Origin of the sequence: Pseudomonas sp. FeN3W (assembly GCA_030263805.2) — a bacterium.
GTDB lineage: Bacteria > Pseudomonadota > Gammaproteobacteria > Pseudomonadales > Pseudomonadaceae > Stutzerimonas > Stutzerimonas stutzeri_G.
Genome location: CP136010.1, coordinates 115,344 through 173,014, shown reverse-complemented (window position 1 = coordinate 173,014; position 57,671 = coordinate 115,344). Strand labels below are relative to the sequence as shown.

At 60.6% G+C, this 57,671-nt stretch carries 47 protein-coding genes, 2 tRNA genes and 3 rRNA genes (1 of these 52 only partly in view); 28 read left to right on the top strand and 24 right to left on the bottom strand.

Translation table 11 applies throughout. The annotated features are described in order from the left end of the window. Positions 1-496 carry the 5' portion of a transporter substrate-binding domain-containing protein gene (locus tag P5704_000780; protein WOF81140.1) on the bottom strand. 419 nt of this gene lie to the left of the window's left edge, so the window shows 496 of its 915 coding nt (coding positions 1-496); the start codon lies at positions 494-496; the stop codon falls past the left edge of the window. Beyond that, a complete protein-coding gene (gene pedF, locus P5704_000775) occupies positions 496-933 on the bottom strand; it encodes a cytochrome c-550 PedF (GenBank protein ID WOF79073.1) in 438 nt (145 codons plus the stop codon). Before pedF ends, P5704_000780 begins: the two co-directional genes overlap by 1 nt. Positions 934-1,242: 309 nt before the next feature. On the opposite strand from pedF, the gene exaA reads away from it, so the two are divergent. From exaA to P5704_000755, 4 genes are all read left to right on the top strand, one after another. Continuing rightward, the gene (gene exaA / locus P5704_000770) at positions 1,243-3,114 is read left to right on the top strand and encodes a quinoprotein ethanol dehydrogenase (GenBank protein WOF79072.1); all 1,872 of its coding nucleotides are present in this window, start codon (positions 1,243-1,245) and stop codon (positions 3,112-3,114) included. A 166-nt stretch (positions 3,115-3,280) separates the two neighbouring features. After that, positions 3,281-3,934, top strand: coding sequence for a pentapeptide repeat-containing protein (locus tag P5704_000765; protein WOF79071.1), 654 nt, complete (start codon positions 3,281-3,283; stop codon positions 3,932-3,934). A 125-nt stretch (positions 3,935-4,059) separates the two neighbouring features. Continuing rightward, complete coding sequence (locus P5704_000760) at positions 4,060-5,376, top strand: PAS domain-containing methyl-accepting chemotaxis protein (protein ID WOF79070.1); 1,317 nt, start codon at positions 4,060-4,062, stop codon at positions 5,374-5,376. A 108-nt stretch (positions 5,377-5,484) separates the two neighbouring features. After that, the gene (locus P5704_000755; protein ID WOF79069.1) at positions 5,485-6,120 is read left to right on the top strand and encodes a 3'-5' exonuclease domain-containing protein 2; all 636 of its coding nucleotides are present in this window, start codon (positions 5,485-5,487) and stop codon (positions 6,118-6,120) included. Positions 6,121-6,142: 22 nt separating this feature from the next. On the opposite strand, the gene P5704_000750 is transcribed toward P5704_000755, so the two are convergent. The 5 genes from P5704_000750 to P5704_000730 all read right to left on the bottom strand — a co-directional run bounded on the left by P5704_000750 (position 6,143) and on the right by P5704_000730 (position 12,609). Next, positions 6,143-7,306 (bottom strand): MFS transporter, encoded by a 1,164-nt coding sequence (locus P5704_000750; GenBank protein WOF79068.1) that lies wholly within the window; start codon positions 7,304-7,306, stop codon positions 6,143-6,145. A gap of 234 nt (positions 7,307-7,540) precedes the next feature. Continuing rightward, positions 7,541-9,841 (bottom strand): TonB-dependent receptor, encoded by a 2,301-nt coding sequence (locus tag P5704_000745; protein ID WOF79067.1) that lies wholly within the window; start codon positions 9,839-9,841, stop codon positions 7,541-7,543. 367 nt (positions 9,842-10,208) lie between these two features. After that, positions 10,209-10,868: a response regulator transcription factor gene (locus P5704_000740; GenBank protein WOF79066.1), complete on the bottom strand. Its 660-nt coding sequence runs from the start codon at positions 10,866-10,868 to the stop codon at positions 10,209-10,211. Next, positions 10,865-12,130: a HAMP domain-containing sensor histidine kinase gene (locus P5704_000735; GenBank protein WOF79065.1), complete on the bottom strand. Its 1,266-nt coding sequence runs from the start codon at positions 12,128-12,130 to the stop codon at positions 10,865-10,867. Before P5704_000735 ends, P5704_000740 begins: the two co-directional genes overlap by 4 nt. Before the next feature lie 41 nt (positions 12,131-12,171). After that, positions 12,172-12,609 carry a copper-binding protein gene (locus tag P5704_000730; GenBank protein WOF79064.1) on the bottom strand — a complete coding sequence of 146 codons (438 nt, stop codon included), beginning with the start codon at positions 12,607-12,609 and terminating at the stop codon, positions 12,172-12,174. A 155-nt stretch (positions 12,610-12,764) separates the two neighbouring features. Between P5704_000730 and P5704_000725 the strand changes: the two genes are divergently transcribed. From P5704_000725 to P5704_000695, 7 genes are all read left to right on the top strand, one after another. Continuing rightward, entirely contained in the window at positions 12,765-13,952 is a 1,188-nt protein-coding gene (locus P5704_000725; GenBank protein ID WOF79063.1) for an ABC transporter substrate-binding protein, read from the top strand. After that, positions 13,949-14,437, top strand: a complete 489-nt coding sequence (locus P5704_000720) for an SEL1-like repeat protein (protein WOF79062.1) — start codon at positions 13,949-13,951, stop codon at positions 14,435-14,437. Before P5704_000725 ends, P5704_000720 begins: the two co-directional genes overlap by 4 nt. Before the next feature lie 18 nt (positions 14,438-14,455). Further along, entirely contained in the window at positions 14,456-15,427 is a 972-nt protein-coding gene (locus tag P5704_000715; GenBank protein ID WOF79061.1) for a YVTN family beta-propeller repeat protein, read from the top strand. Next, positions 15,424-16,293, top strand: a complete 870-nt coding sequence (locus P5704_000710) for an ABC transporter ATP-binding protein (protein ID WOF79060.1) — start codon at positions 15,424-15,426, stop codon at positions 16,291-16,293. Before P5704_000715 ends, P5704_000710 begins: the two co-directional genes overlap by 4 nt. After that, a complete protein-coding gene (locus tag P5704_000705) occupies positions 16,290-17,081 on the top strand; it encodes an ABC transporter permease (GenBank protein WOF79059.1) in 792 nt (263 codons plus the stop codon). The genes P5704_000710 and P5704_000705 overlap by 4 nt, the downstream gene beginning before the upstream one ends. 103 nt (positions 17,082-17,184) lie before the next feature. Then, on the top strand, positions 17,185-17,748 hold the full coding sequence (locus P5704_000700) for a PQQ-dependent catabolism-associated CXXCW motif protein (GenBank protein WOF79058.1): 564 nt from the start codon (positions 17,185-17,187) through the stop codon (positions 17,746-17,748). Between the two features lie 46 nt (positions 17,749-17,794). Further along, entirely contained in the window at positions 17,795-18,460 is a 666-nt protein-coding gene (locus P5704_000695) for a response regulator transcription factor (protein WOF79057.1), read from the top strand. Between the two features lie 27 nt (positions 18,461-18,487). On the opposite strand, the gene cysG is transcribed toward P5704_000695, so the two are convergent. The 6 genes from cysG to ftsK form a co-directional block, all read right to left on the bottom strand. Next, entirely contained in the window at positions 18,488-19,882 is a 1,395-nt protein-coding gene (cysG, locus tag P5704_000690; GenBank protein WOF79056.1) for a siroheme synthase CysG, read from the bottom strand. A 120-nt stretch (positions 19,883-20,002) separates the two neighbouring features. Continuing rightward, positions 20,003-21,283 carry a serine--tRNA ligase gene (gene serS / locus P5704_000685; protein ID WOF79055.1) on the bottom strand — a complete coding sequence of 427 codons (1,281 nt, stop codon included), beginning with the start codon at positions 21,281-21,283 and terminating at the stop codon, positions 20,003-20,005. 72 nt (positions 21,284-21,355) lie between these two features. Continuing rightward, positions 21,356-21,730 carry a fluoride efflux transporter CrcB gene (gene crcB, locus P5704_000680; protein WOF79054.1) on the bottom strand — a complete coding sequence of 125 codons (375 nt, stop codon included), beginning with the start codon at positions 21,728-21,730 and terminating at the stop codon, positions 21,356-21,358. Next, positions 21,727-23,052, bottom strand: a complete 1,326-nt coding sequence (locus P5704_000675; GenBank protein ID WOF79053.1) for a replication-associated recombination protein A — start codon at positions 23,050-23,052, stop codon at positions 21,727-21,729. The genes crcB and P5704_000675 overlap by 4 nt, the downstream gene beginning before the upstream one ends. Positions 23,053-23,124: 72 nt before the next feature. After that, complete coding sequence (lolA, locus tag P5704_000670; protein WOF79052.1) at positions 23,125-23,751, bottom strand: outer membrane lipoprotein chaperone LolA; 627 nt, start codon at positions 23,749-23,751, stop codon at positions 23,125-23,127. A 17-nt stretch (positions 23,752-23,768) separates the two neighbouring features. Further along, positions 23,769-26,222, bottom strand: coding sequence for a DNA translocase FtsK (gene ftsK, locus P5704_000665; GenBank protein WOF81139.1), 2,454 nt, complete (start codon positions 26,220-26,222; stop codon positions 23,769-23,771). Positions 26,223-26,383: 161 nt separating this feature from the next. On the opposite strand from ftsK, the gene trxB reads away from it, so the two are divergent. The 4 genes from trxB (at position 26,384) to infA (ending at position 29,142) form a co-directional block, all read left to right on the top strand. Further along, positions 26,384-27,331 (top strand): thioredoxin-disulfide reductase, encoded by a 948-nt coding sequence (gene trxB / locus P5704_000660; protein ID WOF79051.1) that lies wholly within the window; start codon positions 26,384-26,386, stop codon positions 27,329-27,331. 51 nt (positions 27,332-27,382) lie between these two features. Continuing rightward, a complete protein-coding gene (aat, locus tag P5704_000655) occupies positions 27,383-28,063 on the top strand; it encodes a leucyl/phenylalanyl-tRNA--protein transferase (GenBank protein WOF79050.1) in 681 nt (226 codons plus the stop codon). Positions 28,064-28,115: 52 nt separating this feature from the next. Further along, on the top strand, positions 28,116-28,823 hold the full coding sequence (locus P5704_000650) for an arginyltransferase (GenBank protein ID WOF79049.1): 708 nt from the start codon (positions 28,116-28,118) through the stop codon (positions 28,821-28,823). Between the two features lie 100 nt (positions 28,824-28,923). After that, on the top strand, positions 28,924-29,142 hold the full coding sequence (infA, locus tag P5704_000645; GenBank protein WOF79048.1) for a translation initiation factor IF-1: 219 nt from the start codon (positions 28,924-28,926) through the stop codon (positions 29,140-29,142). Between the two features lie 135 nt (positions 29,143-29,277). On the opposite strand, the gene clpA is transcribed toward infA, so the two are convergent. Beyond that, positions 29,278-31,548 (bottom strand): ATP-dependent Clp protease ATP-binding subunit ClpA, encoded by a 2,271-nt coding sequence (gene clpA / locus P5704_000640; protein WOF79047.1) that lies wholly within the window; start codon positions 31,546-31,548, stop codon positions 29,278-29,280. Positions 31,549-31,577: 29 nt separating this feature from the next. Beyond that, positions 31,578-31,940 carry an ATP-dependent Clp protease adapter ClpS gene (gene clpS, locus P5704_000635; GenBank protein WOF81138.1) on the bottom strand — a complete coding sequence of 121 codons (363 nt, stop codon included), beginning with the start codon at positions 31,938-31,940 and terminating at the stop codon, positions 31,578-31,580. Positions 31,941-32,158: 218 nt separating this feature from the next. Here clpS and cspD point away from each other — a divergent pair, with 218 nt between their 5' ends. Then, complete coding sequence (gene cspD, locus P5704_000630) at positions 32,159-32,422, top strand: cold shock domain-containing protein CspD (GenBank protein ID WOF79046.1); 264 nt, start codon at positions 32,159-32,161, stop codon at positions 32,420-32,422. A gap of 61 nt (positions 32,423-32,483) precedes the next feature. Here the strand turns inward: cspD and icd are convergent, their stop codons facing one another. Then, positions 32,484-33,740, bottom strand: a complete 1,257-nt coding sequence (icd, locus tag P5704_000625; GenBank protein ID WOF79045.1) for an NADP-dependent isocitrate dehydrogenase — start codon at positions 33,738-33,740, stop codon at positions 32,484-32,486. Positions 33,741-34,102: 362 nt separating this feature from the next. Here icd and P5704_000620 point away from each other — a divergent pair, with 362 nt between their 5' ends. From P5704_000620 to P5704_000565, 12 genes are all read left to right on the top strand, one after another. After that, positions 34,103-36,331, top strand: coding sequence for an NADP-dependent isocitrate dehydrogenase (locus tag P5704_000620; protein ID WOF79044.1), 2,229 nt, complete (start codon positions 34,103-34,105; stop codon positions 36,329-36,331). Positions 36,332-36,436: 105 nt separating this feature from the next. Continuing rightward, positions 36,437-36,877: an NUDIX hydrolase gene (locus tag P5704_000615; protein WOF79043.1), complete on the top strand. Its 441-nt coding sequence runs from the start codon at positions 36,437-36,439 to the stop codon at positions 36,875-36,877. Positions 36,878-36,945: 68 nt separating this feature from the next. Next, positions 36,946-38,073: a tRNA 2-thiouridine(34) synthase MnmA gene (gene mnmA / locus P5704_000610; protein ID WOF79042.1), complete on the top strand. Its 1,128-nt coding sequence runs from the start codon at positions 36,946-36,948 to the stop codon at positions 38,071-38,073. Next, complete coding sequence (hflD, locus tag P5704_000605) at positions 38,070-38,708, top strand: high frequency lysogenization protein HflD (GenBank protein ID WOF79041.1); 639 nt, start codon at positions 38,070-38,072, stop codon at positions 38,706-38,708. Before mnmA ends, hflD begins: the two co-directional genes overlap by 4 nt. 87 nt (positions 38,709-38,795) lie before the next feature. Continuing rightward, a complete protein-coding gene (purB, locus tag P5704_000600) occupies positions 38,796-40,166 on the top strand; it encodes an adenylosuccinate lyase (GenBank protein WOF79040.1) in 1,371 nt (456 codons plus the stop codon). Positions 40,167-40,242: 76 nt separating this feature from the next. Further along, positions 40,243-41,409 (top strand): cupin domain-containing protein, encoded by a 1,167-nt coding sequence (locus P5704_000595; protein WOF79039.1) that lies wholly within the window; start codon positions 40,243-40,245, stop codon positions 41,407-41,409. After that, positions 41,402-41,827 (top strand): GNAT family N-acetyltransferase, encoded by a 426-nt coding sequence (locus P5704_000590; protein WOF79038.1) that lies wholly within the window; start codon positions 41,402-41,404, stop codon positions 41,825-41,827. The genes P5704_000595 and P5704_000590 overlap by 8 nt, the downstream gene beginning before the upstream one ends. 6 nt (positions 41,828-41,833) lie before the next feature. Continuing rightward, positions 41,834-42,463 carry a histone acetyltransferase HPA2 gene (locus P5704_000585; GenBank protein WOF79037.1) on the top strand — a complete coding sequence of 210 codons (630 nt, stop codon included), beginning with the start codon at positions 41,834-41,836 and terminating at the stop codon, positions 42,461-42,463. Then, positions 42,460-43,269 (top strand): secretin N-terminal domain-containing protein, encoded by an 810-nt coding sequence (locus P5704_000580; protein ID WOF79036.1) that lies wholly within the window; start codon positions 42,460-42,462, stop codon positions 43,267-43,269. The genes P5704_000585 and P5704_000580 overlap by 4 nt, the downstream gene beginning before the upstream one ends. A gap of 483 nt (positions 43,270-43,752) precedes the next feature. Then, positions 43,753-45,348: an isocitrate lyase gene (locus tag P5704_000575; protein WOF79035.1), complete on the top strand. Its 1,596-nt coding sequence runs from the start codon at positions 43,753-43,755 to the stop codon at positions 45,346-45,348. Between the two features lie 146 nt (positions 45,349-45,494). After that, a complete protein-coding gene (locus tag P5704_000570) occupies positions 45,495-46,820 on the top strand; it encodes an IS4 family transposase (protein ID WOF81137.1) in 1,326 nt (441 codons plus the stop codon). 153 nt (positions 46,821-46,973) lie between these two features. Continuing rightward, entirely contained in the window at positions 46,974-48,968 is a 1,995-nt protein-coding gene (locus tag P5704_000565) for a PhoX family phosphatase (GenBank protein ID WOF79034.1), read from the top strand. Positions 48,969-49,022: 54 nt separating this feature from the next. On the opposite strand, the gene P5704_000560 is transcribed toward P5704_000565, so the two are convergent. The 8 genes from P5704_000560 to P5704_000525 all read right to left on the bottom strand — a co-directional run bounded on the left by P5704_000560 (position 49,023) and on the right by P5704_000525 (position 57,666). Then, complete coding sequence (locus P5704_000560) at positions 49,023-50,072, bottom strand: AI-2E family transporter (protein WOF79033.1); 1,050 nt, start codon at positions 50,070-50,072, stop codon at positions 49,023-49,025. A gap of 122 nt (positions 50,073-50,194) precedes the next feature. Further along, entirely contained in the window at positions 50,195-51,511 is a 1,317-nt protein-coding gene (locus P5704_000555; GenBank protein ID WOF79032.1) for an SLC13 family permease, read from the bottom strand. A gap of 236 nt (positions 51,512-51,747) precedes the next feature. Then, positions 51,748-52,104 (bottom strand): 6-carboxytetrahydropterin synthase QueD, encoded by a 357-nt coding sequence (gene queD / locus P5704_000550; GenBank protein WOF79031.1) that lies wholly within the window; start codon positions 52,102-52,104, stop codon positions 51,748-51,750. A 365-nt stretch (positions 52,105-52,469) separates the two neighbouring features. Then, positions 52,470-52,585 (bottom strand): 5S ribosomal RNA (gene rrf, locus P5704_000545). Positions 52,586-52,719: 134 nt separating this feature from the next. Continuing rightward, positions 52,720-55,604 (bottom strand): 23S ribosomal RNA (locus P5704_000540). A 253-nt stretch (positions 55,605-55,857) separates the two neighbouring features. Continuing rightward, a tRNA-Ala gene (locus P5704_000535) sits at positions 55,858-55,933 on the bottom strand. Between the two features lie 30 nt (positions 55,934-55,963). Further along, positions 55,964-56,040 (bottom strand) — tRNA-Ile (locus P5704_000530). 91 nt (positions 56,041-56,131) lie between these two features. Beyond that, positions 56,132-57,666: ribosomal RNA gene (locus tag P5704_000525) — 16S ribosomal RNA — on the bottom strand. The 16S, 23S and 5S rRNA genes sit together here with 2 tRNA genes alongside, the layout of an rRNA operon. Positions 57,667-57,671: the final 5 nt, after the last annotated feature.

Here is a 57,671-nt window from a genome sequence, read left to right as displayed (position 1 = left end):
GGTATTGAAAGACCGCCACGCTCGGCACCTCGTCGATGCGACGGTCATCATAAGCGGTCTGCCAGCGCTCGCGCTGATAGGGCGCGAACATCACCACCAGCTCGTTGATCACTTCACCCAGCTCGTTGCGCTTGTAGGCGAACTCGCGGTCGTAGGGCACACGCAGCATGACGTCTGCCAGCACGCCGGGCCGCAGGTAGTGCCCTTTCCAGATGAAATTGCGCAAGTCGTCGTCGAGGGTTTCGTCCGGCGTCACCCACAGCACTTCCAGCTTCAGGTCCAGCCCTTCGGCGAGCTTGCGCGCCAACGCCACATCGACCCCGCGCGGCTGGCCATCCTGCTGGTAGCTGTACGGCGGAAAGTTCTCGTACATCGCCACCTTGAGCACACCGGATTCGATGATGTCATCGAAGGCGCGCACCTTGACCACGTCCGCCTGCGCCAGCGCGCAGCACAGTGTCAGCCACAGCGACAGAACCAGCCGGACGGCGTTCATCACTGCTTGGCCGCTTCACTTTCGATATAGGTACGGATCGCCCACAGCGCTTCCTGGCTGAGGGTGTCGGCCATACGCGGCATGTACACGGCACCATCACGGACCGCGCCGTTGATAACGCGCTCCTTGAACCACTCATCACCGTCGTAACTGGCTTCCAGTTCACGCAGGTCGGGGGCGATACCGCCGGAAATGGCTTCCAGACCATGGCAACGCGCGCAGTTCTGGTTGTAGGCGGAAGAACCGATCTCGACCGCCAGGTCGTGGTGCTCGCTTGAACCGCGATAGGGGTTCTCGTCCAGCCATTGCTCACCAAGCTCAGGCAAACCCTTGGTGTTGACCGCCTGAGGCGTCACGTCACCATGCGCCAGAACCAGGCCGGACATACCGAGAACACCCGCTGCCAGCAGTGAGCGCAAAAAGATCTTGTTATTCATGACTACCACCCTCTATTCGAGAACCTGTGCAAGGCAGCCCCATCGGAGCGCATGGTGGTCATGTTGGCCGTGTCAGTGCATCGGCAGAATCCTGCTTTGGATGCCTGCATCTCCTCCCTTGGTACTAGGTTTTACTACCACCTTCGGCACGCCACTGGTAGCAAGGCCAAATCAGCGGGGCTTGGGAAGTATTCCCGGCATTCGCGGGAGCTTTTCCGTGTCGGCACCCGTGGCGCACTCCCAATAATCGAATCGCCAGGCCACCGGCATACGGCGGCCTCGTCCGAATCGACCAAGGGAATCGCAACCATGACAACAAGATCGCACCCCGGCAGCAAACGCCCCCTCGCCATTGCCGTGCAATGCCTGGCGCTGACCGGCAGCCTCGCACTGGCCGCAGCCGCCCAGGCCAAGCCGGTCAGCTGGGAAGACATCGCCAATGATCACCTCTCCACCGAGAACGTCCTGCAATACGGCATGGGCACCAGTGCGCAACGCTGGAGCCCGCTCGCACGGGTCAACGAAGACAACGTATTCAAACTGACCCCGGCCTGGTCGTTTTCTTTCGGGGACGAGAAGCAGCGCGGCCAGGAATCCCAGGCCATCGTTCATGACGGCGTGATCTACGTGACCGGCTCCTATTCGCGCGTCTTCGCCCTCGACGCCAAGACCGGCAAGCGCCTGTGGAGTTACGCCCATCGCCTGCCCGACGACATCCGCCCGTGCTGCGACGTGGTCAACCGCGGTGCCGCCATCTATGGCGACAAGATCTACTTCGGCACCCTCGACGCCCGTGTCGTGGCACTGAACAAGGACACCGGCAAGGTCGTCTGGAACAAGAAGTTCGGCGATCACAGCGCCGGCTACACCATGACCGGCGCACCGACGCTGGTGAAAGACTCCAAGACCGGCAAGGTGCTGCTGGTTCACGGCAGCTCGGGTGACGAATTCGGCATCGTCGGCAAGCTGTTCGCCCGCGACCCGGATACCGGTGAAGAAATCTGGATGCGCCCCTTCGTCGAAGGCCACATGGGCCGTCTCAATGGCAAGGACAGTACCCCCACCGGCGACATCAAGGCGCCGTCCTGGCCGGACGATCCCAACCACCCGACCGGCAAGAAGGAAGCCTGGAGCCAGGGCGGCGGCGCGCCGTGGCAGAGTGCGAGCTTCGACCCGGAAACCAACACCATCATCGTGGGTGCCGGCAACCCCGCCCCGTGGAACGGCTGGGAGCGCACCAGCGATGGCGGCAACCCGAAGGATTACGACAGCCTCTACACCTCCGGGCAGGTCGGCGTCGATCCGAGCACCGGCGAGGTGAAGTGGTTCTACCAGCACACCCCGAACGATGCCTGGGACTTCTCCGGCAACAACGAGCTGGTGCTGTTCGACTACAAGGACAAGAACGGCAAGACCGTCAAGGCCACCGCCCACGCCGACCGCAACGGCTTCTTCTATGTCGTCGACCGCAAGGACGGCAAGCTGCAGAACGCCTTTCCCTTCGTCGATGGCATCACCTGGGCCAGCCACATCGACCTGAAAACCGGCCGACCGGTGGAGAACGAGGGCCAGCGCCCGCCCAAGCCCGAGCCGGGCGAAAAGCACGGCAAGTCGGTCGAAGTCTCCCCACCCTTCCTCGGTGGCAAGAACTGGAACCCCATGGCCTACAGCCAGGACACCGGCCTGTTCTACGTACCGGCCAACCACTGGAAAGAGGACTACTGGACCGAGGAAGTCAGCTACAAGAAGGGTTCGGCCTATCTCGGCCAGGGGTTCCGTATCAAGCGCATGTACGACGATCACGTCGGCATCCTGCGCGCCATGGACCCGACCACAGGCAAGGTGGCCTGGGAACACAAGGAAAAACTGCCATTGTGGGCCGGCGTCCTGGCGACCAAAGGCAACCTGGTCTTCACCGGCACCAGCGACGGCTACTTCAAGGCCTTCAACGCCAAAACCGGCGATGAACTGTGGAAATTCCAGACCGGCAGCGGCGTGATTTCCCCGCCTGTGACCTGGGAACAGGACGGCGAGCAGTACATCGGCGTGACGGTCGGTTACGGCGGCGCCGTGCCGCTGTGGGGCGGCGACATGGCCGTACTGACCAAGCCGGTCGCCCAGGGTGGTTCCTTCTGGGTATTCAAACTGCCGGATTGGGAGAAGAAGACCGCCAAGCGATGAGTCGAGCCGTGCCCGCCAGCGTGCGGGCACGCCTCATGATGTCCTCAAGGTACAGCGGTTCGCGCGGCATGCCTGGCCTAGCCGGCTGCGGGTTGGCGCTCTCGCCGACAGGCCAGAAACGCCGCGCGACTGCTTTCTCTCTTTTACCTGCCCCAGGTGACTTCCCATGAACACCCCTAACCGCTTGCTTCTGCCACTGGTGCTGTTGGCCAGCGCGTCCGCCTTCGCTGCAGATGACGGCCCTCTGACCATCAACGGCTGCCTGCTCCAGCCCGAGAGCCAGTGTGCCAACGCCGACCTGCGCGGCGCCGACCTCAGCAATCAGGATCTGCGCCGCATCAACCTCGCCGGTGCCAACCTCGCCGGTGCCAACCTGCGCCACGCCAACCTCGACCTGGCCAATCTGGAAAAAGCCGACCTCACGGGTGCCACGCTTAACCGCGCCAGCCTGCAACAGGCCAACCTGCGCCTGGCCAATTTCACCAATGCCCGGCTGATCGCCGTTCAGGGCTGGGGCCTGTTCGCCCAGGCCGCCCAGTTCAAGGGCGCCGACCTCACCGGCGCTTACCTCGAGTTCGCTCGCATGAGTGGTGCCAAAATGCACGACAGCACGCTGCACGCCGCCGATCTGGAAATGACCTGGCTGAGCAAGGCCGACCTCTTGGGCGCCGACCTCACCGATGCCAACCTGCAGGAAGCCAAGCTCAACGACGCCAACCTGGGCAACGCCGTGCTGACCGGCGCGCGCCGGCATTACGCGACCTTCCAGGGCACCAACATGGAAGGCTGCAAGGATTGCCCAGTCGATTGGGAGAAATGAAACCGCCGGCGATAGGCCAATTCAATCGCCGGTATTAGAACAAACCATTGGCGGGCGACTAAGGAAAACGCTTCAGGCGCCGATCAAGTGATTGGGCGGTCTTGCCCTTCACTGGATGCCAGCAAATGTTCAACAAGAACTTGAAACGAGAACTAGCTGAGTTGCGCGAAGACGCTGCAATCAACCAGCAAATCAAGAACTCGTTGTACAGGGAGATGATGGTCCTGGAACTGGACCCGCAAGGACGCATTCAGCACGCCAACGAGCTATTTTTAAGCGAAATGGGCTATCGCAGCGACGACCTCATCGGCCGTTCCGTCGACGACTTCTTCAGCCAGCAGTTTCGTACCGAGGCGAACTACGCACGCCTCAAGACCGCCATGCAGCGCGCCGAGCATCTCACCGGCGCCTACCGACTACTGCGGGCCGACGGCAAAGAAGCCTGGCTGCGTTCGATCTGGCAGCCAATCAAGGGCTCGGATGGCACGTTGCACCACTACACCCTGTGTGCCACCAACCTGACCCGAACCATCGAAACCTCGCGCGAACACGAGAGCGTGATCAATGCGCTGCTGCGCTCCACCGCGGTGATCGAGTTCGACCTCAGCGGGCACGTCCTCACAGCCAACCAGCGGTTCCTCGACTGCATGGGCTACCGACTCGAGCAGATCAAGGGCAAGCACCATCGCATGTTCTGTGAGCGTGAGGAAAACGAGTCGCCGGCTTACCGCGAATTCTGGGCTAGCCTCAACCGTGGCGAGTACATCGCCGAACGCTTCAAGCGTATCGATGCCCACGGTCAGATCGTCTGGCTCGAGGCTTCCTACAACCCGGTGCTCAATGCCTACGGCAAGCTGTACAAGGTGATCAAGTTCGCCACCGTCATCACCGACCAGGTGAACCGGGAGATGGCCGTGGCCGACGCCGCAACGATTGCCTACGACACCTCCCAGCACACCGACCTCAGCGCTCAGCGCGGCGCGCAAGTGGTCCAGCAGACGGTCGAGGTGATGCATCGCATCGCCCAGCAGATGCAGGAAGCCTCCGACGGTATCGAGGCGCTGGACAAGCAGTCGCAACTGATCGGGGCGATCCTCAAGACCATCAGCGGTATTGCCGATCAGACCAACCTGCTGGCCCTCAACGCCGCCATCGAAGCCGCACGGGCCGGTGATCAGGGCCGTGGCTTCGCCGTGGTGGCCGACGAGGTTCGCCAGCTGGCAGCCCGTACCAGCAAGGCCGCCGAGGAAATCGTCGGTGTCGTGCAGAAGAATCAGGACCTGGCGCAGACTGCCGTGCACAGCATGTCCGCCAGCCGCGACCAGGCCGAGCAGGGTCTGGAATTCGCCAATCAGGCCGGCGCGGTGATCGTCGAGATCCAGGACGGCGCGCAGCGCGTGGTCAGCGCGGTCGGACAGTTCGCCAGCCAGTTGAAGAATTGATGGCCTGCCTTTGCACTGCAGATGTCAATTGACGAGCGGCCGCACCTCGACCGTGTCGGCACCGCTGCCACAGGCTGACTCGATCATCAGCGTTCGGAGGACGCCAGCTTGTCGCAGAAGCTGATCATTCATATCCGCCAGCAGCCGGACATCGACCGGTTGCCGCGCTTCGACGGACTGGCGCCGACGAGCATCGTCACCCCCTCGAACGCGGACGAGTTTCGTACGGCGGCGGAAGAAATCATGGGTTTTGCCTGCATCGGTTTCGATACCGAATCCAAGCCGACCTTCAAGGTGGGCGAAGTTTCCAGCGGTCCGCACCTGATCCAGTTCGCCACACCGGCAAAGGCCTACCTGTTCAGGATCGGCGTGCCCGGCTGCGTTGAAGCGGCCGGCGCCATCCTGCAAGCGCCCGCACCGGTGAAGATCGGTTTCGGGTTGAAGTCGGACCGTTCCAGGCTGCACGGCAAGCTGGGCATCCGGCCGGCCAGTCTGCTGGATCTGGGCTCGGTGCTTCGCTATCAGGGCAAGAAGGGACAGGTCGGCCTGCGGGGTGCGGTGGCCGCGGTGCTCGACGCCCGGATCGAAAAATCCCGCAGCGTGGCCACTTCGAACTGGGCGAACCCCGTGCTGACCGAGGCACAGCAGGCTTACGCGGCCAACGATGCCTACGCCGCGCTACGCGTGTTTCTCGGCTTGAGCGCAGACCAGCAGGCGATGCTGCTCGCGGCGTTGCCACGCTGAAAGGACTTTTTATCGCCAGCAGTCAGGCCAGCCCATGCGCCCGGCGTTGCAGGAAGGTCAGCGCGGCATAGGCCAACACCCCCAACCCCGCCGACAGCCACAGCGCCCGCGTACCGAAGTCATCGATCAGCAGCGCGAACACCAGCGGCGAAAACGCCTGGGCGAAGCGTGCCGGCACCATCAGCAGACCCTGGCGCAGGCCATAGCCATGGGGGCCGAATATCGCCAGCGGCAAGGTGCCTTTGGCGATGGTCAGAATGCCGTTGCCAGCGCCATGCAGAAGCACGAATGCGGTGGTCGCAGGCGCACCCGCCAGCATCACGCCAACCGCACCGATGGGATGGGCGATGGCGGCGAGGCGCGCCGAGATCAGCGGATGGAAGCGCTGCAGCAGGACGAACTCCAGACAGCGCGCCCCGACCTGCGCCGGCCCGACCAGCGCCGCGATTCCGATGGCCGCTGTCGGCGACAGCCCGGACTCCTGCAACAGACGTGGCAGGTGCGCCGCCATCGCCGTGCTGGTGAACCAGGTGGCAGCGAAGACGAAGGCCAGCAGCGCCATGGTCAATCCTGCACCTGAAGGTCCGTCTGTCTGCGCTTGCTCTGCCGCGGTCGGGGCCGGCTGGACGCCAACCGGAATCAGCAGCCGGTTCAATGGCAGCCCGAGCAGTAGATGCGCTCCGGCCCATGTGAGGCATGTGGCGCGCCAGCCGAACTCGGCATTCAACCAGCCGCTGATCGGCCAGCACACCGTACTGGCGAAGCCGGCAAGCAAGGTGATGCCGGTGATCGCGCCACGCGCGTCGCGGCCGTAGATGCCGGCAAGCGTGGAGAAGGCCGACTCGTAAAGGCCCAGCGCCATGCCGATGCCGATCACCAACCAGCCAGCCCAAAGCATCAGCGACCCGTTGGCCAGACCGAGCATGGCCAGGCCGAGAGCAAAGACGACGCTGGAAAGCGCCAGCACATCGCGCCCGCCGTTATGGTCGATGCGCCTGCCCGACAGCGGCCCGAGGACGGCGGTGACGATCAGTGCCAGGGAGAACGCGGCGAATACATTGCCGGTGGAGATGCCCAGTTCGCTCGCCATCGGCTCGGCGAGAATGGCCGGCAGGTAGTAGGTCGAGCCCCAGGCCAGGGTCTGTGCACTGCCGAGTGCGAGAACGATGCGCAGACGTGACGGCATGCTCAGCGGCGCCCGCCAGCGATATGTTGCGAGACGAGGATGTGATGATAGACGCGGTTCATCCGTACTCCTGTACTGCCGCCAAGCAATCGGCCAAGCTCGCCAGGATACGCAATCGGCGGTGATGATTTCGCGTCACATACCTTGGACCGGAAGCAGACCGAACGCAGCTTGCGGATGCGAGCATGCCGAGCGCAAAGGCCCGGCATGTTCGGTGCTGCTGCGACTGATCGGTTATAGCGCATCCCAGCGATAACGCACGCCCACCCAGCCCGCCCGCGGCGCGCCAGGAGCGATGAACTGCTCGTGACGCCATTCGTCCGGGTCCGATTCGAAGGCGTTGCCGGCGCCAACAAACGGATTCTCGGCCAGCGCACCGCCGGTGGCGTAACGCTTGTCGAAGAGGTTGTCGACCCGACCGAACAGGGTCCAATCACGGGCGAAGCGGTAATCGGCCGTGAGGTTGACTACCGCGTAACCTGGCAGCTTGCCGCTGCCTTCTACCTCGTCGTTGGGCTGATGACGGTTGTTCTCGTTGCCGCGCACGTACTGCGACGAGTACGCCAGGACGCTGGTGCCGACTCGCAGCCGCTCGTTGAGGTTCCAGTTCAGCCCCAGCTTGAGGTTGTGCCTGGGCAGGCCCGGCAAATAGTCGCCGCTGGACACGCGAATCTCGTCGTCCGGGCAGCCGCCCTCGCCTTCGGTGCTGTTGTTCTCGGCCAGGATGCAGGCCGCGGAGCGGAAGGTCGCATGCAGATAGGTGTAGTCCACTCGCCAGTCGAACGCCCCCTGCTCGCCGGCCAGCCCCAGTTCGATGCCCTGGCGGCGGGTGCGACCGAAGTTGGTGAAGTAGCCCATGCTGCCGCCGGTGCCGACAAAGAGCAGATCATCATGGTTCACGCTGCGAAAGGCCCCGAGGTTCCAGCGGGTGCCACCCGCCAGTTCGCCACGCACACCGAGTTCCAGCGTGCGGGTGACCACCTGCTCGAGGAAGGGATCGGCCGCCATGGCATTCGGCAGGCTGCAGGGTTTCGCCGGATCGGCGCAGCCCAGCTCGATTGGCGTCGGCGCGCGGTTGCCCTGGGAGAAGCCGCCGTAGACCGTCACCGCCGGCTGCAGCTGCCAGGCAAAACCCAGCGCGGGATTGAGCTTGCGATAGGTGAAGTCACCATTCAGCGCATCGCCCATGCGATCGGTGTTGACCACGCGGGTGCGGTTGTAGCGTAGCGAGCCGGTCAGCTGCAGCGCGTCGGTCAGCGCCCAGGTATCGGTGGCATAGAGGCTGGAAGTACGGGTGCGTCCCAGCAGACTGTTGGCCTGTTCTTCCTCTTCGCTGGCGGTGATGCCGCGCGCGTCGGTCAGCTCGCCGCCCTGCTCGCTCTGGTGGAGGCTGGCGCGAGTATTGTCGTGGGACAGGCCGAAGGCGAACTGATGCGCACCGACATGCCGCGCCCACTGCAGCGCCAGCCCATAGGCTCGTTGCGTGGTGCGGGTACGGTTCAGCACGCCGCTCTCCGGCCCTTCGCCGATAAAGCCGCCGTCTTCCCACGCCTCGTATTCATCCTCGTACTCATCGTTGCCGTCGCCATTGAGCGTCGCGGTACGTGTGCGGCGCAGATAGACCGTGCCGGACAGCCGATCGTTGTCGTTCAGCCAGTGGCTCGCGGACAAGGCCATCAGGTGGTTGCGGTTCTCGGTCTGGTCGGGATGGGTGAAGATCGCCTCGCGCCGCTGGTCGTACATGCTCTCCGGGATCAGGCCGTTGCCGATCAGGTCGTTGTCGGCGTGTGCCAGCGTCAGGGCCAGATCGGTGGTGTCGGTGGTCCAGGCGAACTTGCCGAACAGCTGGCGGACCTCGGATGGCGAATGGTCACGCCAGCCGTCCTCGTCCATGCCCTCGGCGGCCAAGTACCAGGAGAATTCCTCATGGCTGCCACCCTGTTCAATGGCACCACCCTGGCGTCCGAACGAGCCGCCGTAGAGCTCCGCCGAGCCACCTGGATGGGTATCGCCACGCTTGGTCTGCAGCGCCAGCGCGCCGCCCAGGGTGTTCAGGCCGTACAGCGGGTTCGAGCCCGGCACCAGGGCCATGTTGGCAATGGCGGTGTTCGGGAGAAGGTCCCAGTGCACCACATCGCCGAACGCTTCGTTGACCCGCACGCCGTCGAGAAACACCGAAAGGCCCTGTGGCGTACCGAGCAGCGGCGAGGCGGTGAAGCCACGATAGTTGAGGTCCGCCTGGTACGGATTGCCCTGGATCTCGTTGATGTTGACGCTCGGCAATCCGCGCTGCAGTTTCTCGGCCAGCGACTGGCCGCCGAGCCGCCGCAGGTCCTCGTCATCCAGCGACTGGACGTTGGACGGTACCTGATCCTTCGGCAGCTCGATGCCCGGCAGCGGCGTGGTACCGACCACCTCCTGGCTGCCGAGATCGAGCATCTGCTCGGCATGAACGGACGCCGGCAACAGCGCGGCGATAGCGAGGGACAGCAGCGTACGTCGGGGCATCGCGCTGCAACAGAGCTGATACGGCATGGGTGGTCCTTGTTCTTGTTGGCCAATCGGTCTGGCCAGGCTACCGGCATTCGCGACGCGGCGAGAACCGCGGGCAACCGCATGCTGGCAACCTGCCAGACGCGATTATCGAGAGCCATGCCGCGGTGCCGACAGGGAAGAATTCCCGGCTCTGGCGGGAAAACTTCCCGACTGCATGGAGATTGGTCTTACGACCAGCGCACTAGCTCGGGCCCACGACTTTCGCAAGGCACAAGCGCCCGCCCGCCTTGTACAGACGGGCGGGCGTTGTTCTGGGAATAAATTGAAGAGGTGCTGCGGACTAAGCAGGCAAGCATGCGCCGCATCGCCGCAGGAAGCCAGGAGGATACGAACGGTTAGAGGCCGATCAGGCCTCGCACAGCATGCGGTCACCGACTCGGAGCAAACCCTGGTCGATGGCCAGGTGCACGAGTTCGGCCTGGGAGCTGACCTCCAGCTTGCTTTTCAGCAGGGCCATGTGGTTCGAGACGGTCTTGCTGCTGATGCACAGCCGCTCGGCGATCTCCCGATTGCCGATGCCCCGCGCGAGCATGATGAAGATTTCCATTTCACGCGGCGTCATCTCGGCCAGTCGCCCCTTGATTGGCGACTGCGACGGCCGCTGGCAAGCCAGCTCGGTCGCCAGCGGCTGCTCGATGAAGGTCTGCCCGGCGAGCACCTTGCGCACCGCCTCGACCAGCACGTCCGGCGCGCAGCGCTTGGTCAGATAGCCGGAGGCGCCGGCATCCAGTGCCTGCCGAACCAGCGCCAGCTCGTCGTGCATGCTGAACACCAGCACCGGCAACAACGGGAGCCGCTGACGCAAGCGCCGGCAGGTTTCCAGACCACTGATGCCCGGCAGGCCGAGGTCGAGCACGACCAGGCTGGGAATCGACTCCTGCACCTGTTCCAGCGCCTGCTCCCCGCTGGCGGCTTCACTGACGGTCACTTCCGGAAGCAGTGCCTTGAGCAGGCTCGCATAGCCCTGACGCACTACCGCGTGGTCATCCACCAGCAGAATCTTCATGACGTGGCTCCTTGCAAAGGCAACTTGAGATAGAGCGCCCAACCCTTGCCGGCGCGGTGACGCACACGCAGCCGGGCACCCAGACAGCGCGCGTGCTCGATCATCGAACGCAGGCCGACGCCCGGCCGCTCTGGCGGCAGCCCATGGCCATCGTCCCGTAGCAGCAGGCGCAGCCCGTTGTGATCCCCACACAGATGCAGGCACACATGAGTCGCGCGCGCATGCCGCGCCACGTTGGTCAGCGCCTCCTGCACCATGCGATAGAGATGCACCTTGGCGTCCATCGACAGCACTGGAATCGGTCCGCGCAACCGGATTTCGCACGCGATGCCCTGGGTACTCTGCCACTGCTCGGCGAGTTGGCCGATGGCGTCTTCCAGGCTCAGGTGATCGAGCATCACCGGGTATAGATCACGCACCAGCGTGCGAAAACCATTCTGCAGATCGAGGCTGTGCTGCTCGAGGTGCGCCGCGGTTTCGCGAATGGCGTCGGGTTGTTCGGCCTGGACGCGCAGCAGGCAGGCCCGCGCGCGGATGCCGGCCAGATACTGGCCGAGATCGTCATGCAGCGCCTGCGCCAGCCGGGTGCGCTCACGTTCCTGCAGCGCCAGCAGCGCTTGGGTCAGTTGATCGTTATCGGCTCGCGCCTCTTCGAGTGCAGCGGCCATGTGATTGAAGCGCTCGGCGAGCTTGCGCGACTCGGCGAAGCGATGCGATGGCAGGCGGGTGTCGAGCCGGCCGTCGGCGATGCTTACCAGCGCGCCAAGCAATTCGCTGAGCACTCGCATGCCGGGGCGCACGGCCCAGCGAATCGCCAGCAGGCAGAGCAGCAGCGCCAGGCCGAACAGTACCAGCAGCTGCAGCAACGAGTCCCTGACCTCTTCCACTTCGTCATGCGGATCGACGCTGATCTGCAGCCGCTGGCCGTTGGAAAGCTCAAGGACGCGGGGCGATGACAGTTCGGCAGGGTACAACCAGGCGCCGAGCCAGCCGTCGAACACCGGATCGACACCGGCGGGCACCAATTCATTGGCGTCCAGCCAGCGCACGCGCACGTGGCGCAAACTATCGGTCAGCCCAGGGCGCAGGGAGTCGGGATCACGCTCGGCCATCTCGCCGAGATAGCCGACCACCGCGGCGGCGGCATCGAGCTCACGCTTTACATCGTGGGCGGCCTGGCGCAGCAACACCGCCAGACAGACCATGGCGATCAGCGTGAAGAGCAGCGTGACCAGCAGATTGATTCGCCAGAGTGCGGACATATCGGCAACTCCCAGTGATCAGCGCCGAACGCCAGTTCGCGTCACTTGACCACGAACCGGCCTTCCATGCCCTTGTTCTCTAGCCCCTTGCAGTAGAAGGGATAGCTGCCCGGCTTGACGGGCAGGAAGAAGATTTCCGCCTCGCCGGCATCCTCGAACTCCAGCTCGACCAGCGTGATCGCCTTGATCTCCACGCCACCGGCCTCGACCTTGCGCAAGAAGATCGACTTGGCGAACTCGGGGGCCTGGAATGCGCACTCCTTCTGGCCATCGGAGCTGACCTTGAGCTGATAGGCGACGCCGGTCTCCAGCTGATATTCGTTCTGCGAAACGGCGTAATCGCTCTGCTCGGAACCGAACTTCAAATCCGGCAGGGCCTGCGTACGACGGGTCAGGTCACCGGCGGCGTGGCTGTGATCGAATCCGACCAGGCTGCCAACGAACAGCAGGTTGAGCAGCAGCGCTTTGTAAGTGGGCATGGGCATGGCCTCGTTATTGTTATCGGACGAGGCCATGCTAGGGGTAGGCGCCGCTCGCTTACCTACTACCTTGGTACCGCTCGAGCGGTACTTTCTGCATATTTCCCCGCTGCGCCCCGGTTCCTATGCTGCCTGCAACGTCACAGGAGCCGCCCATGCGCCACGTATTTCGACGAGCCGGTTTGCTGATCGCCCTCACCTGCTGCACCCAATTCGCTGCAGCGGCTGCCAGCCCGGAGCTGGCGATACGCATCGGTTATCTCGGTTATCGCCCAGACACCGGCCCTGTGCTCTCCAACGTCATTCCCGAGCCTGAAGACGCCGGCCTGCGCGGCGCCGAACTGGCGATCACCGACAGCAACAGCACGGGGCGTTTTCTCAAGCACAGCTATGTGCTCGAAGCGGCCACCAGCGAAACGCCGGACGAACTCCTGGAACAGGCCGCCAGGCAGTACGCCGACGGCCTGCGCCTGTTCGTGGTCAACGCTCCGGCTGAATCCCTGCGCCAGCTGTCGGACGCCATGCCGGAGGCGCTGCTGATCAACGCTGGCAGTGCCGACGATGCACTGCGCAGCCAGAATTGCCTGGCGAATGTGCTGCACACCCTGCCCAGCCGCAGCATGCTCGCCGATGCGCTCGGCCAGTTTCTCGCGACACGCCGCTGGAATCGCTGGATGCTGATCGTCGGCCCTACGGCTGAGGATCAGGCCTATGCCGAGGCTCTGCGGCGCGCGGCCAAACGCTTCGGTCACCGCATCGTGGAGGAGAAGCCCTGGAGTTTCGATAACGACCAGCGCCGCAGTGCCCAGGCCGAGATGCCGCTGTTCACCCAGGGCGCCGAATACGACGTGGTGCTGGTGGCCGACGAGCGTGGCGACTTCGGTGAGTACGTGCCGTATCACACCTGGCTGCCGCGCCCGGTGGCCGGCACCCAGGGCCTGATCGCCACCGGCTGGCACAAGACCGTGGAAACCTACGGTGCCGCGCAATTGCAGAAACGCTTCGAGGCGCATGCCAAGCGCTGGATGAACGACCGCGATTTCGCCGCCTGGATGGGCGTACGCAGCCTCGCGGCGGCGGTCACCCGCCTGCGTAGCACGGACGCTGCGGCAATCCGTCAGTTGTCGCTCAGCGGTGAGCTGCCACTGGATGGTTTCAAGGGTCGCAAGCTGAGCTTCCGCCCATGGAATGGCCAGCTGCGCCAGCCGATCCCGCTGGTACACCCGCGCGCACTGGTATCGAACTCGCCGCAGGATGGCTTCCTGCATCCCACCAGCGAACTGGACACCCTCGGCTTCGACGCACCGGAAAGCAGCTGCCGCCTGAACGAGGCACCCTCATGATCCGTCTCGGTGCAGCCGCCCTGCTCGGCCTTGCCACACAGCCCGCCAGCGCCGACGAGCTGGGCTATGAGGCCTATGTCGACAGCCCCAAGCGCATCAAATGTCTCTACGGCTACGTGACGGCGAAGACCGGCAACTTCGATGCCGCCAAGGCGATCTTCGAAGACTGCGTGGCGCGCTGGAGCGACGTCTACTCGATGATCTCGCTGGCGCAAATGTACGAGAGCGGCAGCGGCATGGCGCCGGACCTGCGCAAATCCGCCGAACTGCTGAAGCAAGGCGCGGAGCAACCGGACGATGCCAGCTATGTCAGCCTGGCGCGCTACCACTGGGGCGTCGCCTTGGCCGAAGGTCGTGGCGTCGAAGCCGATCAGGTCGCCGCACGCCACTGGCTGCAGCGCGCAGCCGCCGGCGGCCAGGAAGAAGCCGAAGACTATCTGCGTCAGCTGGACAGCAGCGACGCCACTGCCCCCATCACACAATAACGACAAGAGAGTCCAACCATGCCCAGAACTGCCCTTGCGTCCGCCATCGCCATTGCCCTCAGCCTTGCCGCAGGCTCGGCTGTCGCCGCCACCGCCTACGTCTCCAACGAGAAAGACGACAGCATCAGCGTGATCAACCTGGACACGATGGAAACCGTCGAGACGCTGGAAGTCGGCATGCGCCCGCGCGGCCTCACGCTCTCCCATGACAACAAGCTGCTGTACATCTGCGCCAGCGACTCGGACACCGTGCAGGTGATGGACCTGGCCACGCGGCAGATCATCAAGCAGCTGCCGTCGGGCGCCGATCCCGAGCAGTTCGCCCTGCACCCGAACAACAAGTGGCTGTACATCTCCAATGAAGACGACGCGCTGGTAACCGTGGTTGATGTCGACAAGGAAGAAGTGCTGGCGCAGATCGACGTCGGCGTCGAGCCTGAGGGCATGGGGGTGAGCCCGGACGGCAAGTGGGCGGTCAACACCAGCGAAACCACCAACATGCTGCACTGGATCGATACCAGCACCAACGAACTGGTCGACAACACCCTGGTCGACCAGCGCCCTCGCCACGTGGAGTTCACCAAGGACAGCAAGCTGCTCTGGGCCTCGGCCGAGATCGGCGGCACGGTCAGCGTGGTGGACGTCGATAAGCGCGAGATCCTCAAGACGCTGACCTTCAAGATCAAGGGCGTGCACCCGGACAAGGTCCAGCCGGTGGGCATCAAGCTCACCTCCGACGGCAAGTACGCCTTCGTCGCGCTCGGTCCGGCCAATCACATCGCCGTAGTCGATGCGAAGACCTACGAGGTGCTCGACTACCTGCTGGTGGGTCGCCGCGTCTGGCACATGGCGTTCAATCCTGACGAAAGCCTGCTGCTGACCACCAACGGCGTCAGCGGCGACGTTTCGGTGATCGACGTGGACAAGCTGAAGGTCACCAAGTCGATCAAAGTCGGCCGCTATCCCTGGGGCGTGGTGGTCGCACCATGACTGCGCTGGAGGTCAGCGATGTCGCGTTCGCCTACGGTGAGCGAAGGGCACTGGACGAGGTGAGTTTTACTGCAGCGCAAGGACGTTTCACGGCATTGCTCGGGCCGAACGGAGCGGGAAAGTCGACCCTGATCGCACTGCTGACCCGGCTGTACGACCTGCAGCAGGGGCAGATCCGTATCGCCGGCTTCGATCTGCGCGAAACGCCGCGCAAGGCCCTTGCGCGCCTGGGTGTGGTCTTCCAGCAGAGCACACTGGACCTGGACCTCACGGTCGAACAGAACCTGCGCTACCACGCGGCGCTGCATGGCATGCCACGTGCCGTGGCGAACGAACGCATCGAGCTGGAACTGCAGCGCCAGCAGCTCGGCGAGCGGCGACGCAGCAAGGTGCGCGAACTCAACGGTGGTCACCGTCGCCGAGTGGAAATCGCCCGTGCCCTGTTGCACCGGCCCGAGCTGCTGTTGCTCGATGAGGCCAGCGCCGGCCTCGATCCCGCCAGCCGCCAGGCGCTCAACCAGCATGTCCGCATGCTTTGCCAGGAACAGGGCATGAGCGTGCTGTGGACCACGCATTTGCTCGATGAAGTTCGCGCCGACGACGATCTGCTGGTGCTCAACCGCGGCCGCCTGGTGGCCCAAGGCCGTGCCGCGGACCTGGCGACCGAGGGTGAAGACCTGGCCGCGAGCTTTGCACGACTGACCGGCAACGAGGCCCACGGCGCCGGCAGCAATCTCGGCCACCAGAGTGCCGTGCTGGACAGCACGCCGCGCACCATCGAAACCGTGCACGCGATGTCGGCTTCCAACCCAGAGGCGGCTCACGGCACGCGCGCGCTCCTCGATTCGGAGCGGAAACGCTCATGATCATCTACTGGGAATGCCTGCGCGGTATCGTTCTGCGCGAATGGCTGCGCTTCGTGCAGCAGCGTTCGCGCTTCTTCAGCGCCCTGGTGCGGCCGCTGCTCTGGCTGGTGGTGTTTGCCGCCGGTTTTCGTGCGGCGCTCGGCATCGCCATCATCGAGCCGTACGACACCTACATCACCTACGAGACCTACATCGTGCCGGGGCTGACCTGCATGATCCTGCTGTTCAATGGCATGCAGGGTTCACTGTCGATGGTCTACGACCGCGAGATGGGCAGCATGCGCGTATTGCTGACCAGTCCGCTGCCGCGCAGCTTTCTGCTGGCCAGCAAACTCGTCGCCACGGCGCTGATCTCCTTGCTGCAGGTCTATGCCTTTCTCGCTATCGCCTGGTTCTACGGCGTACAGCCTCCACCACTGGGACTGCTCGTCGCCCTGCCCGCCCTGCTGCTGGTGGCACTACTGCTCAGCGCCCTGGGCCTGCTGCTCTCCAACGGCATTCGGCAGCTGGAAAATTTCGCCGGCGTGATGAATTTCGTCATCTTTCCGATGTTCTTTCTCTCCTCGGCGCTTTACCCGCTGTGGAAGATGCGTGAGGCGAGCGAGTGGCTGTACTGGATCTGCGCCCTCAATCCCTTCACTCACGCGGTGGAGCTGGTCCGTCATGCGCTTTATCTGCGCCTGGCGCCGACCGCACTGATGGTCTGCCTCGGGCTGACCCTGCTGTTCAGCCTTCTGGCGGTGCTCAGCTTCAACCCACAACACGCAGCCTTGCGCCGCTCAGCTTGAGCGATCTACTACTTTGGTACCGGTTTTCCCCTCCATCGTAGGATTTAAAAGACAAGCCCATTGCTCTGTAATCGACCTATCAAAACGCCATGGAATACGGACTATGTTCAGGTCGCTGCTGCCCTTGCTGATCGCCGCGCTGCCTGGTTTCGGCATGTCCGTGACTGCCGTGGCCGAAGAGCAGCTCGCGCTGTTCTCTGCCGAGGGTTACCGCCAGACGCAATACCGCAGCCCGACGCCGGCAACCGCCGAGGGCGCGCAAACGCTGGACACCGCGGCTCTGCAGGCGTTGCTCGCGAAGGAGCCTGACGTGGTGCTGGTGGACGTATATCGCAGCCAGTGGCTGGCTGGTCGCTTCATAGACAGCGAGCCCCACGCCAACCTGCCGGGCAGCATCTGGCTGGCGAACACCGGCGATGGAAATCTGCAACCGCAGTGGGCCAGCTATTTCAGCGATAATCTGGCCCGCGTGAGCGGGGGCGATCAGGAGCGGCCGCTGGTTTTCTACTGCCGCTCGGACTGCTGGCTCGGCTGGAACGCCACCAGGCGCGCACATGGGCTGGGCTACAAACGACTGTACTGGTATCGAGACGGGGTGGATGGCTGGGAACAGGCGGGCCTGCGCTTGCACCCTGCTACGCCGGAGCCCCTGCCTGGCGACGAGTAGTTCACCCCATGCCCCCACCATAATCACAACAAAGAGGTGACCGGCCTTGTACAAGATCCTGATTGCGGACGACCATCCGCTGTTCCGTGAAGCCATCCATAACGTCATTCGCGACGGCTTCCCCGACAGCGAAATTCTCGAAACTGCCGACCTCGACAGCGCCCTTGCCTTGACGCTGGAGCACGACGATCTCGATCTGGTGCTGCTGGACCTGAACATGCCCGGGATGCACGGCCTCAACGGCCTGATCAACCTGCGCAACGAGGCGCCGACGATTCCGGTGGTGATCGTCTCGGCCGAGCAGGACAAGCAGATCGTGCTGCAGGCCATTACCTATGGCGCGGTCGGCTTCATCACCAAATCCTCGCCGCGGGCGCAGATGACCGACGCCATCGAGCAAATCCTCAACGGCAACGTCTACCTGCCTTCGGACATCATCCGCAGCCAGAAGCCGAGCAGCCGCCACTCCCATCACAACGAGCCGTCGATCCCGCCAGAGCTGCTGCAGGCGCTGACGCGCAAGCAACTGCTGGTGCTCGAGCGCATGACCAAGGGTGAGTCGAACAAGCAGATCGCCTACAACCTCGATATCGCCGAGACTACGGTGAAGGCACACGTCTCGGCGATTCTGCGCAAGCTCAACGTGCATAACCGTGTTCAGGCGATTCTCTCTGCCGGGGACATCGATTTCACCGCTTATCTGCGCCGCTGAAACGGCGCAGATAGCCTCGATCTCCCGCTAGGCGCTCGCCTGAGCGCCTTCGAACCAGGCCAGTTTCTCGCGTAGCTGAACCACTTCACCGACGATCAGCAAGGTCGGTGCCTGCACCTGCTCCTGGGCGATACGTTGGGCGAGGGTTTCCAGCGTTCCGGTGAAGACTCGCTGATTGGTGGTGGTACCCTGCTGCACCAGCGCCGCAGGCGTATCCGCCGAACGCCCATGGGCAATCAGTTGCTGGCAGATCACCGGCAAGCCCACCAGGCCCATGTAGAACACCAGCGTCTGCGCTGGCGCGGCAAGTTCCGCCCAGGGCAGATCGCAGCTGCCATCCTTGAGATGCCCGGTGACGAAACGTACCGACTGCGCATGATCGCGATGAGTGAGCGGAATACCGGCATAGGCCGCGCAGCCACTGGCGGCGGTAATGCCCGGCACCACCTGGAACGGCACGCCGTTGGCTGCCAGCTCTTCGATTTCTTCGCCACCCCGGCCGAAAATGAACGGGTCACCGCCCTTGAGCCGCAGCACGCGCTTGCCTTCCTTGGCCAGTGTCACCAGCTGCCGGTTGATCTGCTCCTGCGGCACAGCATGATCCGCACGTTGCTTGCCGACGTAGATGCGATCGGCATCGCGCCGGCACAGGTCGATGATCGCCGGAGCAACCAGACGGTCGTAGAGCACGACATCGGCCTGCTGCATCAGGCGCAGGGCACGGAAAGTCAGCAGGTCGGGATCGCCCGGGCCGGCACCTACCAGATAGACCTCGCCCAGTGTGCGCGGCGCTGCACCGGCAAGCTTCTCCGCCAGCAGGCGCTCGGCCTCGGCGCTGCAACCGGCCAACGCTTGCTCGGCGATCGGTCCCTGAAAGGTTTCCTCCCAGAACACCCGCCGCTGCTGGACATTGGCAAACTTGGCTTTGACCTGAGCGCGGAACTGCTTGGCCAGCCCGGCCAGCTGGCCGTAGGCTGCCGGAATCCAGGTCTCGATACGCGCGCGGATCAACCGCGCCAGCACCGGTGCATCGCCACCACTGGAAACCGCAATCACCAGCGGCGAGCGGTCGACGATAGCCGGGAAGATCACGCTGCACAGCTGCGGTGAGTCGACCACGTTGACCGGCATACCCAACGCATTGGCGTGCTGCGAAACCGCGGCATTCAGCGGCTCGTCATCGGTGGCTGCGATGGCCAGCACACAGCCCTGCAGGTCTTGCGGGTCATAGCCACGATCGAGGCATTCGCCATCGCCCGCCTCTACCAGTTTGGCCAGTTGCGCCTCGATACTCGGCGCCACCACCCGCAGCCGTGCTCCGGCTTCGCTCAGCAGCCGCGCCTTGCGCAGCGCAATCTCACCGCCCCCGACGATTAACACCCTGCGGCCTTGGAGATTGTGGAACAGCGGGAGGTATTCCATGGGCGAATCCTGGAGGGTCGTTGGTGATAAGGGCATCACAGCCATTACGGCCGCGATGCCCCTTGTCGAATATCAAGGATCCGGCCTGATGCCGAACCGCGATGACGCAGCGCCGCAGCCTCAGCCGATGACTTCGATACCACCCATGTATGGTTTCAGCACGTCGGGTACCACAACGCTTCCGTCGGCCTGCTGGTAATTCTCCAGTACGGCGACCAGGGTACGACCGACCGCCAGGCCCGAACCATTGAGGGTGTGCACGAGCTCCGGCTTGCCGGTTTCCGGATTGCGATAACGCGCCTGCATGCGCCGCGCCTGGAAATCACCGCAGTTGGAGCAGGAAGAAATCTCGCGGTACTTGTCCTGACTCGGCACCCAGACTTCCAGGTCATAGGTCTTGGTCGCACCGAAGCCCATATCGCCGGTGCACAGCGATAACACGCGGTAAGGCAGTTCCAGCAGTTGCAACACCTTCTCGGCGTTACCGGTCAACTCTTCCAGCGCCTCGAAGGACCTGGACGGCTCGACGATCTGCACCATCTCGACCTTGTCGAACTGGTGCTGACGGATCATGCCGCGGGTATCGCGCCCGGAGGCGCCGGCCTCGCTGCGGAAACAGGGTGTGTGGGCGACGAACTTCAGCGGCAGCTCTTTGGCATCGAGAATCTCGCCGGCCACGATGTTGGTCAGCGACACCTCGGCGGTCGGGATCAGGTAGAAGTCCGCCTCGCCTTCGCGGCTGATCTTGAACAGATCTTCCTCGAACTTCGGCAGCTGACCGGTTCCCTGCAGCGCCGGGGCCTGTACCAGATACGGCGTGTAGGCCTCTTCGTAGCCATGCTCTCGGGTGTGCAGGTCGATCATGAACTGCGCCAGCGCGCGATGCAGGCGGGCGATCGGACCGCGCATCAGGGCGAAGCGGGCTCCGGACAGCTTGGCCGCGGTTTCGAAGTCCAGCCAGCCATGCTGCTCGCCCAGGGCGACGTGATCCTGAACGGCGAAGTCGAAGGTCTTCGGTGTACCCCAGCGGCGAACCTCTACGTTCTCGTCCTCATCCGCACCGACCGGCACCGACTCGTGCGGCAGGTTGGGAATGCTCAGCATCAGCTGGTCGAGTTCGGTCTGGATGCGGTCCAGCTCCTGCTTGCCGGATTCGAGTTCCGAGCCCATGCGATCCACGTCGGCGAGCAACGGCGCGATGTCCTCACCGCGCTGCTTGGCCTGACCGATGGATTTGGAGCGCGCGTTGCGCTCGGCCTGGAGTTGTTCGGTGCGGGTCTGCACGGTCTTGCGCTGAGCTTCCAGCGCTTCGATGCGCGCCACGTCCAGCTGGTAGCCACGGGTGGCCAGGCGGGCCGCCACGTCCTGTAGCTGAGTGCGTACCAGTTTCGAATCAAGCATGGTGGGTCTCGTCTGTGAAAGCTTGGATGAAGGGCGAAGAGGGAGCGAAGTTTACTGTGAACAGGCGCCGGTTCATAACCTGGCGAGCGCCAGCCCGGCCCAGGCCGCCAACAGGCCACCGAACACGCTGCCGCCGACATAGGCGAAGGCAGTCGCCAGCTGGCCGCTTTCCAGCAGCCGCAGGGCGTCCAGTGAGAAGCTGGAGAAGGTCGTCAGTGCGCCAAGAAAGCCGATGATCAGTGCGCCACGCAGCTCGGGTGAAATGTCCGGCCGGGCGAGAAAGGTGGCATAGAGATAGCCGATCAGCAGACAGCCAAGCAGATTCACGGCCAACGTGGCCAGATAGAAATGCCGCGGCCATTGCGCGCTGACCCAGGTCGCCAGGGCAAAGCGCAACAGGGTCCCGATCACGCCGCCGCAGGCGACGGCGAAAGCCATGCGGATCATTCCTTTCTCCGTTGTATGGGGCTTTCGCGGTCGAGCCGGGCGAGGTGCTCGAGCTTGTCGCGGATCTTGCTTTCCAGGCCGCGTGGAGCCGGATGGTAGTAACGCCGCGGCTCCATGGCTTCGGGGAAATAATCCTCGCCCGCCGCGTAGGCATCCGGTTCGTCGTGGGCGTAGCGATATTCGTTGCCGTAGCCGAGTTCTTTCATCAGCTTGGTCGGTGCGTTACGCAAATGCAGCGGTACTTCCTGCGAACCGTTCTCGGCAGCATCGCGCATGGCCGCCTTGAACGCGGTATAGACGGCGTTGCTCTTCGGCGCGCAGGCGAGATAGACGATCGCCTGCGCCACGGCCAGCTCCCCTTCCGGGCTGCCCAGGCGCTCTTGCACGTCCCAGGCGTTCAGGCATAGCGGCAGCGCGCGGGGGTCGGCATTGCCGATTTCTTCGCTGGCCATGCGCACCACTCGGCGAGCGATGTACAACGGGTCACAGCCGCCATCTAGCATGCGTGCGAACCAGTACAGCGCGGCATCCGGATTCGAGCCACGCACCGATTTGTGCAGCGCCGATATCTGATCGTAGAACGCTTCGCCGCCCTTGTCGAAACGACGGCGACTGTCACCCAGCAGGTCCTGCAGCAGGTCGGTGCTGATGACTCCGCCCTGCTCGGCCAGGTCGGAAGCGTTCTCCAGCAGATTGAGCAGCCGCCGCCCATCGCCATCCGCCGCCGCCAGCAGCATCTGGAAGCTCTCCTCCGGCAGGGTGAGGTTGAGCTCGCCGAGGCCCTTGGGCTCGGTCAGCGCGCGCGCCACCAGCTTGCGCAAGGCCGCTTCGTCGAGGCTTTTCAGCACATAGACGCGGGCACGGGAAAGCAACGCGTTGTTGAGTTCGAAGGAAGGATTTTCGGTGGTGGCGCCGATAAAGATCAGCGTGCCGTCTTCCACATAGGGCAGGAAGGCATCCTGCTGGGACTTGTTGAAGCGGTGCACTTCGTCGACGAACAGGATGGTCCGCCGGCCGTACTGCGCCGCCTGCTGCTTGGCGATCTCCACCGCCTGGCGAATCTCCTTGACCCCGGCGAGCACGGCGGAAACCGTCTCGAAATGGGCATCGGAGACCTTGGCCAAGAGCCGCGCCAGGGTGGTCTTGCCGACCCCGGGCGGCCCCCAGAACACCATGGAGTGCAACGCTCCCTGCTCCAGCGCCTCACGCAACGGCTTGCCACGGGCAAGCAGATGCTCCTGCCCGACGTATTCGTCGAGGCTGGCTGCGCGCAGACGCGCGGCAAGTGGCTGGGCGACGGGTTCGCGGCTGAACAGGTCCATTGCCGGCAGGATTACCTCGATTGCAGGGCCCGCCAGGCAGGCCCGCCGTGAAAAACGGATGCCGAACGCCGATCACTCGGCGATGACGTCGGCACCCTCGGGAATCTCGAAGGTGAACAGGTCGGCCTTGAGCGGCTGATTCATCTTCACCCCCATGAAGAGGATATTGGTGCGCTGACCGACACTGTCGATCAGTTGCATGTCATTGATCACGCCGCCGCGGAAGGACAGCCGCAGGTTGTCGAACAGGGTGTCCTTGGCCTTGGGCTTGAGGGTGAAGTCCACCACGTCTCCCGCCTCCTTGTGCGAGACCTCGAAGTTCTCGCTGATGGTGGAGACGTCGCCGGACAGCAGCAGTGCCGGTGTGTGTGTCAGGCGCTGGTCGAGCTCCTGGATGGTGACCTGCTCGAGATCCGGGTCATACAGCCAGACCTTCTTGCCGTTGGACACCAACAGCTGCTCCATTGGCGCATCGGTGTGCCAGCGGAACTGGCCGGGACGCTTGAGTGCCAGTTCGCCGGAGGTCTCCTGCAGCTGGGTGCCGCTGCCATCGAGCGAGAGCTGCGAGAAGCGGCCGGTCAAGGTTTCGGCCTGGTTGAGCAAGCCCGTCAGACGTTTGGTGGACGCTGCCTGGTCGGCATGTGCCGGTGCCAGAGCGACCATCAGGACAGATGCACACAGCAAACGGATCAATTGCATGTAGCCCTCGAAGCGATTCAATCGCGCATGGGTGGCGGCGCGATGACCTCGCGCGAGCCGTTGGTGTTCATGGATGTCACCACGCCAGCCATTTCCATGGCTTCGATCATTCGCGCGGCGCGGTTATAGCCAATCTTGAGTTTGCGCTGCACGGCGGAAATCGACGCGCGGCGGCTTTCAGTGACGAAACGAACCGCTTCGTCGTACAACGGGTCTTCTTCGCTGCCTTCGCCGCTGCCCTCGCCGCCACTGCCATCGAAGCCGCTGCCGGCTTCCTCCACGCCGGCGAGGATGTCCTCGATGTAGTCGGGAGCGCCGCGGGCCTTCCAGGCTTCGACTACACGATGCACCTCGTCATCGGAGACGAACGCACCGTGCACGCGGATCGGCAGGCCGGTGCCCGGCGGCAGGTAGAGCATGTCGCCATGGCCGAGCAGCTGCTCGGCGCCGCCCTGGTCGAGGATCGTGCGCGAGTCGATCTTGCTCGACACTTGGAAGGCCATGCGGGTCGGAATGTTGGCCTTGATCAGACCGGTGATCACGTCCACCGACGGACGCTGGGTGGCAAGGATCAGATGGATGCCCGCCGCACGTGCCTTCTGCGCGATACGGGCAATCAGTTCTTCGACCTTCTTGCCGACGATCATCATCATGTCGGCGAATTCATCCACCACCACGACAATGGTCGGCAGCGTCTTCAACGGCGGCGGCTGGTCATCCATGTTTTCGCGACGGAACAGCGGATCGGTCAGCGGCGTGCCCGCCTCTTCCGCTTCCTTGACCTTGCGATTGAAGCCGGCCAGGTTGCGCACACCCATGGCCGCCATCAGCTTGTAGCGGCGCTCCATCTCGGCGACGCTCCAACGCAGCGCGTTGGCGGCCTCCTTCATGTCGGTGACCACGGGGCAGAGCAGGTGCGGAATGCCCTCGTAGATCGACAGTTCGAGCATCTTCGGGTCGATCATGATCAGCCGCGCCTCTTCCGGCGTGGACTTGAACAGGATCGACAGGATCATCGCGTTGACCCCCACCGACTTACCAGAGCCGGTGGTACCGGCGACCAGCAGGTGCGGCATCTTCGCCAGGTCGGCGATGACCGGCTTGCCGCCGATATCGTGGCCGAGCGCCAGGGTGACCGGCGACTTGGCGTCGTCATAAGGCGCGGAGGACAGTACCTCGGAGAAACGGACGATCTGCCGGTCCTCATTGGGAATCTCGATACCCACGGTGGTCTTGCCCGGAATGACCTCGACCACGCGCACGCTGACCATGGCCATCGAGCGCGCCAGATCCTTGGCCAGGTTGGAAATGCGGCTGACCTTGACCCCCGCAGCAGGCTGGATCTCGAAACGAGTGATCACCGGGCCGGGGTGCACCGACTCGACCACCACCTCGACGCCGAACTCCTTGAGCTTGATCTCGAGCAATCGCGACATGGCCTCGAGGGATTCCGGCGAATACTGCTTCTGCTGCTTCTCGGCGACGTCGAGGATGGAAATCGGCGGCAGACTGCCTTCGACCGCGGTATCGACGAACAGCGGCGCCTGCTTTTCCTTGAGTACGCGCTTACTCGGCTCCGCCGGTTTCGGCGGTGCGGGCGGCGTGATCACGGGGGCCGGACGCTTCTCGAGCTCGCTCATGTGCTTGGCCAGTGCCTCGTCGCGCTCGATGATGCGCTCTTTGACCTTGGCCTGCTCACGGCGATCACGCACCATCGGTGCGGCCACCTCGCTCACCACATCGTCCGCCTCGCGCAGTTGCGCGACCAGCTGCTTGCGCTCGGCGCGGGCATTCCACCAGCGGCTGAAGAAGCTCTGGATCAACTCCAGCAGGTCGAGCGTGATCTTGCCGGTGATGTCCATCACCTTGAACCAGGACAGATCGGTGAACACCGTCAGACCGAACAGGAAAAACGCCAGCAGCGCGAGAGTGCTGCCCTGTACGTTAAGGGACAGCACGGCCAACTGGCCAAGGCTCTCGCCCAGCGCACCGCCGGCAGATGCGGGCAGGCCAGGAGCAGCCTGGAAATGGATATAGGCCAGCGCGGATCCGGACAGAATCAGGAAAACCAGGCCGATCAGGCGCCAGGAGAACAGCCAGCCGTTCCACACCCAGGGCTGGTGGCGCGCACGGAACACTTGCCAGGCCTTGACGCCAAGCAACAGGGGAAACAAATAGGCGAAGTAGCCCAGCGCCATGAACAGAACATCGGCAAACCAGGCGCCGGCACGGCCGGCAGCGTTGCGGACCTGGTCGACATTGCTGGTGTGGGTCCAGCCAGGATCGCCCGGATCGTAGGTAAGCAGCGCCATCCACAGATAGACGCAGAGCGCACCGAGCGCTATCAACGCGCCTTCCTTGAGGCGATAGTGCAGTTGCTGTCGCCAGACAGTTGTCGGCGCGGTAGATGAGGAATTCTTCAAAACGCTTTCTTTCCTGCGCCTGCGGCGCGATGAACCGTAGTCAGCCAGAACCCCGGCATTGTACGGGTTTGTCGATTCGATGGCATGCGGGTTCCGCGGCGGCTTGGGCTTTTGCCGATGCTTCGGTGTAGCATAAACGCCCGATTTCCCGACGCGGCTCGACTGGAGCACGCTTCTCTATTTGCAACAAAGGCTTATGAGGGCTTTTTATGAGTGAAGTCAAGCATTCGCGTCTGATCATCCTCGGCTCCGGCCCGGCCGGTTATACCGCTGCGGTATACGCTGCCCGCGCCAACCTGAAGCCACTGATGATCACCGGCATCCAGCCTGGCGGTCAGCTGACCACCACCACCGAAGTCGACAACTGGCCCGGCGACGTAGAGGGCCTGACCGGCCCGGACCTGATGGTCCGCATGCAGAAGCACGCCGAGCGCTTCGACACCGAGATCGTCTTCGATCACATCCATACCGCAGAGTTGCAGCAGCGCCCGTTCACCCTGAGCGGCGACAGCGGCGTCTATACCTGCGACGCCCTGATCATCGCCACCGGCGCCTCGGCTCAGTACCTCGGCCTGCCCTCTGAAGAGGCGTTCGCCGGCCGTGGTGTATCGGCCTGCGCCACCTGCGACGGCTTCTTCTACCGCAACCAGGTGGTCGCGGTGATCGGCGGCGGCAACACCGCGGTCGAGGAAGCGCTGTACCTCTCCAACATCGCCAAGGAAGTCCATCTGATTCACCGCCGCGACAAGCTGCGGTCGGAGAAGATTCTGCAGGACAAGATCATGGACAAGGCGACCAACGGCAACATCCGCCTGCACTGGAACCATACTCTCGAGGAAGTACTCGGCGATGCCAGCGGCGTGACCGGTATCCGTTTGAAGAGCACCCTCACCGGCGAAGAAAACAAGCTGGACCTCGCCGGCGTATTCATTGCCATCGGCCACAAGCCGAACACCGACCTGTTCCAAGGCCAGCTGGAAATGAAGGATGGCTACCTGAAGATCAGAGGTGGCGGCGAAGGTGATGCCACCTGCACCAGCATCCCTGGAGTCTTCGCTGCTGGCGATGTAGCTGATCACGTCTATCGCCAGGCGATCACTTCGGCCGGCGCCGGCTGCATGGCCGCTCTGGACGCAGAAAAGTACCTCGACAACTGATCTTGCGGCGGGCCCAGGCCCGCCCTCCCCTACCTGCATTTGCGTGGCGACATGCTGACCTGGCTAAAGCGCGACGACCTTAGTTTTCCTCCTCTCGAAGCGGCTTTGCGAGAGCCCAACGGCCTTCTGGCCGCCGGGGGTGACCTTAGCCATGAACGCCTGCTGGCTGCCTATCGCCATGGCTGCTTTCCCTGGTACCAGGATGGACAGCCGTTGCTGTGGTGGTCTCCCGATCCGCGAACGGTGCTGTTCCCCAACGAACTGCATGTGTCGCGCAGCCTGCGCAAGCGCCTCCGTCAGGGTGACTTCAAGGTGACCTTCGATCAAGCGTTCGCCGAAGTGATCCAGGGCTGTGCCGGGCCTCGTAGCTATGCGGACGGAACCTGGATCACCACACCGATGCAGCAGGCCTATATTCAGCTGCACGAAATGGGCGTCGCGCACTCGGTGGAAGTCTGGCATGGGCAGCATCTCGTCGGAGGACTCTACGGCCTGGCAATCGGTAAGCTATTTTTCGGCGAGTCGATGTTCAGTCGCGCCACCGATGCGTCCAAGGTTGGATTCGTCACCTTGGTGGAGCAGCTGCGTGACTGGGGGTTTGTCCTGATTGACTGCCAGATGCCGACACGTCATCTGGAAAGTTTCGGCGCCCGCAGCATTGCGCGTGAGCAATTCGCCGCCGCGCTTGCCGAACATCTGGATCAGCCCAGCGCAGCTGACTGGCGCGCCTAGTCGGCTGCCACAAGCTGACCTACACTGAGCTCATGATTTCTGAGAGTTGACCATGACTTCACTGGCTCGCCTCAAGTTCTACGCCACCCAGCCCCATGCGTGCAGCTATCTGCCCGATGAACAGGCCACCACACTGTTCCTCGATCCCAGCCAGCCAATGGACGCACAGGTGTACGCGGAACTCTCGGAGATGGGCTTCCGGCGTAGCGGCGATCACCTCTACCGCCCCCACTGCCAGCGCTGCTCGGCCTGCATTCCGGCTCGCATTCCGGCAAGCTCGCCGGATCTCAGCCGGCAGCAGAAACGAATTCTCAAACGCAACGCTGACCTGCAGGTACGTTGCGTTCGGCCGGCGTTCAGCGAAGAACTCTACGCGCTCTATGCGAATTACATCGAAAAGCGCCATGCAGATGGCGACATGTACCCGCCCAGCCGTGAGCAGTTCAATACTTTCCTGGTGCGCGACCTGCCATTTTGCCGTTTCTATGAATTCAGGCTGGATGGACGACTGCTCGCGGTTGCGGTCACCGATGTACTACCCAACGGACTCTCAGCCGTTTACACCTTCTACGATCCAGAAGAAGAACGGCGTAGCCTGGGACGCTACGCGATTCTCTGGCAGATCGGCGAAGCAGCGCGTCTCGGCCTGAAGGCCGTGTACCTCGGTTACTGGATCAAGAACTGCCGGAAGATGAATTACAAGACCGAATATCGCCCCATCGAACTGCTGGTCAACCAGCGCTGGGTAACGCTCAGCTGAAGTCCTTGGCTCATCGACCCATTTCGGGCACAATGCTTGCCGCTTTTGCCCGCGCACGCATGCGCCGGGTCACTCATCTGGACACCGAGGACTTTACTGAATGTCGAAAGAAGACAGCTTCGAAATGGAAGGTACTGTCGTCGACACCCTGCCTAACACCATGTTTCGTGTGGAGTTGGAAAACGGGCACGTCGTTACTGCGCACATCTCCGGAAAGATGCGCAAGAACTACATCCGGATTCTTACCGGTGACAAGGTTCGCGTGGAACTGACCCCCTACGATCTGAGCAAGGGTCGCATCACCTACCGCGCCCGCTAAGCGAGCCGCGAGAAAAATGCCCGGGTTTTACCGGGCTTTTTTGTTGCAGCAGCAAACAACCAGCAATGGCCGCACGCAACGCCGGAACGAAAAACGCCCGGCCGAAGCCGGGCGCTCGATACTACATAGCTCAGGTCAGGCCAGCTCTGCAGTGGTCTCAAATTCGAAGAACGGCTCGCCGCCCCGAATATCGATGTGAACCACACCACCATGCTCGGCCAGCTCACCAAACAGGATCTCTTCGGCCAGCGGCCTCTTGATCTTGTCCTGAATTAGCCGTGCCATCGGCCGCGCACCCATCTGCGCGTCGTAGCCATGCTCAGCCAACCAGCTGCGCGCAGCATCTGACACCTCCAACGTCACATGCTTGTCTTCGAGTTGCGCCTGCAGTTCGATCAAGAACTTGTCGACAATGCTCTTGATGACTTCGTGACTCAGGCGGCCGAACTGGATGATGGTATCCAGACGGTTGCGGAACTCTGGCGTAAAGCTCTTCTTGATGACTTCCATCGCGTCGGATGCATGATCCTGCAAGGTAAAGCCGATAGAAGCCCGCGCCGCGGTTTCCGCGCCAGCATTGGTGGTCATGATGATGATCACGTTGCGGAAGTCGGCCTTGCGACCATTGTTGTCCGTCAGCGTGCCATGGTCCATGACCTGCAGCAGCAGGTTGAAGACCTCGGGGTGCGCCTTCTCGATTTCGTCCAGCAACAGCACACAATGTGGCTGCTTGGTGATCGCCTCAGTCAACAAGCCTCCCTGGTCGAACCCAACATATCCCGGAGGCGCGCCGATCAAACGAGACACGGTGTGGCGCTCCATGTACTCGGACATGTCGAAACGGATCAGCTCGACGCCCAGCGCTCGGGCCAGTTGGCGTGCAGCTTCGGTTTTACCCACACCGGTAGGCCCGGCAAAGAGGAACGATCCGACCGGCTTGTCCGGAGCCTTCAGCCCAGCCCGTGAAAGCTTGATGGCTGTCGCCAGCGAGTCGATCGCATCATCCTGGCCAAACACCGTGAGCTTCAGATCGCGCTCGAGGTTACGCAGCAGCTCCTTGTCCGAGCTGCTGACGTGCTTAGGAGGAATCCGCGCAATCTTCGCCACGATGTCTTCAACCTGTTCGACATCGATGCACTTCACCCGCTGCTCTTCCGGCTGCAGGCGCTGATAGGCGCCCGCCTCATCGATCACGTCAATGGCCTTGTCAGGCATATGCCGATCGTTGATGTAGCGCGAGGCCAATTCTGCTGCGGCACGAAGTGCCTCATCGCTGTATTCGATGTTGTGATGCTGCTCGAAACGTCCCTTCAGGCCGCGCAGAATGCCGATCGTGTCCTCGACCGACGGCTCGGTGACATCGACTTTCTGGAAGCGCCGCGCAAGCGCGCGATCCTTCTCGAAAATCCCACGGAATTCCTGGAAAGTCGTGGAGCCGATGCAGCGGATTTCACCGGAAGAGAGCAAGGGCTTGAGCAGATTGGACGCATCCATTACGCCACCCGAGGCAGCGCCAGCGCCGATGATCGTGTGAATCTCATCGATAAACAGAATGGCGTGCGGCCGCTTGCGCAACTCGCCGAGCAGCGCCTTGAAGCGCTTCTCGAAATCGCCCCGGTACTTCGTGCCCGCCAGCAGCGCGCCCAGATCCAGCGAGTAGACGACGCTATCAGCTAGCAGGTCCGGGACCTGGTTATCCACGATGCGTTTCGCCAGGCCTTCAGCGATAGCTGTCTTACCGACACCTGCCTCACCTACCAAAAGCGGGTTGTTCTTGCGCCGGCGCGCGAGAATCTGCGCGACACGTTCGACTTCATTCTCACGCCCCACCAGCGGATCGATCCGCCCTTGGCGCGCCAACTCATTCAGATTGCTCGCATAAGCATCCAGAGGATTGCCGGACGAACCCGGCTCACTACCGTCCTCGTCCTGCATTTCCGCGTCGTTTTCCGGACTGCCGGCATTACCAGGCACCTTAGAAATACCGTGCGCGATGTAGTTGACGACATCGATACGCGCGACGTTCTGCTGCTTGAGGAGGAATACGGCCTGACTCTCCTGCTCGCTGAAAATCGCGACCAGCACGTTTGCACCGGTCACCTCCCGCTTGCCAGAACTCTGCACGTGGAATACGGCACGCTGCAGAACACGCTGGAAGCCAAGCGTAGGCTGGGTTTCACGCTCTTCATCGTGCTGAGGAATAAGTGGAGTGGTGGAATCAATGAATTCCTGCAGATCGTGGCGTAGCTTGTCCAAGCTGGCACCACAGGCCCGCAGCACGGTCGCTGCAGCTTCATTGTCCAGTAGGGCCAACAGGAGGTGTTCAACCGTCATGAACTCATGACGTTTGGTACGCGCCTCTTTGAAAGCCAGATTCAGAGTGACTTCGAGCTCACGGTTCAACATAGCTTTCACCTCTTCTCCAGCAGTCGGAGTTAACCGTCCTTCTCGATCTCACAGAGCAGCGGGTGCTGGCATTCCCTTGCATATTGATTCACTTGCATCGCTTTGGTTTCGGCTACGTCGCGCGTATAGAGCCCGCAGACGGCCTGCCCCTCGGTATGGACGGCCAGCATGATCTTGGTGGCCTGCTCCCTGCTGTGATTGAAAATGCCTTCCAGCACCTCGACGACAAAATCCATCGGTGTGTAGTCGTCATTGAACATGACAACTTTATACATCGGTGGTGCCTTTAATTCCGGCTTGGCCTCCTGAACAGCGAGACCAGACGCGTCGTCTTCGTCCCGCTGGGGCCGGTCCTGATTGAATGTTAGTCGAATCTGAGCAAATGCATGCATGCGCATAACGGTTCTAAGTCGTGGCGCTGGGGCCAGATAAATATGGACAGCTTCGCAGCCAGCTGACGAGTCGCCTTGACTATCGGCAAAACGGTGATACAAACAGTATGTGCCTACAAGGGCAAACGGGTTGCGCAACATGAGGCCTCGGGCTGCATAAGCGCGGAATGAAATGGATGTTACTCCAGTAATGGACTCCTTTGCAGAGGGATAACAGCATGCTAAGCGGTAAGGTCAAGTGGTTCAACAACGCCAAAGGCTACGGCTTCATCGTAGCAGACGGCGGCGATGAGGACCTGTTCGCCCACTACTCGGCCATCCAGATGGAAGGCTATCGAACTCTGAAAGCTGGGCAAGCGGTCATGTTCAACATCCTGCAGGGTCCGAAAGGCCTTCATGCAACCGACATCAGGCCTCAGCAGGCCGTGTCCGAAGCGACGACCCCTGCCGCTGCCCAAGGCGTCTCGACAGTAGATGCCTGACTTGTCCTGAAACCAAACAAAAAGGCCGATCATCTGATCGGCCTTTTTCATTCCACGCCACTTACATGTGGCTGATCATCGCGTCGCCAAATTGCGAGCAGGACATCAGCTGGGCGCCCTCCATCAGACGCTCGAAGTCGTAGGTGACGGTCTTGGCGGCGATAGCGCTCTCGGTCGACTTGATGATCAGGTCTGCCGCTTCCACCCAACCCATATGGCGCAGCATCATCTCAGCCGAGAGGATCAGCGAACCCGGATTGACCTTGTCCTGACCGGCGTACTTCGGCGCGGTACCGTGCGTAGCTTCGAACATGGCGACGGTGTCGGAAAGGTTTGCCCCCGGGGCAATACCGATACCGCCGACCTCCGCGGCAAGCGCATCGGACAGGTAGTCACCGTTCAGGTTGAGTGTGGCGATGACGTCGTACTCGGCCGGGCGCAACAGGATCTGCTGAAGCATGGCATCGGCGATGGCGTCCTTGACCACGATGTTCTTGCCGGTGTTAGGGTTCTTGAACTGCATCCAAGGGCCGCCATCCAGCAGCTCGGCGCCAAATTCGTCGCGGGCCACTTCGTAGCCCCACTCCTTGAAGGCACCCTCGGTGAACTTCATGATGTTGCCCTTGTGGACAATGGTGACCGAGCTGCGGTCATTGTCGACGGCATACTGCAAAGCCTTGCGAACGAGACGCTTGGTGCCTTCCTGTGACACTGGCTTGACCCCAATACCGCAGTTCTCGGTAAAGCGGATTTTCTTGACACCCATCTCCTCGGTAAGGAACTTGATGACCTTCTCCGCCTCCGGGGAGCCTGCCTTCCACTCGACGCCGGCGTAGATGTCTTCGGAGTTCTCCCGGAAGATCACCATATCGACGTCGCCCGGCTTCTTGACCGGGCTCGGCACACCGGTGAACCAGCGAACCGGACGCTGGCAGACGTAGAGATCAAGCTCCTGGCGCAGCGCAACGTTCAGGGAACGAATGCCCCCGCCAACCGGAGTGGTCAGGGGGCCCTTGATCGACACCACGTAATCGCGAACAGCTTCGAGGGTTTCCTTCGGCAACCAAGTGTCCTGATCGTAGACCTGCGTAGCCTTCTCGCCCGCGTAGATTTCCATCCAGGCAATCTTGCGCTTCCCGCCATAGGCCTTCTGAACGGCAGCATCCACGACCTTGATCATCACCGGGCTGATGTCGACGCCAATGCCGTCCCCTTCGATATAGGGAATGATCGGGTTGTCGGGGACGTTCAGGGTGTTGTCGGCGTTAACGGTAATTTTGTCACCGCTGGATGGCACCTGGATCTTTTGGTATCCCATGCTGGACTCCGTCTTCGTGGTTAGACATCGATCATCTTTGAGGGTAACCCACTCGAATTGCCTGAAACTACATGTTCGTTCGTCGTATGCGCAATGCCGTTCTGCCCGAGGCTGGCTCGATGGTATACTGCCGGGATGACTCACAAGTCATAAGGGGCGAACCTGTCTTGTACAAGGTCTCGCCCCTTGAAACCTCAGAGTCGCTATCGCGGCTCGGCGGTTCAAATGCTCGACACTCTATTGGTGCATCCATCATCACCGCGGCGAATCCCCTTCTGGTTTCACCTAGACGGAGAGCCAGAGCGCCTACCCGGCGCACTCGGGATTCTGTGCTCGCCCTGCAAGAAGAGAGTTATCGCTAAATGTCCACCCCTTCGAAGATCATCTATACCTTCACCGACGAAGCCCCAGCACTGGCTACCTATTCGCTTCTTCCTATTGTAGAAGCCTTCTCCGCCTCCGCTGACATAGCCGTCGAAACACGCGACATCTCTCTTGCAGGGCGCATTCTTGCGAGCTTTGCCGACCAGCTCGACGCCGACAAGAAGGTCGACGACGACCTGGCCAAGCTTGCCGAGCTGACCGTTCAGCCCGACGCCAACATCATCAAGCTGCCCAACATCAGCGCCTCCGTGCCGCAACTCAAGGCCGCCATCGCCGAACTGCAAGCCCTGGGCTACAACATCCCCAACTTCCCGGAAGACCCGCAGACCGACGCGGAGAAGGATGCCCGCGCCCGCTACGGCAAGGTACTCGGCAGCGCCGTGAACCCCGTACTGCGCGAAGGCAACTCCGACCGCCGCGCTCCGGCCGCCGTGAAAGCCTACGCCCGCAAGCACCCACACTCGATGGGCAAGTGGAGCAAGGCTTCGCAGTCCCATGCCGACTACATGCGCGGCGGCGACTTCTTCTCCAGCGAGCAGTCGATCACCATGGAAAAAGCCGGTGACGTGCGCATCGAGTTCGTTGGCAAGGACGGCCAGGTCGAGGTCAAGAAGCAGCTGTCTCTGCAGGAAGGCGAAGTGCTCGACGGCATGTTCATGAGCTGCAACAAGCTGCGCGCCTTCTTCGAAGACACCCTGCAGGACTGCAAGGAAACCGGCGTGATGTGGTCCCTGCACGTCAAGGCCACCATGATGAAGATCTCTCACCCGATCGTCTTTGGTCATGCGGTCAGCGTTTACTACAAGGACGTGTTCGACAAGTACGGCGAGCTGTTCAAGGAACTGGGCGTCAACCCGAACAACGGCATCAGCAGCGTGTACGACAAGATCAAGTCGCTGCCGGTCTCGCAGCAGGAAGAGATCCTGCACGACATCCATGAGGTTTACAGCCACCGCCCTGAAATGGCGATGGTCGACTCGGTCAAGGGCATCACCAACCTGCACATCCCGAGCGACGTCATCGTCGACGCCTCGATGCCGGCGATGATCCGCAACTCCGGTCAGATGTGGGGCAAGGACGGCAAGCAGAAGGACACCAAAGCGGTAATGCCGGAGAGCACCTATGCCCGCATCTACCAGGAAATGATCAACTTCTGCAAAACCAACGGTGCCTTCGACCCGGTCACCATGGGCAGCGTGCCGAACGTCGGCCTGATGGCACAGAAAGCCGAGGAATACGGCTCGCACGACAAGACCTTCGAGATGCAGGCCGACGGCACCATGCGCGTCGTGCTGGCCGATGGCACTGTTCTGATGCAGCACGAAGTCGAGAAGGGCGACATCTGGCGCGCTTGCCAGACCAAGGACGCCCCGATCCGCGACTGGGTCAAGCTGGCCGTGACCCGCGCCCGCCAGTCGAACACTCCGGCGATCTTCTGGCTTGACCCGGAACGCGCTCATGATCGTCAGCTGCAGAACAAGGTCGAAACCTACCTCAAGGAACACGACCTGAGCGGCTTGGACATCCGCATCATGGGCTACAACGAAGCCATCCGTGTCAGCATGGAGCGCATGATTCGTGGCCAGGACACCATTTCGGTGACCGGCAACGTGCTGCGCGACTACCTGACCGATCTGTTCCCAATCATGGAACTGGGCACTTCGGCCAAGATGCTCTCCATCGTTCCGCTGATGGCGGGCGGCGGCATGTACGAGACCGGTGCCGGCGGTTCCGCACCAAAGCACGTGCAGCAGTTGATCGAGGAAAACTACCTGCGCTGGGACTCCCTGGGTGAGTTCCTCGCTCTGGCAGTGTCCTTGGAAGAAACAGGAATCAAGACCGGTAACGTCAAAGCCAAGATTCTCGGCAAGACCCTTGACCAGGCCACCGGCAAACTGTTGGACAACAACAAGTCGCCGGCGCGCAAGGTAGGTCAGATCGACAACCGCGGCAGCCACTTCTACCTGGCGCTGTACTGGGCGCAAGCTCTGGCCGCTCAGGACGAAGACGCCGAACTGAAGGCCCATTTCACCCCGCTGGCCAAGCAACTGACCGAGCAGGAAGCAACCATCGTTGCCGAACTGGCCGAGGTGCAAGGCAAGCCGGTGGATATCGGTGGCTACTACCGCTCCAATCCGGAACTGACCAGCAAGGTGATGCGCCCCAGCGCAACCTTCAACGCAGCCCTGGCCGCGCTGAACGCCTGAGTCAACGCTTGAGCGTTACCACGAACCCCGGCCTGGTGCCGGGGTTCGTGCTTTCTGAACGGAGGTGACTGTTATCATTCCCGTCATTTAAACAAGGCAGCTCTTATGGACTGGCAACCGCATATCACCGTCGCGACCGTTATCGAGGACCAAGGACGCTTTCTATTGGTAGAAGAACTCAAGGCGGGCCGTCTCGTCCTCAATCAGCCTGCCGGGCATCTCGAAGCCAATGAAAATCTGCGCCAGGCGGCAGTACGGGAAACCCTCGAAGAAACCGGCTGGGACGTCGAACTCATTGGCGTCGTGGGAATTTATCTGTACACCGCGCCCAGCAATGGTGTGACCTATCAGCGCGTGTGCTTCGCCGCCATGCCCCTGCAGCATGATCCGCAGCGTCAGCTCGACGAGGGCATTGTCGCCGCTCGGTGGCTGAGCCGCGACGAGCTGGAGGCGCAACCTGAACGCTGGCGCAGCGAACTGGTGCCACGCTGCATCGATGATTATCTGGCCGGGCCGCTGCATTCGCTTGACGTGATTCGCAACTGAACGCGGCTTCGTCATGCCTGCTGCAGCCTGATAGAATCCGCCCCTTTGCAGAGCCTCAGCGTGTTCCTATGTCTGTAACCACCCTCACCGCCCCGGAAAAAACACGTGTCATCGTCGGCATGTCCGGTGGAGTGGACTCTTCCGTTTCCGCCCTCCTGCTGCTCGAGCAGGGTTATCAGGTCGAAGGCCTGTTCATGAAGAACTGGGAAGAGGACGACGGCACGGAATACTGCACCGCCAAGGAAGATCTGGCCGACGCTCAGGCAGTGTGCGATCGGATCGGCATCAAGCTGCATACGGCAAACTTCGCAGCTGAATACTGGGACAACGTCTTCGAGCATTTCCTCGCCGAATACAAGGCGGGGCGCACGCCGAACCCGGACATCCTTTGCAACCGGGAGATCAAGTTCAAGGCCTTTCTCGACTACGCATTGATGCTGGGGGCAGATCTCATCGCGACCGGCCATTACGTGCGCCGGCGCGACGTGGACGATCGCAGCGAGCTGCTCAAAGGGCTGGACCCGAACAAGGACCAGAGCTATTTCCTGCATGCGGTTGGTGGCGAGCAGCTGAGCAAGACGCTGTTTCCTGTCGGCGAGCTGGAAAAGCCCGAAGTGCGGGCGATCGCCGAGAAGTACGGGCTTGCCACGGCGAAGAAAAAGGATTCCACCGGGATCTGCTTCATCGGCGAAAGACGCTTCAGCGACTTTCTCAAGCAATACCTTCCGGCCCAGCCCGGCAATATCGAAACCATCGATGGTGAAGTGATCGGTCGTCATCACGGCTTGATGTATCACACCATCGGTCAACGCCAGGGCCTGGGCATAGGCGGCCTCAAGGATGCTTCCGACGAGCCCTGGTACGTGCTGAGCAAGGACCTGCAGCGCAACGTGCTGGTGGTCGGCCAGGGCAACGATCATCCGTGGCTGTTCTCCCGCGCGCTGCTGGCGTCGGAAATCTACTGGGTGAACCCCGTCGACCTCAACGCACCGCTCAAGCTGACCGCCAAGGTCCGCTATCGCCAGAGCGATCAGGCCTGCACGCTGGAAAAGACGGCAGATGGTTATCGTGCCGTGTTCGAAGCGCCACAACGAGCGGTGACACCGGGCCAGTCGGTCGTGTTCTACGACGGCGAAATCTGCCTGGGCGGCGGTGTGATCGAGCAGGCCGAACCCTGGTTCGAGGGCAGAGCATGAATACGCTCGACGAACAGCTGATCGCACTCGGCGCAGTGTTCGAATCAGCAACGTTGGTGGACCGCATCGCTCGCACCGGCCAGGTTCCGAACGCCTCGCTCGGCTGCATGCTGGGCAGCCTGCTGGCCCGCAATCCGGAAACTACGCTGGAAATCTACGGCGGAGACGACCTCAATCTGCGTGACGGCTATCGCGCGCTCGTAGGCGCCCTGGAGCGCGACAGCAGCGCGCTGCAGCGCGAACCGTTGCGCTACGCACTGGCGATGATCGGTCTGGAGCGCCAGCTGGACAAGCGCGACGACATGCTGCAGGTCATCGGCAGCCGGCTGGATCAAATTCAGCAGCAGGTCGAGCACTTCGGCATCACCCATGAGAATGTCGTGGCCTCGTTCGGCGGGTTGTACCAGGACACCCTGAGCACTTTCCGCCAGCGCATTCAGGTTCAAGGCGACATGCGGCACCTGCAGCAGACGGATAACGCAGCCAAGATTCGCGCCCTGCTGCTCTCCGGAATTCGCTCGGCACGCCTGTGGCGCCAGCTGGGCGGGCACCGTTGGCAAATGATCTTCAGCCGCCGCAAGCTGCTCGATGCGCTCTACCCAAGGCTGCGCTCGACTCAGGGCGAAGACCACTAGCGGCGGCGAATGTACCGGGCCCACTCGGCCCATTCGTGTATAATCTGCGCCCTCTTTTCGTTGCCTGACTGTCCGAGAATGCCCTCTATGCAGCTTTCCTCGCTCACGGCGGTTTCCCCCGTCGATGGCCGCTACGCCGGCAAAACCAGCGCCTTGCGCCCGATCTTCAGCGAATTCGGCCTGATTCGTTGCCGCGTCCAGGTCGAAGTCCGCTGGCTCCAGCGCCTGGCAGCCCACCCAGGCATTCCGGAAGTCGCCCCCTTCTCCGCCGAAGCCAACTCGGTGCTGGATCAGCTGGCCGAGAACTTCCAGCTGGAGCACGCCGAGCGCGTGAAGGAATTCGAGCGCACCACCAACCATGACGTCAAAGCCGTGGAGTACCTGCTCAAGGAGCAGGCCAAGCAGCTGCCGGAATTGGCCAAGGTCAACGAATTCATCCATTTCGCCTGCACCAGCGAGGACATCAACAACCTGTCCCACGCGCTGATGCTGCGTGAAGGCCGCGACAGCGTGCTGCTGCCGCTGATGCGCCAGCTGGCCGAATCGATTCGCGCCCTGGCCGTGCAATTCGCTGACGTACCGATGCTCTCGCGTACGCATGGCCAGCCGGCGTCGCCGACAACGCTCGGCAAGGAGCTGGCGAACGTGGTGTACCGTCTGGAGCGCCAGATCGCCCAGGTCGCCGCCGTTCCGCTGCTGGGCAAGATCAACGGCGCCGTGGGCAACTACAACGCTCACCTGAGCGCCTATCCGGAGATCGACTGGGAAGCCAACGCCCGCGAATTCATCGAAGGCGATCTCGGCCTGGCCTGGAACCCCTACACCACCCAGATCGAGCCGCACGACTACATCGCCGAGCTGTTCGACGCCATCGCGCGCTTCAACACCATCCTGATCGACTTCGACCGCGACGTCTGGGGCTACATCTCCCTCGGCTACTTCAAGCAGAAGACCGTCGCCGGCGAGATCGGCTCCTCGACCATGCCGCACAAGGTCAATCCGATCGACTTCGAGAACTCCGAAGGCAACCTCGGCATCGCCAACGCACTGTTCCAGCACCTAGCCAGCAAGCTGCCGATCTCCCGCTGGCAGCGCGACCTGACCGACTCCACCGTGCTGCGCAACCTTGGCGTCGGCTTTGCCCATAGCGTCATTGCCTACGAAGCGAGCCTCAAGGGTATCGGCAAGCTGGAGCTCAATGTCGCACGCATCGCCGAGGACCTGGACAATTGCTGGGAAGTGCTGGCCGAACCGGTACAGACCGTGATGCGCCGCTACGCGGTGGAAAACGCCTACGAAAAGCTGAAGGACCTGACTCGCGGCAAAGGCATTACCCCCGAAGCCCTGCAGACTTTCATCGACGGTCTGGATATTCCAGACGCAGCGAAGGCAGAACTACGCAAATTGACGCCGGCCAACTACATCGGCAACGCCGTTGCCCAGGCCAAGCGCATCTGAGTGCGCCCATGTATGCACGCCCGGCTGTGCCGGGCGTTTTTATTTTCAGCTCTGTATATAGAGCAAGGTGTTACGCATGACTTCTGATATTCCACTTCAAATCCTGGGCGGTATCAGCGCCCGGGAATTTCTGCGCGACTACTGGCAGAAGAAACCGCTGCTCATTCGCCAGGCCATTCCAGACTTTCAGAGCCCCATCTCGCCGGACGAACTGGCTGGCCTTTCGCTGGAAGAGGAAGTCGAATCCCGCCTGATCATCGAGCACGGCGAAAGCCCTTGGGAGCTACGTCGCGGTCCCTTTGCCGAAGACACCTACCAGCAGCTGCCCGAGCGTGACTGGACCCTGCTGGTCCAGGCTGTCGACCAACTGGTACCGGAAGTCGCCGATCTGATCGAGCACTTCCGCTTCCTCCCCAACTGGCGCATCGACGATGTGATGATCAGCTATGCCGCACCGGGCGGCGGTGTCGGCCCGCATTTCGACAACTACGACGTATTCCTGCTGCAGGCACATGGTCAGCGCCGCTGGCGCATCGGGCAAATGTGCGACAGCGAAAGCCCGATGCTGACCCACGGCGATCTACGCATCCTGGCCCAGTTCGAAGGCACCGATGAATGGGTGCTGGAACCCGGTGACATGCTTTACCTGCCGCCTCGCCTGGCCCACTTCGGCACCGCCGAGGATGCCTGCATGACCTACTCGGTCGGTTTCCGTGCCCCTAGCGCAGCCGAGGTACTGACCCACTTCACCGACTTCCTGGCGCAGTTCCTGCCGGACGAGGATCGCTACAGCGACGCCGATCTGCAACCGAGCGACGATCCTTACCAGATTCAGAGCGACGCACTGGACCGATTGAAAGCGCTGCTTGCCGAGCACATGAGCGACGAGCGCCTGTTGCTCACCTGGTTCGGCCAGTTCATGACCGAGCCCCGCTACCCGGAACGAGTGGAGGGGCCCGAGCTTGACGAGATCGATCTGCGCTCGGCAATCGAAGATGGCGCCCTGCTGGTCCGCAACCCGGCGGCACGCCTGGCCTGGAGCGAAGTTGACATCGGCCTGCTACTGTTCGCCAGTGGCCAGAGCCGGCTACTTCCCTCTAAGCTGCGCGAGCTGTTGAAACTGGTCTGCTCGGCTGACGCATTGCACGCCGATAACATCGGCGAGTGGCTGAGCGACGACGATGGCCGGGGGCTTTTGTGCGAGCTGGTCAAACGAGGAAGTCTGGAGTTTGCTGATGAATAGCGTTCAGGTACGGATCGCCGACTGGCAGCACGACAACGCCGAACTGCGGCGTATTCGGGAAGCCGTGTTCATTGCCGAGCAGGCCGTTCCGCCCGAGCAGGAATGGGATGCCGACGATAACGAAGCCGTGCATTTTCTCGCCCTTGAGGGCGACTACCCGATCGGTACCGCACGCTTGCTGGCCGACGGGCAGATTGGCCGGGTTGCAGTGCTGCGCGACTGGCGCGGCATGAACGTGGGCGATGCCCTGATGCGCGCAGTCCTTGCAGAGGCGGAGCGCCGAGGCCTGACGGAGCAGACGCTGACGGCGCAGGTTCACGCTACCGCCTTCTATGAGCGGCTTGGTTTTGAAGTGGTCAGCGATGAGTTTCTCGAAGCCGGAATCCCCCACGTCGACATGCTCCGCCGGAGCCACTGAGGCCATATGAGCGACAGCGCCCCTGACGAAAGCAGCGATCAGGCCGAACTCCCGGCCATAGACTTTCACTCTCCGGGGCGTTTTGCCGTTCATAACCCCCAAGCGGACCTCCCCGAGCCTCTCGCTTGGCAAGCAGCCGCCTTCGAGCTTGGACAGAACACCGAGCTGCAGCGCTTCAGCGAACCCAACGAGGTTCGCCGGCATGCGTTGGCCATGCTGCAGCAGGCGACTCGCTCTCTGTGCATCTACAGCACGGATCTGGAGCCCTGGCTTTATCACCACAGCAGCGTTCAGCAGGCTTGCACTCGCCTACTGCTGGCCCATCCGCGCAACCGCCTGCGTATCTTGATCAGCGACCCGACACGAGCGATCAAGGAAGGTCACCGTCTTCTGCAGCTTGCTCGGCGATTGACCAGCAATGTACATATCCGCAAGCTGAACCCCGATTATCCCGAACAGAGCGGCGCCTATCTGATCGCCGATGATTGTGGTCTGCTGCAACGCCCCAAGGCGGACCAATACGCCGGCTACGCCCTGTACCACGACCTTGCCCAGGTGCGCGTGCGCCAAGCGGAGTTCGACAAGGCCTGGGAACATGGACTAGCGGATACAAACCTGCGGAGTTTTCTGCTATGAGCCCTCGTATCTTTCTGCTGGCCGTCGCACTCAGCATCTGTCTTCCGTTGCAAGCGGCGACCGAAGTCATCCAGCTCAACAACCGCATGGCCGAAGACGTTATTCCCGTAGCGGAGTCGGTGCTCGGGGGCCAGGGTCGGGTTACAGCCTATGGCAGCCAGCTGATCGTCAACGCACCGGACGCGCTCATCAGCGAGCTGCGGCAGGTCATCGATCAGCTGGACGTCGAGCCCAAGCGCCTGCTTATCAGTGTCGATACCCAGGACTCGGCCAGCAGCTCCGCCGGCGGTTATCAGGTGGACGGCTCGGTACGCTCCGGTGACGTGGAGTTTGAAACCGGACGCGGAGAGATTGGCGGACGTGATCGGGTGCGAATCATCCGCCGCAGCACGAACAGCCGGGATGGCGGCGTTCAGCAGATTCAGGCCAGCGAGGGTTATCCGGCGCTGATTCAGGTCGGTCAGAGTGTGCCGCTGACCACACAAGGCACAGATGGCTACGGCCAGATCTACCAGCAGACGCAATATCGCGACGTTCTCCGCGGCTTCTACGCCACCGCCACAGTGCACGGCGACCGGGTGCAGATCACCATAAGCAGCACCCGAGACCGGCTTGCGCAAGGCCGTAGTGGCGTCGTGGAGGTTCAGAACGCGGATACACGAGTGAGCGGTCGTATCGGTGAGTGGATCACCATCGGCGGTGTCGATGAAAGCGCGAGCTCCGAGCAGCAAGGCACGTTACGTCGCTATTCCACCCAAGGTAGCCAGAACCTGTCCATGCGCCTCAAGGTCGATGTTCTGGACTGAACGTCGGCAGGTCCCTGACATTGATGTCGCGATGTAGTGCCCCAAAAAAAACACTACAAAACGATTGACGATGCAATTTCAGCGGAGCATTATTGCCCCGCTCCCGCTAACCAGGGGCCCTGGCAAGGGTCTCCGGGGCGTGCTCAAGCCAACCAGCCGAGCCGTTCCGTGACTGTACTGCCCACAAGGCGGACTGACGAGGTTGCGACTGGAACGAGTCGTCCTGAGGGACGGGGTAGCGATTGACGCATCAGCCAGTCTGACAGCTTCTCGTTGTTGTAGCGCACACGGCAGCCACGCCGGCTGTGGGCGCAGCAACCGGAACCAGCCCGGCGGTCGTATCCCCCCTTCTCTTGGTTCAATCCTCGTCCCGGTCGATATTTCGACGCTCTGCCGCGTGTTGCCCGCAATGATCAGCGATAGCACGTAGGTTTCGGTGGGAAAAGTCGGTGCTCAACCACACTCATTTTTGAAGGATTGAACATGTCCGCATATCAAGACGACATCAAGGCAGTTGCCGCCCTGAAAGAGCAATACGGCAGCAGCTGGGCCGCCATCAACCCTGAGTCCGTCGCTCGCATGCGCGCCCAGAACCGCTTCAAGACCGGTCTGGAAATCGCTCAGTACACTGCCGACATCATGCGCAAGGACATGGCCGAGTACGACGCCGACTCGTCCGTCTACACGCAGTCCCTCGGTTGCTGGCACGGTTTCATCGGTCAGCAGAAGCTGATCTCGATCAAGAAGCATCTGAAGACCACCAACAAGCGTTACCTCTACCTGTCCGGCTGGATGGTTGCCGCTCTGCGTTCCGAGTTCGGCCCGCTGCCGGACCAGTCCATGCACGAGAAGACTGCCGTCTCCGACCTGATCGAAGAGCTGTACACCTTCCTGCGTCAGGCTGACAGCCGCGAGCTGGACCTGCTGTTCACTGCACTGGACGCCGCTCGTGAAGCTGGCGACAACGCCAAGGCTGCCGAGATCCAGGCGCAGATCGACAACCACGAAACCCACATCGTCCCGATCATCGCCGACATCGACGCTGGCTTCGGTAACCCGGAAGCCACCTACCTGCTGGCCAAACGCATGATCGAAGCCGGTGCCTGCTGCATCCAGATCGAGAACCAGGTTTCCGACGAGAAGCAGTGCGGCCACCAGGACGGTAAAGTGACCGTTCCGCACGCCGACTTCCTCGCCAAGATCGCGGCCGTTCGTTACGCCTTCCTCGAGCTGGGCATCGACAACGGCGTGATCGTTGCGCGTACCGACTCCCTGGGTGCCGGCCTGACCAAGCAGATCGCTGTGACCAAAGAGCCGGGCGACCTGGGCGACCTGTACAACTCCTTCCTGGATTGCGAAGAAATCTCCGAAGCCGAGCTGGGCAATGGCGACGTCGTAATCAAGCGCGAAGGCAAGCTGCTGCGTCCGAAGCGTCTGCCGTCCAACCTGTTCCAGTTCCGCAAGGGCACCGGCGAAGATCGCTGCGTACTGGACTGCATCACTTCGCTGCAGAACGGCGCCGACCTGCTGTGGATCGAAACCGAGAAGCCGCACGTTGGCCAGATCAAGGCCATGGTCGACCGCATCCGCGAAGTCATTCCGAACGCCAAGCTGGTTTACAACAACAGCCCGTCGTTCAACTGGACGCTGAACTTCCGTCAGCAGGTGTTCGACGCTTTCGTTGCCGAAGGCAAGGACGTATCCGCCTACGACCGCGCCAAGCTGATGAGCGTCGAGTACGACGAAACCGAGCTGGCACAGGTTGCAGACGAGAAGATCCGCACCTTCCAGCGCGATGGTTCGGCTCACGCCGGCATCTTCCACCACCTGATCACCCTGCCGACCTATCACACTGCCGCGCTGTCCACCGACAACCTGGCCAAGGGCTACTTCGCCGACCAAGGCATGCTGGCCTACGTGAAGGGCGTTCAGCGTCAGGAACTGCGTCAGGGTATCGCCTGTGTCAAGCACCAGAACATGGCTGGCTCCGACATCGGCGACAACCACAAGGAGTACTTCGCTGGCGAAGCGGCTCTGAAGGCGAGCGGTAAAGACAACACCATGAACCAGTTCCACTAAGAATCGGTTCGCGGCCTTCACCGGCCGCAGGTGTTAACAAAAAGCCTCGGCATCTGCCGTAATGCTGTTCACTTAAGCATTTGAGTCCAAGCCGGGCTTTCCAGAAAATCCGATATCAGTCTCCTGGTATCGGATTTTTTATGCCCATTCAGCAGCAACTGTTCGACCTTAGCGACCTCTTCAACTTCTCCGACCTCAGCACCTTCACTCAGAACATCCCTGTCGAATGGGTTGCCAGTGCGCTCAACCTCTCTGCTCAGGCCACCATAAGACGGCGACGCCTACCGAGTGACCAGGTGCTTTGGTTGGTGCTGGGCATGGCGCTGTTCCGCGATGAGCCCGTACATGAAGTAGCCAGGCGCCTGAATATTTGCGCTCAAGGCCTGGCATCTGATCAATTACTGGCGCGCAGCGGTGTGACTGAAGCGCGTAAAAGGCTGGGTGCCGACCCGGTCGAGTCCTTGTTCCGTCAGACAGGTAAACAATGGGGCTGCGAGCGATACGAAGGCGATGCTTGGCACGGCTTGCAAGTATTCGCAGTAGATGGCGCATTTCTGCGAACCCCTGACTCACCTGAGCTGAGAGAACATTTCGGTTCTGGCAATACGGGCAACGACCGCCAGACGCCTTTCCCAATGCTACGGCTTGTTGCCCTGATGAATGTGCGCTCCCACGTGATCCTCGATGCTCAGCTTAGTCCCTACCGGGACAGCGAAATGCGCCTGGCCGAAACCTTCCTGAGTCAGATCCCGGACAATTCGATCACATTGTTCGACAAGGGCTTCTGGGGTGCTGATCTGCTGTTGGGCGTGGTGGGTGGAGGAAGCAATCGGCACTGGCTGACGCCAGCGCGCAAGGGGCTGGTGATGGAGGAAGTCGAGCGTTATGGCGAACATGATCGCCGTGTTCGGATGAAGGTCTCGCCCCAGGCACGCAAACGTAATCCCGAGCTGCCTACACACTGGGAGGTGCGTGAGGTCAGCTATGAAAGCCGAGGGCGCGTCAGATCGTTGCTCACTTCTCTGCCGGCCAAGGGGTACAGCACAAAAGCTGTCGCCGAGTTGTATCTGGAGCGTTGGGAGATTGAGTTGGGCTTCAGGGACATCAAAAGCTCAATGCAACAAAACGCGGTGACGCTACGGAGCAAGAAGGTCGAGCTGATTTATCAGGAGGTGTGGGGGCTCCTGCTCGCTTATAACATCATCCGTCGGGAGGCCAGCCAAGCCGCAGTCACCTTTGGCCGAACACCATCGGATATACGCTTCAAGCCCGCCTGCCAGTACATTGCGGTGCAACTGATCGTCATGGCAGCGGCCAATCCGGTATCGGCAACAGGTAGAAGGTTGGCTGAGTTAAGAGGAGGTGTCGGGGGGATGTTTCTGGATCACCGTCCAAGGCCAAAAAGGCCAAGGACGGTGAAGATTTCCAAAACCCGATATCCGGTGGATCGTAAGGCTGCCCCGCTTAAGTGAACAGCATTACGGCATCTGCCGAGGCTTTTTTTTTGCGAGCAGACTGCGTAGAAGAGGATGACATTTCGTCGGCACGGCGCCTACCTGTCATTCTGTTGTCGCATATCGAATTTAGCGTCATGGCTCCGACAAAAATCGAAATGGAGCTGCGCCGTGACTACTGAGAACAACGACATTTTGTTTGGCAACGGGGACGAGTTGCCCAGTAACCATTCGACGAATCCGCACATTCAGGATGTGATCTCTGCTGGCCGTCGAAGGGTAGTGGTTGGCGGCGCAGCTCTGGGAGCCATGGCCTTTCTCGGTGCCGCTATTCCTGGACTTGCGCAAGCGGTTGAACCACCCGCGCAAGGGCTCAAGGACCTCCCGTTCCGACGCCGCACTCGCCTGCCGTTCTCTCCAGTAGCGGTAACGCGGGCCGATGCTATCACCGTCCCCGCCGGCTATTCCGCGACCACCTTCATTCCATGGGGCACCCCCATTACCGGCAGCTACCCGACCTGGATGGAAGACGCGAGCAATAGCGCCGAAGACCAGGCTCAACAAGTCGGCATGCATCACGACGGAATGCATTTCTTCCCGATGAATGCAAAACTCGGCGGGCGCCAGAGCGATCACGGCTTGCTGGTTCTGAATCACGAATACATTCAAGCGCCTCTACTCCACCCCAACGGCCCGACGGTGGTCGATGGCAAGCGTGTCGATGTCGACGAGGTCCGCAAGGAAATCAACGCCCACGGCGTTTCGGTAGTAGAGATCCGCCGCGGTCCGCGTGGCGATTGGTCGGTCTTACCGACGGCACGTAACCGCCGCATTACGGGTGCCACGCCGATGCGTATTGAAGGCCCCGCGCGCGGCCATGCGTTGATGCGCACCCGCTACAGCCCGAGCGGTACCTCAACCCGCGGAACGCTTAACAACTGCGCCAACGGGCATACGCCTTGGGGTACCTACCTCACCTGCGAGGAAAACTGGGCAGGTTACTTCGCCACCGGCGACAGCGACCTACCTCGAGAACTTAGCCGCTATGGTGTGCGCGGCAGCGGTCGTTATGGCTGGGAGACAGTTGCCGGAGATGAGTTCGAGCGCTTCAACGCCTCACGCATCGCAACCGATCCACAAGCGGATTATCGTAACGAGCCAAACACCTTTGGCTGGATCGTCGAGATAGATCCGTTCGATCCGAACTCGACGCCAGTCAAGCATACGGCCCTCGGTCGTTTCGCCCACGAGGGCCTGGTGTTCGCCCCGGTAAGGCCAGGCCGGCCCGTTGTCTGTTATTCCGGCGATGATTCGCAGAACGAATATATCTACAAGTACGTCAGCCGCGACCGCTACCGGCCACAGCGAAGCGACGGGCGACTGCTGGACGAAGGGATTCTTTATGTCGCGCGCTTTAACGCTGACGGCAGCGGCGACTGGCTCGCTCTGGACCATGCCGATCCGGCATTCCAGCGTGCCTGCGAGGCCGCCGGCGTTCGATTTGCGGATCAAGGTGAAGTCCTGATCAACACCCGCCTGGCCGCCGACATCGTCGGAGCCACCAAGATGGATCGGCCGGAATGGGGCGCAGTGAACCCGGATAGCGGGGAGGTCTACTTTACCCTCACCAACAACAGTGGACGCCAGGAAGCAGACGCCTCCAATCCGCGTGCACCGAACGCATTTGGTCACATCATTCGCTGGCGTGAAGCGAGCCGCGACTTTGCGGGCACGCGCTTCAACTGGGATATCTATTTGCTGGCCGGGCCACGAGAGAATAGTCGAGGGCCGAAGGGTCGAGCGCTGGATGACAGCAACATCATGGCCAGCCCGGATGGTCTGTGGTTCGACGACGAAGGCCGGCTGTGGATCCAGACCGACATGAGCGGTAGCCAACTGAGCAGCGGGCCATTTGGTAACAATCAGATGTTGGTTTCTGATCCCGGCACCGGTGAGACCAAGCGGTTCCTCGTCGGGCCTCAGGGCGCAGAGGTAACCGGAATCACCGCAACACCGGACTTTCGAACCCTGTTCGTTAACATCCAGCACCCCGGCGAAGACTCGACCGCGACCAACTACACAAGCATCTGGCCGGACGGACCGGGGCGCAGGCCGCGTTCAGCAACAGTCATCATCACGCGGGAAGACGGAAAGCGCCTGATGTGACTGCGGAGGGAGGGGCCAAGCCACAAGGCCTGTCCCCTCTTCCACTAACCATGCTCAAGGCTCATCTGGCGAGGTGAAAAGTCCCCAGGTCGATATGAATAACGCTGCGACCAGCGGGCCGATCACGAAGCCATTCAGCCCGAACAATGCCAGCCCCCCCAGCGTCGAGATAAGCACGACGTAATCCGGCATCTTTGTATCTTTTCCAACCAGGATCGGTCTGAGGATGTTGTCCACCAGGCCGATTACCAGCACACCATAGAGCGTAAGTATCACGCCCTGCCAGATCGCACCGGTCATCAAGAAATAGATGGCTACCGGCGTCCATATCAGGCCCGCCCCGACTGCGGGCAACAATGACAGGAATGCCATCAGCACGCCCCACAGCAGTGCCCCGGAAATTCCGAGCACGGCAAAGATGATTCCGCCGAGCGCTCCTTGGGTAACGGCGACGACAATATTTCCTTTTACCGTCGCGCGTACGACTCGCGTGAACTTGCTGAACAGACGCCGCTTCTGAGCATCGCTGAGCGGAATGGCCTTCCTGATGCGTGCCACCAGGTCGCGCCCGTCGCGAATCAAGAAGAACAGTAGGTACAGCATGACGAAGAAGCTAACCAGGAACTGGAACGTCCCCTGGCCAAAACTGAATGCTTTGGTGGCGAGGAACTGACTCCCCTCCAGCGCTCCAGAGGCCAGCCGCTCGCGCATGGAATCGAGGTCACCAAAACCGAAGCGCTGAAGCTGCAGCTGTATCGATTGAGGCAGTAGCTCGCGGAAATTGGCGACCCAGCTGCCGATGTCCAGCTCACCACTTTCGATCTGCTTGTAGAGGGTCGCCCCTTCTTGAACCAGCATCCCGGCGATCAAAATTACCGGCAATACGGCGACCAGCAACGAAACCAGCAAGGTGATTAGGGCTGTCAGATTGCGTCGCTGGCTAAACCGTCTGTAAAGATACCGCTGCAAGGGTGCGAAGATGATCGCCAGTATCACCGCCCAGAAGACTGCCCCATAGAACGGCAGTAGGATCCAACCAAAAGCCAGAGACACCACCACCAGCAGCGCAAGAAAGACCTTCTGCTCGAGCCTCGAATTGTCCATTGTTGACCTTGTCGCTGCGTTTGGTTCTGTTTAGTCAACGAGCGGCGGTACGAGTGCGGGGCAGGCAGATAATTCAGTGTCAGGCTGGAGTTAGGTGTCAGCTGACACTGAATTTGATTGGGTTACAACATCATTGCCGCCAGCCAACCAAATGCCAGGAGTGGCAGGTTGTAATGCAGGAAGGTCGGCACGACAGTATCCCAGATATGATTGTGCTGACCGTCTGCATTCAAGCCGGCAGTCGGACCGAGAGTGGAGTCGGATGCGGGAGAACCGCCATCGCCCAGAGCGCCGGCAGTTCCGACCAGACTAACGATCGCTAGCGGACTGAACCCCAGCTCGACACCAAGAGGAACAAAAATCGCGGCGATGATCGGCACTGTGGAAAAAGAAGATCCAATACCAATGGTCACCAACAAACCAACCAGAAGCATCAACAGCGCGCCAATAGGCTTGCTGTCACCGATCCACTGAGTCGAAGCATCTACCAGCAGCTTGACCTCGCCGGTTTCACGCATCACCTCGGCAAAACCAGCGGCCGCGATCATGATGAAGCCAATCATGGCCATCATCTTCATCCCGTCGGTAAACAGGTCATCCGCTTCGCGCCAACGCACCACGCCGGACACGGAAAAGATCACGAACCCCGCAAGTGCGCCAAGTATCATCGAGTCCAGCCAAAGCTGAATCACGAAGGCTGCTGCAACTGCGATAGCAGCCACTAGCAGCGTGGGAGGGCTGTAGGTCACTGTGGTTTTTTCAAGCTGCTCGACACGCACAAGGTCGTATTCACGGGGCTTTCGATAGCTATAAAAAGCAATCAGCAATCCCACAAGCATCCCTATTGCGGGGATCAGCATCGCCTGCGTGACTTTGATTCCAGTTACATCCACTCCGCTTTTAGCGACATTTGCCAGCAATATCTCGTTCAAGAAAATATTGCCGAACCCGACCGGAAGAAACATATACGGGGTAATCAGACCGAACGCGAGCACACATGCAATCAAACGCCTATCGATTCTCATCTTCGACAGCACAAAAAGCAGCGGGGGAACCAGCAGGGGAATAAATGCGATATGAATAGGCAGGATATTCTGTGATGAAACAGCAACGGCGAGCAGCAAGCTGATCATCATCCACTTAACCGCTCCGCTGCCTTGCGCGCCCTGCTTTCCAACCAAAGCTAGCGCCTTATCAGCAAGGGCGTGAGCCAACCCACTTTTTCCAATGGCAACGGCGAACGCACCCAGCAACGCATAAGACAAGGCAACTGTTGCACCACCGCCTAGCCCCTTGTTGAAGGCCGCCAAGCTACCCTCAATTCCCAAGCCTCCAATCAAACCGCCAGCCATAGCTCCGGCGATGAGCGCGACCACTACGTGCACGCGGCAAAGACTCAGAATCAGCATGATGCCAACAGCCGCAACAACTGCGTTCATTGAATTCTCCATATAAACGACGTACGTCGCGAAAAAACGCCGTACTCTGCAATAACGATGCTGAGGTGTCAAAAGGTAGATCTGCACGTATAAGCAACTTACACGTATCTACCCGGGGAACGCGCTGGCACGAGTACTTTCTCAAATGCCTACTTGGGCCACCGTCGTCTGATATAGACGCCTAGCATGGGAATGATCAGACCGCACCCTACTGATTCGCGTTGGCTGGACAGTGCTCAATCGCCGCAGTATTCACAACCGCTTGTACAGGTTTCATGAATTCGGATGCGCGAAAGTTCAGGTAGCAGCGGTTTGAGCTCATTCCAGATCCATTTCGCAAGATTCTCGCTGGTGGGGTTTTCTAGCCCAGGAATATCATTCAGGTAATTGTGATCCAGCAGCTCGTACAATGGTTTGAAGATAGACTTGATTTCACCAAAATCGCGAATCCAGCCCGTATGCGGATTCACTGTACCGCTGATATACAACGCTACCCGGAAAGAATGCCCGTGCAATCGGCCACATTTGTGTCCCTGCGGCACATTCGGCAAACGATGTGCTGACTCAAACGTAAACTCTTTGAATATTTCCACTAGATAGACTCACAGTCTGGTCGCCAGATTGAGGCGCGATTTTACGCGTTTTGACAGCCTGGCACATGCATTACATCGGCTGTGGATACTGGGCGATGAGCGAATGAATATCGTTGTGGATGTGCTGGAGCACTAACGTCAAGCTGGAATCAGCCAAGCCTGGAGACTAAGTGTCTGATTCTTCAACCCTTAGCCCCGAGCATGCGGAGCGATCGCCCACTAAATGTAGCCGCAGAATTTTTGCCAAGACTAGTAGTATCAACTGTCCTAAGGGCAATCAACGAATTGTCCAACGCCTTGTGCTTTTCTCCACCGCAAAAGCAAACCCCCGGCCAGCTTGCGCGGGTCGGGGGTTTGGAAAAGGAGCTTGACGATGACCTACTCTCACATGGGGAGACCCCACACTACCATCGGCGATGCGTCGTTTCACTACTGAGTTCGGGAAGGGATCAGGTGGTTCCAACGCTCTATGGTCGTCAAGCAATTCAGTTGCTGCCTCGGGGTTTAGCCGCTGCAGCGAATTGGGTATGTGATCGAACGGGTATTGCGTGTTCGTGCAGATTTTCGGTTTGTTTGTCGACTTACCGTCTAACAGCCAAATTGTTTGGGTGTTATATGGTCAAGCCTCACGGGCAATTAGTATGGGTTAGCTCAACGCCTCACAGCGCTTACACACCCCACCTATCAACGTCGTAGTCTTCGACGGCCCTTCAGGGAGCTCAAGGCTCCAGTGAGATCTCATCTTGAGGCAAGTTTCCCGCTTAGATGCTTTCAGCGGTTATCTCTTCCGAACGTAGCTACCCGGCAATGCCACTGGCGTGACAACCGGAACACCAGAGGTTCGTCCACTCCGGTCCTCTCGTACTAGGAGCAGCCCCTCTCAAATCTCAAACGTCCACGGCAGATAGGGACCGAACTGTCTCACGACGTTCTAAACCCAGCTCGCGTACCACTTTAAATGGCGAACAGCCATACCCTTGGGACCGGCTTCAGCCCAGGATGTGATGAGCCGACATCGAGGTGCCAAACACCGCCGTCGATATGAACTCTTGGGCGGTATCAGCCTGTTATCCCCGGAGTACCTTTTATCCGTTGAGCGATGGCCCTTCCATACAGAACCACCGGATCACTAAGACCTACTTTCGTACCTGCTCGACGTGTCTGTCTCGCAGTCAAGCGCGCTTTTGCCTTTATACTCTACGACCGATTTCCGACCGGTCTGAGCGCACCTTCGTACTCCTCCGTTACTCTTTAGGAGGAGACCGCCCAGTCAAACTACCCACCATACACTGTCCTCGATCCGGATAACGGACCAGAGTTAGAACCTCAAAGTTGCCAGGGTGGTATTTCAAGGATGGCTCCACGCGAACTGGCGTCCACGCTTCAAAGCCTCCCACCTATCCTACACAAGCAAATTCAAAGTCCAGTGCAAAGCTATAGTAAAGGTTCACGGGGTCTTTCCGTCTAGCCGCGGATACACTGCATCTTCACAGCGATTTCAATTTCACTGAGTCTCGGGTGGAGACAGCGCCGCCATCGTTACGCCATTCGTGCAGGTCGGAACTTACCCGACAAGGAATTTCGCTACCTTAGGACCGTTATAGTTACGGCCGCCGTTTACCGGGGCTTCGATCAAGAGCTTCGCTTGCGCTAACCCCATCAATTAACCTTCCGGCACCGGCAGGCGTCACACCCTATACGTCCACTTTCGTGTTTGCAGAGTGCTGTGTTTTTAATAAACAGTCGCAGCGGCCTGGTATCTTCGACCGGCATGGGCTTACGTAGTAAATACTTCACCCTCACCGGCGCACCTTCTCCCGAAGTTACGGTGCCATTTTGCCTAGTTCCTTCACCCGAGTCTCTCAAGCGCCTTGGTATTCTCTACCCAACCACCTGTGTCGGTTTGGGGTACGGTTCCTAGTTACCTGAAGCTTAGAGGCTTTTCCTGGAAGCATGGCATCAACCACTTCGCTTTCTAAAAGAAAGCTCGTCATCAGCTCTCGGCATTAAGACCCCGGATTTACCTAAGATCTCTGCCTACCACCTTAAACAAGGACAACCAACGCCTTGCTGGCCTAGCCTTCTCCGTCCCCCCATCGCAGTAACTAGAAGTACGGGAATATTAACCCGTTTCCCATCGACTACGCTCTTCAGCCTCGCCTTAGGGACCGACTCACCCTGCGTCGATTAACGTTGCGCAGGAACCCTTGGTCTTTCGGCGTGCGAGTTTTTCACTCGCATTGTCGTTACTCATGTCAGCATTCGCACTTCTGATACCTCCAGCCAGCTTCTCAACTGACCTTCACAGGCTTACAGAACGCTCCTCTACCGCTCAACTTGCGTTGAACCCGTAGCTTCGGTACCTGGTTTGAGCCCCGTTACATCTTCCGCGCAGGCCGACTCGACTAGTGAGCTATTACGCTTTCTTTAAAGGATGGCTGCTTCTAAGCCAACCTCCTAGCTGTCTAAGCCTTCCCACATCGTTTCCCACTTAACCAGGATTTTGGGACCTTAGCTGACGGTCTGGGTTGTTTCCCTTTTCACGACGGACGTTAGCACCCGCCGTGTGTCTCCCGTGCTGACACTTGCTGGTATTCGGAGTTTGCATCGGTTTGGTAAGTCGGGATGACCCCCTAGCCGAAACAGTGCTCTACCCCCAGCAGTGATACACGAGGCGCTACCTAAATAGCTTTCGAGGAGAACCAGCTATCTCCGAGCTTGATTAGCCTTTCACTCCGATCCACAGGTCATCCGCTAACTTTTCAACGGTAGTCGGTTCGGTCCTCCAGTCAGTGTTACCTAACCTTCAACCTGCCCATGGATAGATCGCCCGGTTTCGGGTCTATTCCCAGCGACTAGACGCCCTATTAAGACTCGCTTTCGCTACGCCTCCCCTATTCGGTTAAGCTCGCCACTGAAAATAAGTCGCTGACCCATTATACAAAAGGTACGCAGTCACCTAACAAAGTAGGCTCCCACTGCTTGTACGCATACGGTTTCAGGTTCTATTTCACTCCCCTCTCCGGGGTTCTTTTCGCCTTTCCCTCACGGTACTGGTTCACTATCGGTCAGTCAGTAGTATTTAGCCTTGGAGGATGGTCCCCCATATTCAGACAAAGTTTCTCGTGCTCCGTCCTACTCGATTTCATTGATAAGAGATTTTCGCGTACAGGGCTATCACCCACTATGGCCGCACTTTCCAGAGCGTTCCGCTAATCTCAAATCAACTTAAGGGCTAGTCCCCGTTCGCTCGCCACTACTAAGGGAATCTCGGTTGATTTCTTTTCCTCAGGGTACTTAGATGTTTCAGTTCCCCTGGTTCGCCTCACACACCTATGTATTCAGTGTGTGATAACCATCTTATGATGGCTGGGTTCCCCATTCAGACATCTCCGGATCACAGCCTGTTTGCCGACTCCCCGAAGCTTTTCGCAGGCTACCACGTCTTTCATCGCCTCTGACTGCCAAGGCATCCACCGTATGCGCTTCTTCACTTGACCATATAACCCCAAGCAATCTGGTTACTGTCTATAACGTGAAGACGACATTCGCCGAAAATTTGCATAGAGAACACGCAAATTTTACCTTGACTTGAATAATCACCAGTGAAAGTGATCACTCAAATCTACTTCTATCACATACCCAAATTTTTAAAGAACAGTTCTGGCGCAAAGACCAGAAATCAATACCCTCACCCATCATCAGATGCGCAAGCAGCACTCATTTCTGAGCTTTCAGCGATTTTCGAGTTAATGGTGGAGCCAAGCGGGATCGAACCGCTGACCTCCTGCGTGCAAAGCAGGCGCTCTCCCAGCTGAGCTATGGCCCCATCTACAGATCGGCCACATCCCATGACAATTGGTGGGTCTGGGCAGATTCGAACTGCCGACCTCACCCTTATCAGGGGTGCGCTCTAACCAACTGAGCTACAGACCCAATCGTCTCTCTCGGGTCGAAACCCAATCGCTTTTCGCTAGTGAATCAAGCAATTCGTGTGGGAGCTTATGAAGAAGCTGAAGTCTTCGATTAAGGAGGTGATCCAGCCGCAGGTTCCCCTACGGCTACCTTGTTACGACTTCACCCCAGTCATGAATCACTCCGTGGTAACCGTCCCCCGAAGGTTAGACTAGCTACTTCTGGAGCAACCCACTCCCATGGTGTGACGGGCGGTGTGTACAAGGCCCGGGAACGTATTCACCGTGACATTCTGATTCACGATTACTAGCGATTCCGACTTCACGCAGTCGAGTTGCAGACTGCGATCCGGACTACGATCGGTTTTATGGGATTAGCTCCACCTCGCGGCTTGGCAACCCTTTGTACCGACCATTGTAGCACGTGTGTAGCCCAGGCCGTAAGGGCCATGATGACTTGACGTCATCCCCACCTTCCTCCGGTTTGTCACCGGCAGTCTCCTTAGAGTGCCCACCTTAACGTGCTGGTAACTAAGGACAAGGGTTGCGCTCGTTACGGGACTTAACCCAACATCTCACGACACGAGCTGACGACAGCCATGCAGCACCTGTGTCAGAGCTCCCGAAGGCACCTATCCATCTCTGGAAAGTTCTCTGCATGTCAAGGCCTGGTAAGGTTCTTCGCGTTGCTTCGAATTAAACCACATGCTCCACCGCTTGTGCGGGCCCCCGTCAATTCATTTGAGTTTTAACCTTGCGGCCGTACTCCCCAGGCGGTCGACTTAATGCGTTAGCTGCGCCACTAAGATCTCAAGGATCCCAACGGCTAGTCGACATCGTTTACGGCGTGGACTACCAGGGTATCTAATCCTGTTTGCTCCCCACGCTTTCGCACCTCAGTGTCAGTATTAGCCCAGGTGGTCGCCTTCGCCACTGGTGTTCCTTCCTATATCTACGCATTTCACCGCTACACAGGAAATTCCACCACCCTCTGCCATACTCTAGCTTGCCAGTTTTGGATGCAGTTCCCAGGTTGAGCCCGGGGCTTTCACATCCAACTTAACAAACCACCTACGCGCGCTTTACGCCCAGTAATTCCGATTAACGCTTGCACCCTTCGTATTACCGCGGCTGCTGGCACGAAGTTAGCCGGTGCTTATTCTGTCGGTAACGTCAAAACAGCAAGGTATTAACTTACTGCCCTTCCTCCCAACTTAAAGTGCTTTACAATCCGAAGACCTTCTTCACACACGCGGCATGGCTGGATCAGGCTTTCGCCCATTGTCCAGATTCCCCACTGCTGCCTCCCGTAGGAGTCTGGACCGTGTCTCAGTTCCAGTGTGACTGATCATCCTCTCAGACCAGTTACGGATCGTCGCCTTGGTGAGCCATTACCTCACCAACTAGCTAATCCGACCTAGGCTCATCTGATAGCGCAAGGCCCGAAGGTCCCCTGCTTTCTCCCGTAGGACGTATGCGGTATTAGCGTTCCTTTCGAAACGTTGTCCCCCACTACCAGGCAGATTCCTAGGCATTACTCACCCGTCCGCCGCTGAATCAGAGAGCAAGCCCCCTTCATCCGCTCGACTTGCATGTGTTAGGCCTGCCGCCAGCGTTCAATCTGAGCCATGATCAAACTCTTCAGTTCAATAC

Bases quoted from the DNA above. Each gene is read 5' to 3' on its own strand.
- pedF (WOF79073.1), bottom strand. From the start codon at position 933: ATGAATAACAAGATCTTTTTGCGCTCACTGCTGGCAGCGGGTGTTCTC.
- exaA (WOF79072.1), top strand. From the start codon at position 1,243: ATGACAACAAGATCGCACCCCGGCAGCAAACGCCCCCTCGCCATTGCC.
- P5704_000765 (WOF79071.1), top strand. From the start codon at position 3,281: ATGAACACCCCTAACCGCTTGCTTCTGCCACTGGTGCTGTTGGCCAGC.
- P5704_000760 (WOF79070.1), top strand. From the start codon at position 4,060: ATGTTCAACAAGAACTTGAAACGAGAACTAGCTGAGTTGCGCGAAGAC.
- P5704_000750 (WOF79068.1), bottom strand. From the start codon at position 7,306: ATGCCGTCACGTCTGCGCATCGTTCTCGCACTCGGCAGTGCACAGACC.
- P5704_000745 (WOF79067.1), bottom strand. From the start codon at position 9,841: ATGCCGTATCAGCTCTGTTGCAGCGCGATGCCCCGACGTACGCTGCTG.
- P5704_000740 (WOF79066.1), bottom strand. From the start codon at position 10,868: ATGAAGATTCTGCTGGTGGATGACCACGCGGTAGTGCGTCAGGGCTAT.
- P5704_000735 (WOF79065.1), bottom strand. From the start codon at position 12,130: ATGTCCGCACTCTGGCGAATCAATCTGCTGGTCACGCTGCTCTTCACG.
- P5704_000730 (WOF79064.1), bottom strand. From the start codon at position 12,609: ATGCCCACTTACAAAGCGCTGCTGCTCAACCTGCTGTTCGTTGGCAGC.
- P5704_000725 (WOF79063.1), top strand. From the start codon at position 12,765: ATGCGCCACGTATTTCGACGAGCCGGTTTGCTGATCGCCCTCACCTGC.
- P5704_000720 (WOF79062.1), top strand. From the start codon at position 13,949: ATGATCCGTCTCGGTGCAGCCGCCCTGCTCGGCCTTGCCACACAGCCC.
- P5704_000715 (WOF79061.1), top strand. From the start codon at position 14,456: ATGCCCAGAACTGCCCTTGCGTCCGCCATCGCCATTGCCCTCAGCCTT.
- P5704_000710 (WOF79060.1), top strand. From the start codon at position 15,424: ATGACTGCGCTGGAGGTCAGCGATGTCGCGTTCGCCTACGGTGAGCGA.
- P5704_000705 (WOF79059.1), top strand. From the start codon at position 16,290: ATGATCATCTACTGGGAATGCCTGCGCGGTATCGTTCTGCGCGAATGG.
- P5704_000700 (WOF79058.1), top strand. From the start codon at position 17,185: ATGTTCAGGTCGCTGCTGCCCTTGCTGATCGCCGCGCTGCCTGGTTTC.
- cysG (WOF79056.1), bottom strand. From the start codon at position 19,882: ATGGAATACCTCCCGCTGTTCCACAATCTCCAAGGCCGCAGGGTGTTA.
- serS (WOF79055.1), bottom strand. From the start codon at position 21,283: ATGCTTGATTCGAAACTGGTACGCACTCAGCTACAGGACGTGGCGGCC.
- crcB (WOF79054.1), bottom strand. From the start codon at position 21,730: ATGATCCGCATGGCTTTCGCCGTCGCCTGCGGCGGCGTGATCGGGACC.
- P5704_000675 (WOF79053.1), bottom strand. From the start codon at position 23,052: ATGGACCTGTTCAGCCGCGAACCCGTCGCCCAGCCACTTGCCGCGCGT.
- lolA (WOF79052.1), bottom strand. From the start codon at position 23,751: ATGCAATTGATCCGTTTGCTGTGTGCATCTGTCCTGATGGTCGCTCTG.
- trxB (WOF79051.1), top strand. From the start codon at position 26,384: ATGAGTGAAGTCAAGCATTCGCGTCTGATCATCCTCGGCTCCGGCCCG.
- aat (WOF79050.1), top strand. From the start codon at position 27,383: ATGCTGACCTGGCTAAAGCGCGACGACCTTAGTTTTCCTCCTCTCGAA.
- P5704_000650 (WOF79049.1), top strand. From the start codon at position 28,116: ATGACTTCACTGGCTCGCCTCAAGTTCTACGCCACCCAGCCCCATGCG.
- infA (WOF79048.1), top strand. From the start codon at position 28,924: ATGTCGAAAGAAGACAGCTTCGAAATGGAAGGTACTGTCGTCGACACC.
- clpA (WOF79047.1), bottom strand. From the start codon at position 31,548: ATGTTGAACCGTGAGCTCGAAGTCACTCTGAATCTGGCTTTCAAAGAG.
- clpS (WOF81138.1), bottom strand. From the start codon at position 31,940: ATGCATGCATTTGCTCAGATTCGACTAACATTCAATCAGGACCGGCCC.
- cspD (WOF79046.1), top strand. From the start codon at position 32,159: ATGCTAAGCGGTAAGGTCAAGTGGTTCAACAACGCCAAAGGCTACGGC.
- icd (WOF79045.1), bottom strand. From the start codon at position 33,740: ATGGGATACCAAAAGATCCAGGTGCCATCCAGCGGTGACAAAATTACC.
- P5704_000620 (WOF79044.1), top strand. From the start codon at position 34,103: ATGTCCACCCCTTCGAAGATCATCTATACCTTCACCGACGAAGCCCCA.
- P5704_000615 (WOF79043.1), top strand. From the start codon at position 36,437: ATGGACTGGCAACCGCATATCACCGTCGCGACCGTTATCGAGGACCAA.
- mnmA (WOF79042.1), top strand. From the start codon at position 36,946: ATGTCTGTAACCACCCTCACCGCCCCGGAAAAAACACGTGTCATCGTC.
- hflD (WOF79041.1), top strand. From the start codon at position 38,070: ATGAATACGCTCGACGAACAGCTGATCGCACTCGGCGCAGTGTTCGAA.
- purB (WOF79040.1), top strand. From the start codon at position 38,796: ATGCAGCTTTCCTCGCTCACGGCGGTTTCCCCCGTCGATGGCCGCTAC.
- P5704_000595 (WOF79039.1), top strand. From the start codon at position 40,243: ATGACTTCTGATATTCCACTTCAAATCCTGGGCGGTATCAGCGCCCGG.
- P5704_000590 (WOF79038.1), top strand. From the start codon at position 41,402: ATGAATAGCGTTCAGGTACGGATCGCCGACTGGCAGCACGACAACGCC.
- P5704_000585 (WOF79037.1), top strand. From the start codon at position 41,834: ATGAGCGACAGCGCCCCTGACGAAAGCAGCGATCAGGCCGAACTCCCG.
- P5704_000580 (WOF79036.1), top strand. From the start codon at position 42,460: ATGAGCCCTCGTATCTTTCTGCTGGCCGTCGCACTCAGCATCTGTCTT.
- P5704_000575 (WOF79035.1), top strand. From the start codon at position 43,753: ATGTCCGCATATCAAGACGACATCAAGGCAGTTGCCGCCCTGAAAGAG.
- P5704_000560 (WOF79033.1), bottom strand. From the start codon at position 50,072: ATGGACAATTCGAGGCTCGAGCAGAAGGTCTTTCTTGCGCTGCTGGTG.
- P5704_000555 (WOF79032.1), bottom strand. From the start codon at position 51,511: ATGAACGCAGTTGTTGCGGCTGTTGGCATCATGCTGATTCTGAGTCTT.